The following is a 54,491-nucleotide window of genomic DNA, read 5'->3' on the forward strand; positions in this document are numbered from 1 at the left end:
GTGCGCGCACGGCCTATCGCGTCCGCCAGGGCACCGATCCTCTCCCCGAGCTCAGCTTCGCCGCGGTGGAGGACGACGGCGCGCTCGTCGGCACGATCCAGTGCTGGCCGGTCGCGCTTGCCTGCGACGGCGGCGGCAGCGTGCCGATGGTGATGGTCGGCCCCGTCGCGGTCGAGCCGGCGCGTCAACAGGAAGGCATCGGCCGCGCGCTGATGGCTCGGACGCTGGAAGCGGTGCCCGGCTGCGAATCCGAGGGCTGCCGCACGCTGATGCTGATCGGCGACCCCGAATATTACGGCCGCTTCTTCGGCTTCACTGCGCAGCACACCGGCAACTGGCGCCTGCCCGGCCCGTTCGAGCCGCACCGGCTGCTCGCGCGCGGCGAGGGCGTCCCCGATTGTGCCGGAACGCTCGGCCCGCGCCTCGTGCGGCGCGCGGCCTGACAGTTTGCGCTTCCAAAATAGGATTTCGCCTGCTTGCGTGACGGGATGATTCGCACCCGGCCCCGCGCGATTCGGCGTTTCCCTTTCTCCCGGACGGCGCAACAAAATTACGAGATCGACGCGGTTTCCGTGAAAAGAGTCAAATCTGAGTCGTTTTCAGCTTGGCTGGGCTGGCACCGGCCGGCTTCGGTTTCGACAAACCCAGCCTGCTCCGACTAAGGGATTTCGATGCCCTCCCCGCCTCCTCCCGATTTCGCCAGCCTTTCGCTCGCCGAAATCGCGCGGATGGCCGAGGAGAATCGCCTGCCGCCGGTCGAAAGCTGGAATCCCGAACATTGCGGCCACAGCGACATGCGGATCGCGCGTGACGGCACCTGGTTCCACCAGGGCTCGCCGATCGGTCGGCCGGCGATGGTACGGCTCTTCTCCACTATTCTTCGCCGCGAGCCCGACGGCCGCTTCGTGCTGGTCACCCCCGTCGAGAAGCTCGACATCGACGTGGAGGATGCCCCCTTCGTGGCGGTCGAGATGAAGGCGGAGGGCGAAGGCGCGGTGATGCGGCTCGCCTTCCGGCTCAACACCGGCGACGTGGTGACCGCCGGCTCCGATCACCCGCTCCGGCTCGAGGAGCGCGAGGACGGTCCCCGCCCCTATCTCCACGTCCGGCGCGGGCTGGAGGCGCTGGTCGCCCGGCCGGTCTATTACGAGCTTGCCCAGCTCGCCCTCGCCAACGGCAGCACCCCGCCCGGCGTATGGAGCAACGGCGCCTTCTTCGCGCTGGAGCCCCAAGAATCCGGAAATGCGCCATGAAGCTCGCGGAACGGCTGCGCGTCGCGCTCGAGGCCGCGCATGAGGAAGGGCCCGTCCTGCTCCCCGGCGACCATTTCGACTTCGACCCCGAAGTGCGCGGCAGCCCCGCCGCGGTGCTGATCGCAGTCACCGAGCGGGCGGACCCGGGCGTGATCCTCACCCGGCGGACCGAGACGCTGCGCCGCCACGCGGGCCAGATCGCCTTCCCCGGCGGCCGCATCGATCCGGGCGACGACGGCCCCATCGGTGCAGCGCTGCGCGAAGCCGAAGAGGAGATCGCGCTTCCTCCCGTCGAAGTCCAGGTGATCGGCACTGCGGACAGCTACCGCACGGTGACCGGCTTCGACGTGACGCCCGTCGTCGGCGTGATACCGCCCGATCTGCACCTGATCCCCGCCGAGGCCGAAGTGGCGAGCGTGTTCGAAGTCCCGCTCTCCTTCCTGCTCGATCATGCCAATCACCGCGAAGCGACCGCCCAATACCAGGGGCGCGAACGCCGCTATTACGAGATACTATGGGACAATCACCGGATCTGGGGGGCAACGGCGGCGATGATCGTCAATCTGTCGCGGCGGCTGCGGTGGACGGCGTGACGCTGCCCGAAGCCGAATGGCGCGGCCGTAAGGGGCTGGCGCAGCTCGCCGACGTGCTCGGCGCGCCCGATGGCCTCGCGCGCTTCGTGGGCGGCGCCGTGCGCGACACGCTGCTCGACATTCCCGTCGCCGACATCGACATCGCGACGCGCCACGCGCCCGAACGCGTGATGGAGCTGCTGCGTGCCGCCGGCATCCGCGCGGTGCCCACGGGGATCGAGCATGGCACCGTTACCGCGGTGCTCGAAAGCGGCCCGGTCGAAGTGACCACGCTCCGCCGCGACGTCTCCACCGATGGCCGCCGCGCCACGGTCGCCTTCACCGACGATTGGCGCGAGGACGCCGCCCGGCGCGACTTCACGATGAACGCGCTCTACGCCGATCCGCGCACCGGCGAGTTGTTCGACTATTTCGGCGGGCTGGCGGACCTCGACGCGCGCCGCGTGCGCTTCATCGGCGATCCCTATCAGCGTATCGCCGAGGATCATCTGCGCATCCTGCGCTTCTTCCGCTTTCTCGCGCGGTTCGGCGACACGCCCGATCCGGAGGGGCTGGAGGCATGCACCGTGCGCGCCAGGGATCTGATGGCGCTCTCGCGCGAGCGCATCGCCGACGAGCTGCTCAAGCTGCTCGTCGCGCGCGACGCGGTCCGCATCGTAGCGCTGATGGTCGAGCGCGGCATCTTCGAGCCGGTACTGCCCGAGATCACCGCCGAGGGCGCCGCACGGCTCGCCGCGCTTGCCGAACGCGAAGCCGCGACCGGCCAGCCCCCGCACGCGATCCGCCGTCTCGCCGCGCTGCTGCCGCCCGATGCGTCCGTGGCCGAAAGCGTCGGCGCCCGGCTCAAGCTCTCCAATGCGCAGCGCAAGCGGCTGGAGAGCGCGACGCAGCCGATCGGCGACGAAGGCGCCCGCGCGCTCGCCTATCGGATCGGCATCGAACAGGCGATCGACCGCCATCTGCTCGCCGGCGAGCCCTCCGCAATCGCCACGCTCTCGAGCTGGCAGCCGCCCGCGCTGCCGATCTCGGGCGGTGCGCTGGTCGAGCGGGGTCTCAGCAAGGGCCCCGAAGTAGCCCGCGCGCTCCGCCGGGTCGAGGATCAGTGGATCGGGGAAGGGTTTCCGGATGCGGCGCGCGTCGCGGCCATCGCCGATGACGTGGTGGCCCAGGCGTTGCGCGAAGCCAGCAAGGCATAGGCATCGCTCGCCTCCAGCGGCTGCGCGTAGAAGAACCCCTGGCCATAGGTGCAGCCCAGCGCCGCCAGCGTCTGGGCGAGCTCGTTGGTTTCGACGCCCTCGGCCGTGGTCTGCATCCCCAGCGCCTGCGCCAGGCTCAGCACCGCGCGGACGATCGCAACCTTGTCCCGGTCGGCGAGCATGCCGGTCACGAAGCTGCGGTCGATCTTGAGCAGGTCGATCGGCAGCTTCTGCAGATAGGCGAGACTCGAATAGCCGGTGCCGAAATCGTCCATCGCCAGTGTGGCGCCCATTTCCTTGAGCGCCAGCATAGTGTGGGTGATGCGGTCACGGTCGCTGGCGATCGCGCCTTCGGTGAGCTCGAGCGTGAGCCGCGAGCCCGCCACGCCGTAGCGGGCCAGCACGTCCGCCACCATCTGCGGAACCCGGTCCCGCTGGAGCTGAATCGCCGAGAGGTTGACCGCCACCCTGACACCGCAGTCGCCTCCAGCCGCGGCACCCCATGCCGCCAGCGTCCTCGTCGCCTCCTCCATCGCCCAGCGGCCGAGCGGGACGATCAGCCCCGATTCCTCGGCCACCGGAATGAAGTCGTCGGGTGACAGCCGGACTCCCTCCTCGGTCGTCCAGCGTGCCAGCGCCTCGAACGACGTGACTTGCCCCGTCCCCAGGTCGCAGATCGGCTGGTAGCTCAGCGTCAGTTGCCCGTTCTCGATCGCACGCCGCAGCCGCGTCTCGATCCCGAACTGCTCGCGAGCGATGTCGAAGGCGCGGCTGTGGTAGAATTCGGTCTTCCCGCTCTTCTTGGCCCGCTTCACTGCGAACTGGGCGTGGCGGATCAGGTCCTCATGATCGTCGCGACTGTCCTCCCCCATCGCGATGCCGATCGCGCAGTCGACGCAAATCTCGAAATCGGAAAGACGGAACGGTGTGGCGAGCGCCGCACGGATGCGCTTGGCGGCGTGCAGCGCGTCATTGGGGCCGCTCTCCAGGTGGAGCAGCACTGCGAACTCGTCGCCCCCCAGCCGGCCCAGCACGTCGCGCCCGCGCAGCGCGCCCTTGAGCCGCCGCGCGACCGAGATCAGCAGCTCGTCGCCGGCAAGCCCGCCCATGCACGCGTTGACGCGGCTGAAGCGATCGAGGTTGACCGCGAGCACGGCGAAGCCCGCGCAATCTCCTGGTCCGACCGCCGCTTCGATCGCATCGCCGAAGCCCGATCGGTTGGGCAGGCCGGTGAGGCTGTCGGTCGCCATTTCGCGGCGCAGGCTGTGCACCGTCCTGAGCTCGGAGGTCCGGTCGATCAGCGTCACCAGGCACTTGCACGTCGCCCGGTCCGCGGCGCGGCGTGAGAAGGTTGCGCGGAAATAGCGGAAGTCGGCTTCGCCGCCGAACTGCCAGGCAATGTCGTGGCTGGTCTCGTCGCTGTCGAGGAACTGGCGGAGCTGCTCGCCGAGCAGCCGGATCAGCGGCGATTCGGCGGCGATCGCACCCAGGCCTGCCTTGCGGAACGGTGTGTTGACTGCCTCGAAATGCAACCTGCTGCCCTCGAGCGCCACCACTGCGGCCGGGACCGGCAGCAGATCGAGCAGCATCGCCGATTCGCCTGGCCCGAAGGCCTCACGCACGGAGCTGTAGTTTCGCAACGGCATCACGCCCGCGGCGCTAACCGCAAGAAGTTAAAGCACGCTGACCAATGCTCCGCCGCCGATCAGAACCGGTTGTCGCGCGGGAACCCTGTCGGCGGCATCCGCCCCGCCGCTCCGCGCGCCGCGCGCCAGGGCGATAGGTCGCTCTCGGTCCGCGTCCGTCCGGTCTCGCCGCCCATCGTCCAGCTGAGCCCTTCGGCCATCCGGAAGGTCTTGGCGTCCGAAAGCCCGCCGTCGCGGTAGCGCTGGAGCTGCACGCCCTGCCCGCGCGCCATTTCGGCGACTTCGGACAAGGGGAAGACCACCATCTTCCGGTTGTCCCCGATCGCCGCGACCATATCCTCGTCGGGCGCGATCGGCCGGACGATCTTGAGGTGTGCACCGGGCCGCGGCGTCACCACCTGCTTGCCCTTGCGGGTCTCGGCGATCACGTCCTCGGCCTTCACCACGAAGCCGCGCCCGTCGCTCGCCGCCACCAGCAGCTTTTCCGACGCGCTCGCCGGCAGCAGTGCGATGATCTGGCGCTCGCCCTCGAGATCGATCATCAGCCGCACCGGCTCGCCGAAGCCGCGGCCACCGGGCAGCTTGTCTCCGCCCAGCGTGTAGAACCGCCCGTTATCGGCCGCGAGCAGCAGCTTGTCGGTCGTCTGCGCGTGGAAGGCGAAGAGCGGGCCGTCGCCTTCCTTGAACTTGGCGGTGTCGGCTGAGGCTAGGTCGACATGCCCGCGCATCGCGCGGATCCAGCCGCGCTGCGACAGGATCACCGTGATCGGCTCGCGCTCGATCATCGCCTCGAGCGGAATCTCGCGCGTGGGGCCTGCCTCGCGAATGTCGGTGCGGCGCTTGCCCAGCGCAGTCTCGGGGCCGTAGCGCTCGATCATCTTCGCCAGGTCGCGCTTCATCCGCGTCCGCTGGCGCGCGTCGGACGAGAGCAGCAGCTGGAGATCCGCCTGCTCCTTCTCCAGCCCTTCCTGCTCGCGCCGCAGCTCCATCTCCTCCAGCCGCCGCAAGCTGCGCAGCCGCATGTTGAGGATCGCCTCGGCCTGGCGGTCGGTGAGTTGGAACTCGGCCATCATCACCGGCTTGGGCTCGTCCTCGCCGCGGATGATCTCGATCACCCGGTCGAGGTTCAGAAAAGCGATGATGTAGCCGCCGAGCAGCTCCAGCCGGTCGGCGATCTTGTCCAGCCGGTGCTCGGAGCGCCGGCGCAGCACGACGAACTGGTGCTCGACCCAGGCGGCGAGCGCCTCCTGCAGGCTCATCACGCGCGGCGTGCGGTTCTTGTCGAGCACGTTGAGGTTGAGCGGCACGCGCACTTCGAGGTCGGAGAGGCGGAACAGGCTCTCCATCAGCGTCTCGGCGTCCACAGTGCGACTGCGCGGCTCGATCACGATGCGCACGTCGTCGGCGCTCTCGTCGCGCACGTCGCCCAGGATCGGCAGCTTCTTGTCGTTGATGAGCGCCGCGATCCCCTCGATCAGCTTGCCCTTTTGGACACCGTAGGGGATCTCCGAGACGACCAGGTGCCAGCCCCCGCCCTTCTCGACGACCTTCTCGATCCGCGCGCGGACGCGGAAGCTGCCTCGGCCGGTCGCATAGGCCTCGGCGATCACCGCGGGGCCGTCCACCACCAGCCCGCCGGTCGGGAAGTCCGGCCCCTGGACATAGTCGAGGACGTTCGCCTGCGGGTTGTCGATCAGCGCCACCGCCGCGTTCATCAGCTCGGCGGCGTTGTGGGGCGGGATCGAGGTCGCCATGCCCACCGCGATGCCCGCGGCACCGTTTGCCAGCAGGTTCGGGAACAGCCCCGGGAAGAGCTCGGGCTCCTCCTCCTCGCCGTTGTAGGTGGCACGGAAATCGACGGCATTCTCGTCGAGCCCGGCCATTAGGTCCATCGCGACCTGGGTCAGCCGCGCCTCGGTATAGCGATAGGCGGCGGCGTTATCGCCGTCGATGTTGCCGAAATTGCCCTGCCCGTCGACCAGCGGGTAGCGCAGCGCAAAGGTCTGCGCGAGGCGGACCATCGCATCATAGACCGACTGGTCCCCATGCGGGTGGTATTTGCCGATCACGTCGCCCACGACGCGCGCGCACTTCTTGTAGCCCGAAGCCGGATCGAGCCGCAGCAGCCGCATCGCCCACAGCAGCCGCCGGTGCACCGGCTTCAGCCCGTCGCGGACATCGGGCAGCGAACGCGCCGTGATCGTCGAAAGCGCATAGACGAGGTAGCGCTCGGACAATGCGCTGTCGAAGGGGACGTCGGAAGCGCCGGAGGGTTCGCTGGACGGATCGAGCGTATCGGTGTCGAGAGTCATTGGAGTACCCGGATAGCAGCGCCGCGTGCCGCGCGCCACATGGCTGGGACCCAGTCATGCGGACAGCCAACCTGAAGGTTGGCAAACATGGCATCTCCAACCTTTTGGTTGGAGCGAGAAACCGCGGAATCCTGCGGGAAATGCGCGTTTCGGGCGATGCGCTGGTTGACACTCGCTTGACACGTCCGCGGGTTTACGCGGCCGCCAGGATGACGCCGTGCGATGTACCGGTTCTGCTTCTGTTCGGTCATATCCGAACAGAAGCAGAACAAATCCTATTTTGCCAGCGGATAGTGACTGCGGCCGCTTTTGGGCCGGAGCCCGTTACGGCCGGGGAGCGGCGGCGCTCGGCAGGGCCGATGCCCCCATCGCCGCCACGGACGGCGCCGCAGTCTGGCTCGCGATATCGCGCGCCATCTGGCGGGCGACCATCACCGACCCCTGCTGGGTCAGATGGCCATAGTCGAACTGCACCGGCACGCCGGGCGCCGCCCATAGCTGGCACGTGGGCGTGCACACTGCGCGGTACATCGAGAAATAGGGCACGCCTGCGGCCTTCATCGCCGTGGCCAGCCGCGTATCGACGTTCGCGACCTGATTGTTCCGGTGGCTCTCGATCGGCTCGCCGCGATCGATCTGCATCGCCAGCAGGCGCGGCAGCGGCTGGTCATATTCCACGATCGGGCCCGACACGAGCACGCGCGGTGCCAATCGCCGCAGCGCCTCGACCGTCTCCACCACCTTGGGCACGTCGCCGTCCAGCCAGCGTGCCGAGACGATGACGATGTCCGGCCTCACCTTGGCGATATACTCGTCGAACACGTGCTGCATCAGCGTCAGGCAATGCGCCGCGCCGCGGCTCTGGAGCAGCGGCTTGCACCCCGAAGCCGTGGCCTGGAGCACCTGCATGTTCGGCAGCGCTTCCTTCAGCCCGTAATAGAGATGCGCGGCATGGCTGTCGCCAACGATCAGCACGCGCGGCTTGTCTCCGCTCACCGCCAGGCATTCCTCCGGGCGATAATCGGCGAAGCTGTGCTTGGTGGTGAGGAAGCAGGTGCCGGTTCGCATCATCGCGGTGCGGCCGGTCCGCTCGCCATAGGCGAGGACGCCGCGCGCCTGGGCCGATATCGGGTAGAGATAGGCGTTGACCGACGCGAGCGCGAGCACTGCGGCGGCGCAGCCCGCCATCGCCGCGGTGCCGCGCACCACGACCGCGCGCGAGCTCAGCTTGAACGGCCGCCGGAACGGCTGTTCGATGAACTTCCACGAGATCGTCGCGGCGACGATCGAAGCGATCAGCAGCCCCGCCCGCTCGAAATTGTCGAGCCGGCTGTCGAGGTGCCGATAGAAGACGATGATCGGCCAGTGCCACAGGTAGAGCGAATAGGAGATCAGCCCGATGAAGCGCATCGGCCAGAGCGACAGCGCGCGCCCGGCCAGCGTCGTCCAGCCGGTGCCGCACAGCAGCACCAGCGCGGTCCCCACGCAGGGGATCAGCGCCGACGCGCCGGGGAACAGCGTCGCCTTGTTGTAGAAGAGCACCGCATAGCCGATCATCGCCAGGCCGAGCACCGCGCCGGCCTCTGCCTGCCACTGCTTGCGCGGCCCGGGGATCGCGCTGATCGCGAGCAGCGAGCCGAGCGCGAGCTCCCAGGTGCGGAAGGGGATCAGGTAGAAGGCGCCGCTCGGATCGCGCGAAACCATCCACAGCGACGCGACGAAGCTGACGATCGTCAGCCCCCAGACGATCTGGCGGCGCCGCGCTTCGGCCAGGCTGCGGGTGAAGAAGATCAGCAGCGGGAAGAAGACGTAGAACTGCTCCTCCACCGAGAGCGACCAGGTATGGAGCAGCGGATTGCTGTCCAGCCCGCCGTCGAAATAGTCGCTCTGGCTGTAGAACAGGATGTTGGAGACGAAGAAGATCGAAGCGAGGATCGACTGCGCCACCTCGGCCGCCTGATCGGCCATCAGCAGCACGCACGCCGCGGCCATGACGGCGAGATAGAGCGCGAACAGTGCCGGGAAGATGCGCTTGATCCGCCGTTTGTAGAAATCGAGCAGCGCCTCGCCCCAGCTCCCCTTTTCGCCCAGCAGCGTCTGGGTGATCAGGAAACCCGAGATGACGAAGAACACGTCGACGCCGACGAAACCGCCCGAGAACAGGCTGGTGCCGAGATGAAAGATGACGACCGGAATGACGGCTACTGTCCGCAACCCGTCTATGTCCGCGCGATACTGTCTCGCCATTCGGTGGTACGCCCCTTTGCCATACTGCGGCGCAGCAAAGGTAGCGGACGGGAATGGGCCGGATCAATGGCGGCTCGGCGCCCCATTTGCCCGGTTCACCTTGGAATGGGCGGGAGCCGGGGTGAATCGAAGAGATGCGTCCAACGCCGAAGAGCGAGTTGAACCCCAATCCTCCCCCGCCAGGGGGAGGTGGCAGGCGCAGCCTGACGGAGGGGAGGACGCACGCCGCTCACGTTCTGGCATCCGCCCCCTCTGTCGCCTTCGGCGCCACCTCCCCCTGGCGGGGGAGGATTGAGAGCTGAATGCCCCTAGGGATTCGACCGGAGCGTCTTTCGGGGCAGCCCGGATGGGCGTCCGCGCGTTCGGCAGGCACGCCGGAATAGGCGCTTGCTCAGCAGTGACACAAAATCGTAACAGTCGCGCCCCTCACGCCCGCCAGGAGTTGGTTTCCATTCGCCAGATCGCCGCCCTGCCCTATCGGACCGAAGGCAATGCGATCGATGCGCCGGTGCGGATCTTGCTGGTCACCTCGCGCGAGAGCGGGCGTTGGGTGATACCGAAAGGCAATCCCACCTCCGGCATCTCCGCCCACGCCGCCGCGGCGCTGGAGGCCGAGGAGGAAGCCGGCGTGTGCGGGCCGGTCTGCCCGACGCCGATCGGCTCCTATCGCTACCGCAAGCGCCGCCGCAACGGCGCTTCGCTGATGGTCGATGTCGACGTGTTCCCGCTGGCGGTGAACCAGGAGCTCGATCGCTGGAAGGAGCAGGGCCAGCGCGAGCGGCGCTGGTTCGCGCTCGCCGAGGCGGCCGACGCGGTCGAGGAACCCGATCTGCGCGACCTGATCCGATCGTTCGGGCCGCGCGAGTTCAAGGCTGCGACCCGGCGCGAGGGGCTCTTCGCCGCGGTCGCCCAGAAATCGAAGGTAAGTCACATGTTCGCATGGTTTCAGCGGCTGCTGCCCAAATCGGGCAATTTCTTCGAGATGTTCGAAGCGCATGCCGTGACGGTGGTGGCGGGCGCCGATGCACTCGCGCGGCTGCTCCAGGACGGCAACACCGATCACATCCGCGAAGTGATCGAGCGCGAGCACGAAGCCGACGAGATCATCCGCGAGATGCTGCGCACGGTGCGCGAGACGTTCCTGACCCCGTTCGATCGCGGCGCGATCACGTCGCTGATCGGATCGATGGACGACGCGATCGACGAGATGCAGGCGGCGGTGCAGGCTATCGACCTCTATGAGGTCAAGAGCTTCGAGCAGGAAATGCGCGACATGGCGGCGATCATCGTCGATGCGGCGCGGCTGACCGCCGAGGCGATGCCGCTGCTGCGCGACGTCGCCCGCAACGGCGGCCGCCTCCACGAGCTCACCGAGCGGCTGGTGCGGATGGAGAGCCATGCCGACGAGATCCACGCCGCCGGGCTCAAGCGGGCCTATAAGGAACTGGGGCCGCACGATCCGCTCCAGTTCGCCGTCCATCGCGAGCTGTTCAAGCATCTCGAGCGCATCGTCGACGCTTTCGAAGACGTTGCCAACGAGATCGACGGCATCGTGATCGACCACGCCTGACTCTGGAAATGCACGAGCTCGCATTCCCGCTGCTGGTCGGCCTCATCATGGTCGCGCTGGCGTTCGATTTTCTCAACGGCCTGCACGACGCCGCCAATTCGATCGCTACGGTGGTGGCGACACGGCTGCTCAAGCCCGTCCACGCCGTGGCCTTCGCCGCGCTGTTCAACGGCGCCGCCTATTTCCTGACCATCGCCTTCCCGGCGCTGCACAAGGTGGCAGACACGATCGGCCAGGGGCTGATCGACAAGAACCTGGTGACGCCAGCCGTGGTGTTCGGCGCGCTGGTGGGCGCGATGTTCTGGAACGTCGTCACCTGGCTCAAGGGCATTCCCTCCTCGTCGAGCCACGCGCTGGTGGGCGGCATGATCGGATCGGGCGTCGCCCACGCCGGGATCACGGGAATCCAGTGGACCGGGCTCAACAAGACGCTGATCGCGATCGTCCTCTCACCCACGATCGGCATGATCCTGGCGATGCTGATCATGCTGGCGACGAGCTGGATTTTCCGCAGCGCCACCTCGGCGCGCGCCGAGCGGGTGTTCCGCGGGCTCCACCTCTTCTCCTCGGGTGCCTATTCGCTGAGCCACGGCCTCAACGATGCGCAGAAGACGATGGGGATCATCACCGTGCTGCTCTATTCGACCGGCTATCTGCACGGCGAGTTCGAAGTGCCGCACTGGGTTGCGGTGAGCTGCTATGTGGCGATCGCGCTCGGCACGCTCACCGGTGGGTGGAAGATCATCGAGACGATGGGTTCCAGGATCACCAAGCTCTCGCAGCACCAGGGTTTCAGCGCCTCGATGGGCGGATCGATCGTGCTGTTCACCGCCTCGTGGCTGGGCATACCGGTATCGACCACGCACACGATCACCGGCGCGGTGATCGGCGCAGGCACCGCGCGGCGGGCGTCGGCGGTGCGCTGGGGCGTGGCGGGCAATGTCGTCACCGCCTGGATCATCACCATCCCCGCCTCGGCGGCGGTGGGCGCGCTGTTCTACTGCCTGACGCTGTTGTTCTGAGCGCGGGCTAGCCCACCTTGTCCCGATCGGCATCGAGCGCGGCCTGAAGGTCGTGGAGGTCGCCCACCGGGGCTTCGCGCCGGGCGTCTTCGCCATGCGGGAAGATCGCGTCGAGGCGCTGCTTCAGCGTCTCCTCGAATTCGCTGCGATAATGGCCGCGCGAATGCGTGAGCGTCAGCTCCATGCGGATCGCATCCTTGATCCGCTGGATCGCCGCATCGTCGAGCACGCCCGCGCGCACGAGCTCGGTACACAGCTGGAGCAGGCCGACGGTGGTCGCCTGGGCGCGAAGGCCGATGAATTCCAGCGTGTTGTGGAGCTCGCGCGCCTGTTCGGTATCGGTTTTGCAATCCATCACTCTCTCCTTGCAGCCGAGCCTAAGGGAAGCGGATCGCGCGTGTCAAAGCATCGCTGCGTCAGACCCCCACCGGACGTTCGCGCCCGATCTCGGCGAGCAGCCATTCGCGGAAGCGCTTGATTTTCGGGACGTTGCGCCGCGCCTCGGGCATCACGAACCAATAAGCGAAGCCGCGGCTCGACACCTGCTCAAACGGCCGCACCAGCCGCCCGTCGGCCAGGTCGCTCTTCCAGAAGAACGGCGTGAGCATCGCCACCCCCTGACCCGCCATGGCGGCATGGCCCTCATGCGCCTGCGAATCGAGGCGGATGCCAGGGCGCGGCGGACCGTCGGGCACGTCGACCCCGGCTTCGCGCAGCCAATGCGCCCACCAGGGGTCATGCGGGCTGATCAGCGGCAGGTGCAGCAGGTCGGCGGGCGCGATCGGGCCGTAGCGCGACAGGAAGGCCGGGCTCACCATCGGCGTGAAGTCGATGTCGAGCAGCTTGTCGCAGACCATCCCGTTCCAATCGCCGCGGCCCGATCGGATGGCGCAGTCGACTTCGCCCGCCGCGAGATCGACCACGGCATCGGTCGCATCGAGCCGCACCGCCATTTCGGGATGCGCCATCTGGAAGCTGCCGAGCCGCCACGCGAGCCAGGCATTGGCGAAGGTATTCGAAGTCGAGATGACGAGCAGCTTCTCGTCGGCGGCGCGGACCTGGGCGAAGGCCGCATCGATCGCGTCGAACGCACGCGAGACCTGCGGTGCGGCGCGTTCGCCCGCCTCGGTGAGCACCACCCGGCGCTTGTCGCGGCGAAAAAGCGGTGCGCCGAGCCGCTCCTCGAGCAGCTTCACCTGATAGCTGACGGCCGCCTGGGTCATCCCCAGCTCCTCCGCGGCGCGCGTGAAATTGCCGTGACGAGCCGCGGCTTCGAACACGCGGACGGCGGAAAGCGGGGGCATGCGGCGCATGGCTTTATCATAAGCCAGTTCTATCAATCGAATCCACCGATTTGTTGGCGCCGCGCACGGCCCGGGAGCAAATACAGGCTGTCTCTCATGAAGGAGAAAGCACCATGGCGAACGATTTCGACAGCAGCATCTGGAGCGAGAACCACGGAACGGTGAGCCACGGCCTCGGCAAGTTCTTCGACAAGCTGGCCTATGCCTTCCGGCGCTTGCAGGCGATCGAATATGACGCCCCCTGGGAGCGCGAGGCAGAGCACATCCGCGACAGCCTGCCGCACCGCCACCAGCCCGCCGAACCGAGCGTCGGACGCGCAGCAACCTTCCGGTGACGCCGACGACCGCGACGGGGTGCGATCATCATCCCGAAGCGTGATTGCACCCCCGGCCCCCATCCGGTATAGGCCCAGTCCTTCCACAGCCCCGGCACCTGCGCGGCCACCCGCGCCGCCGGGGCGACGCTTTTCAGGGACACCAGCCGACATGGCACGCCGCCGGCAAATCTACGAAGGCAAGGCAAAGATCCTCTACGAGGGCCCGGAGCCCGGCACGCTGATCCAGTATTTCAAGGACGACGCGACTGCCTTCAACGCCCAGAAGAAGGGCACGATCAGCGGCAAGGGCGTGCTCAACAACCGGATCAGCGAGCATGTCTTCACGCTGCTCGCCGGCATCGGCATCCCCACCCACTTCATCCGCCGGCTCAACATGCGCGAGCAGCTGATCCGCCAGGTCGAGATCGTGCCGATCGAAGTGGTGGTGCGCAACGTCGTCGCCGGCAGCCTCGCGAAGAAGCTCGGGATCGAGGAAGGCACGCCGCTGCCGCGCACGATCGTCGAATATTACTACAAGGACGATGCGCTCGGTGATCCGATGGTCACCGACGAGCACATCCTCGCCTTCGGCTGGGCCGCGCAGGAGGAACTGCACGACATGGCCGACATGGCGATCCGCGTGAACGACTTCCTCTCAGGGCTCTTCGCCGGGATCGGCATCCGCCTGGTCGATTTCAAGCTCGAATTCGGCCGGATCTGGGACAATGACTATGCCCGCATCATCCTGGCCGACGAAATCAGCCCCGACGGCTGCCGGCTGTGGGACATGGCGACCAACGAGAAGCTCGACAAGGACCGGTTCCGCCGCGATCTGGGCGGCGAAGTCGAGGCCTATCAGGAAGTCGCGCGCCGTCTGGGCCTGTTCCCGGAAGGCGCGGATTCGGCCGTGCTCGACCTCGAAAGCCACCGCAAGCGCCGGGGCAAGTAACGCAGCTATCTTTTCCGATTGCGGGACTCGGACAGGCGGGCCATAGGCGCTGCCCATGAAGCTCCGCATCATCGTGACCCTAAAGAACGGCGTGCTCGATCCCCAGGGCAAGGCCATCCAGCACGCACTAGCCGGACTCGGCTTCGACGGCGTCGAAGACGTCCGCGCCGGCAAGATCTTCGAGCTCGACGTGGCCGACGGCACCACCGACGCCGCGATCGACGAGATGTGCCGCAAGCTGCTCGCCAACACGGTGATCGAGAACTACCGGGTGGAAAAGCAATGAAGAGCGCGGTCATCGTCTTCCCCGGCTCCAACTGCGACCGCGACATCGCGGTGGCGCTCGAGGACGTGACCGGCACCAGGCCGCACATGGTGTGGCACGGCGAAAGCGAACTGCCCGCGGGCGTGGGGCTGATCGCCCTCCCCGGCGGCTTCTCCTATGGTGATTATCTGCGCTGCGGCGCGATCGCGGCGCGTTCGCCGGTGGTGAAGGCGGTGGTCGAGGCGGCCGAGCGCGGGGTGCCAGTGATCGGCATCTGCAACGGCTTCCAGGTGCTCACCGAAACCGGGCTGCTCCCCGGCGCGCTGATGCGCAACTCGGGGCTCAATTTCGTCTGCCGCAACGTCGATCTGACGGTGGACAACAGCCAGTCGATCTTCACCAGCGCGTACGACACGGGCGAGACGATCACGATCCCCGTGGCGCACCACGACGGCAATTATTTCGCCGACGCCGAGACACTCGACCGGCTCGAGGGCGAAGGCCGCGTCGCGTTCCGCTATGCCGACGACGTCAACGGATCGGCGCGCAACATCGCCGGCGTGATCAACAAGGCAGGCAACGTGCTGGGCATGATGCCGCACCCCGAGCGCCGTATCGAAGCCGCCCACGGCGGCACCGACGGCCGCCGCCTGTTCGAGGGACTGCTCGAAGCGGTAGCTTGAGGAGGGCCGCCGACGGCTTTCGCTCCACAGGTAGACATCTCGCTGAGATGCAAACACCCCCGCTCGCCCTGAGCCTGTCGAAGGGCGCATCCCAACCGTCCACGCTCGCGGATGGCCGCCCTTCGACAGGCTCAGGGCGAGCGGCGATGGTTCAACTTGACGAGGGCAGACCCTAGTCGGAGCTGGATGAGGGGCTCACCCTCGATAGCGTGTCCCCTCGTCCAACCTCCGCTAGGCAGCAAGCTGCGGACGTTGGCGCACGTCGAGCACGGTAAGGCAGCGATCGGGCCAGAGGATGGATTGTCCGGAACGCAGGCCGATCAGCGCCGCACCGATGGGCGTGAGGATCGAGATGCGCCCTTCGGAAATATCGGCATCGCTCGGATAGACCAGCGTCACCGTGCGCGGGCTGCCGCTGCTGTCGTCGAGGAACTCGACCACCGATCCCATGGTGACCACATTCGCCGGAATATTGTCGGCGCTGCGCAGCCGGGCGCGCTCGGCCTCGCGGAGAAGCAAGGCGCTCACGGCCGGCATGCGGCGCTCGACGCTGAGCGCCAGGTCGGTGAGGATCTCCGCCTCTACGTCGATCATTTCGATGGGAGGCCGGCTGGCGGCCTCGTACAGGTTGTTCATGTCGTGGACTCTCAGGAAATCGCGGTCTTTTCGCCGACGAGCCGATCGGCTCGCTTTCGATCCCCGGCCTTCCGGGACGCGCCTGAGGAAGCCCGGGGCTAGTTGCCCGCCAGGAGTTGTCCCGCATGAACGCGGTATCGCTGAGATTGCTGGCGATACGTCATGCCCAGACGATGTGCCGTTGCGCTTTGCTTGTCAAACGGAGGAGGGATTCCGGACATGGCGTCGCGTGCCGATACCCGGGGCTGGTGGTCAACTCAAATTCGGCCGCCATTGCAACCGCAGCCGCAATCTGCTCACCTCGATATGTCGGGAAAACTCATCGACGCGGTGGATGCTGAAACAAGTTCAGCATGACGGACCTTGGGAACGGCAGCTGACCGCCCCCGGCCATTCCCGTCGGATCAGTCGGTAGCGCCGCGCGCTTCTCCTAAAGCCGCGCCTCCAGCCAAGCCTTGATGTCGGCCATCACTTCCTCCTTGCCGTAATCGGCGAGCAGATCGTGGGCGTGGTCCTGATAGAGCTTGAGCGTCTTGTCGGCAGAGCCCGCGGTCTCGTGGAAGAATACGCTGCCCTCGCACACGGTCGCCTTGTCGGCGGTGCCGTGCAGGATGAGCAAAGGCAGCGTGATGGTCGGGAACTCCTCGCGGAGCCGCTCGTCGGCGCGGACCAGCGCGGCGACGGTCGCGGCAGGCTGGACCTCATCCTTGATGAGCGGATCGGCGTTGAGCTTAGCGACCCATTCGGGATCGCGCGAGAAGTCTTCGTTGTGGAGCTTGAGGACCTTGAGGTGCGGCGCGATGTGGCTGAGCCCCTTGATCGCGGCGAGCGCGAAGCCCGGCGCGGGGACTTGGAAGGCGAAGCTCTCGCAGATGAACCCGTCGACCTCGGCCTGGTGGTCGAGCACATAGGTCGCCGAGGTCACACCGCCTGCGCTGTGCCCGAGCAGGAAGAGCTTGAGCCCGGGGTGGCGCGCCTTGGCGATCGCGATCGTGCCCGCGACGTCGGCCGCATAATCGGCCACGTCCTCGACATAGAAGCGCTCACCCTGCGATCGCCCCCTGCCCCGCAAATCGAGCGCGAACACCGCATAGCCGCCCGCCAAGAGCTGCTCGGCCGCCCAGAAATACTGGCCGCCATGCGAATTGACGCCGTGGCAGATGACCACCACTGCGCGTGGTGTCCCCTCCGGTTCCCAGACGCGGTAGAAGATCTCGACGCCCTTGGCGCCGGCGAACGTAGCTTCCTCAACGGCCATGGTCTGCTCCCGAAGACTGGGGAGCAGATTGTTACACCTCGGCAACGTTGCGCAAGTGCGCGGATTGCACCCGTCAGCGTTCGCGTGCCTTTGCGTTGCGGTAGAGCCAGCCGCCAAGCAGCACGATCAGCGTCGGGCACAGCATCGTCAGCCAGAAATCGTGGAGCGAGGCACCGATCCAATTCTCGCCGCTGGCCGGGTTGAGCATGTCGTGGACTTCGTTCGCGATCTCGAGCAGCAGCAGTGCGAGCCACGGCCTCCAGCTCCAGATCACGCGGCGCAGCACGGCTGCCGCGGCGAGCAGCAGGAACATTCCGCCCAGAACGTGAAGCGTGGAGTCAGGAAGACCGGTGGTCTCGCCCACCCAGGCTTTCGCCAATTGCCAGTAGTTCACACGCGCGTCGCGAACGGAGTAAAATCAGTGCCTTCGTCGTACACGTCCACGCCCTCGCGCTGCTTCAGGAACCCGACCACGGCATAGGTGACCGGCGTGAGGAGAACTTCCCAGCCCACCTTTAGTGCCCATTGGGTGAAGAGCACGGTGATGACAAGCTCGGTCGTCCACCCCTCGGCGCCGAGGAAGGCGAGCGGGTAGAAAATCAGGCTGTCTATCCCCTGCCCCGCCACTGTCGAGCCGATCGTGCGCGTCCACAGCATCCGCCCCTTGGTCCACAGCTTCATCCGCGCGAGGACATAGCTGTTGACGAACTCGCCCGCCCAGAAGGCGCAGACCGAAGCCAGCACGATCCGCGGCACCTGGCCGAAGATCGTCTCATACGCGGCCTGGTTGCCCCAGCTCGGCGCGGGCGGCAGCGCGACCACAACCCACGACATGAAGGCCATGAACAGCACCGCGGCCGTGCCCGCCCAGATCACGCGGCGGGCGCGGGCATAGCCATAGACTTCGGTGAGCACGTCGCCGATCACATAGGAGATGGGGAAGAAGAGGATTCCCGCGCCGAACGGCCAATAGCCCAAGCCCGGCAGCCACACTTGCGCGACCTTGCCGGCGCCCAGGACGTTCGACAGCAGCAGGATGGCAACGAAAGCCGCCATGACGAAATCATAATAGCGGAAATGCCCGCCCGAGATCTCGCGCGCCGCAACCTGCGCCGGCTTCGTGTCCCCCTCGTCCATGGCAGGACTTATGATCGCGGTTCCGCCGCGGCGCAATCCGCGTTAGGGAGGCCCGGCGCGCGCCCGTAGCTCAGCTGGACAGAGCACGAGCCTTCTAAGCTTGGGGTCGCAGGTTCGAACCCTGCCGGGCGCGCCATTTCCGCCTTCACTCGACCGAGCGTTGCTTGGTGAGTTCGGTGCTAACCGGCTTGGGCTGTGCGTCGAGATAAGCGTCCAGCTCGGCACGCACTTTCGGCAGCGCGTCGGCGAGGTTGCGCGTTTCCCCCGGATCGCCCTGGAGGTCGTACAGCTCATAGACGCGGACGCCCGTGGCTTCCTGAGTCCAGCGCACCAGCCGATAGCGCGCGGTGCGGATCGCCTGGCCGATGCGCCCGGGCCGATGATAGGCGTGATAGGCGTAAGGGCGGACCGTGGCCGAAGCGTCGCGCAGCACCGGTGTAAGATCGGCGCCGTCGATCGGCTGCATCTTCGCGGGCAGCTCCAACCCGGCGAGCGCGGCGAGCGTCGGATAGACATCGACCGTCTCGGCAAGCTGGGCGGGCGAACGTCCGCCGGCTCCGGTTCCGGGGCCCGCGAAGATCAGCGGCTGGCGGACTGCCTGCTCGAAATTGGTGTGCTTGGTCCAGATGCCGTGGTCGCCGAGATGCCAACCGTGATCGCCCCACAGGACGACGATCGTGTTGTCGGCCAGTCCTTCCCGCTGGAGCGCGTCGAGCACCTTGCCGATCTGCGCATCGACATAGCTGACGCCCGCGTAATAGCCGTGGATCAGCTTGCGCTTGAGCTCCTCCGGATACTCGGCCGCAGGCACCTTTTCGGGGATGGGCTCGTAGGCATTGATCTCACCGCCGATCTTGCCGGCGAAGTCAGGCGCGCCCTGGGGCATGCGCTCGAAATCGGGCATCGGCAGCCTGGCGGGATCGTACATGTCCCAATAGCGCTTGGGCACCGAGAAAGGCAGGTGCGGGCGCGCGAAGCCCACCGCGAGGAAGAAGGGCGATGCCGAAGATTTGAGTTGTGCCAGCCGCTCGGCCGCACGCTTGGCGGTGCGCCCGTCGGCATAGGCGTCGTCCGGCACGTCCGGGCTTTCCCAGGCCGCGCCGCGCGCCAGCTTCGCCGCATATTGCCAGACGTTCCCCTCGACGGGGACTTCGTTGAACAGCGCCTCCTCGCGCGTCGGCTGGCCGCCCGTGCTCGTGGGATCGAGATATTCGATCACCCTGTCCTTGCGCGGCGGGACCGACCAGCTCGCCGCATCGTCGTGCGATCCGTGCCCGACATGGTAGACCTTGCCCATGCTCTCGGTTTCGTACCCCGCCTGCTTGAACAGCTGTGGCAAGGTGACCGCGTTGGGGATGTATTTCCGGAGATCCATGCCGAATTCGTAGATGCCCGTCGACGTCGACCGGCGGCTCGTCATCAAATTGACCCGGCTGGGCGCGCAGACGGCCTGATTGGCATAGGCATGCTCGAATCGCGTGCCGCGCGCCGCGAGGCGATCGATATTGGGGCTGATCGCGACGGGATCGCCGAACGAACCTAGCGTGGGTTTCAGATCGTCGATCAGGATGAGCAGGATGTTGGGGCGCTGCACCGGCGCCACCGCCGGCGCCGGTGCAGCGGAAGCGACGGATGGTGCCGACGCGAGCTCGCTGCTCTGCGTGCATCCCGCGATCGCCGTTGCCATCATCAGGCCCAGTGCACGCTTTGCCATGCGGGGAAATTTCATCATCGAGCTCTCGGCCCTCTATTCTTACCCGTAATTCCATATATGATATTTATCATATCTCAAATATTTCAGCACGGGGAGCGGAGACGAATGGGATCAGCAGCAAACCCTTGGATCGCAGCGTGTGTGCCGCTTGCGCTCGCCGCAGCGACTGCCGCCTGCGCCCAGACCCGCGGCAACCAAGCGCGACCAGCAAGCCCCGCCGCCGCCACCTTCACCAATCCCGTGCTCCCCTCTGGCCCCGATCCCTGGGTGATCCATGATCGGGATAGCTATTACTACACGCACACGCTGGGAGACCGGATTACGCTATGGCGCACCCGGGACATCACCAATCTGGCCCGTGCCGAGCAGCGCGTGGTCTGGACACCTCCCACCGCCGGGCCCAACGCGCATTCGATCTGGGCGCCGGAACTCCATCGCATCGGCGGCAAATGGTACATCTATTATTCGGCAACCGCCTCCGGTCATGAGGACGACGCGCATCGCGGGGTGTTCGTGCTCGAGAATGCCTCGCGCGATCCGATGCAGGGCGAGTGGGTGGACCGCGGCCGAGTGAACACCCGGCGCGCAGGGATCGACGGCACCGTGTTCGAGCATGGCGGCATTCTGTATTTCGCCTATTCGCCCTACATCGGCCCGGTGAGCGGCATCGCGATCGCGCGAATGAAGAATCCCTGGACGATCACCGGCGATGAGGTCGTGATCGCCGAGCCCGACAAGGATTGGGAGAACCAGGGCGGTCGGCGCATCCTGGAAGGTCCGGAGTTTCTGAAGGGGCCATCCGGGCAGATCTACATGACCTATTCGGCAGGTGCCTGCTGGTCGGACAACTATTCGCTCGGGCTTCTGCACGCGCGGCCGGGCGCCGACCTTCTCTCGCGCGACAGCTGGACCAAGAGCCCGCAGCCGGTGCTTTCGAGCGCCAACGGCATCTTCGCGACAGGCCACAACGGCTTCTTCCGCTCGCCGGACGGCCGCGAGCAATGGATCGTGTACCACGCCAACCCGGCAGCAGGGATGGGCTGCACGGCCAAGCGCGCGCCGCATCTCGGCAGGATCGACTGGACCGCCGATGGCGAGCCGCGCTTCCCGCAGCCGGCCGGCCCGGACGTGCGGCTTCGCAAGCCATCCGGTACGCCCAATGCCCGCTGATCCAAAGCCCATGTCCGGCCGCGGGACACCCGCTGAGCAAATCCGTACCGCAGGGTGGCCACCGACCTGGTGTGAACCGGGTGGCCAGGAAGACCATGTCATCCGCGACGCTATCGAACAGCACCGTTTCGAGCAGATCTGCGCCCGTGAGCTGCTGGGCGACATCGACTAGCCGACGGGTTCAATCCTTGTCGGCGCCCTCGGCTTCATCGATCAGATCGAGCACGTCGCCGATCAGATCGCGCATCGCCACCCGCGCGCTTTCCGGGTCGCGGGCCTCGATCGCGTCGCGCACCGTGGCATGATCCGCGACATTTGCGGTGCGCCCCTTGATGCGATTGGTGAAGCGGATCGAGGTCCTGAGCGCCGTCGCCACCATGTCGCGGAACTGCGCATAGAAGGGATTGCGCGAGGCGTGGAGGATCGCGACGTGGAAAGCGATATCCGCATCCAGCGTATCGTCGAGCCCGCGCTCGGCAGCTGCCATACGTTCCAGCCCCTCCCCGATCCGCTTGCGATCTTCGGGCGTGGCGAAGCGTGCCGCGAGCGCCGCCGCCTCCGGCTCGATCGCGACGCGGAGCTGGTTGAACTGCTTGAGCAGATCGACCGAGAACTGCCGTTCGAGCAGCCAGCGAAGCACGTCGGTGTCGAACAGGTTCCAGGAGGCAGTCGGCTGGACGATCGTTCCCTGGCGCGGCCTTGCGCTCAGCAAACCCTTGGCAGTGAGCATCTTCACGGCCTCGCGCGTCACCGAGCGGCTCACGCCGTGCTGCTTGGCGAGCTCGGCTTCGGTCGGGAATGCCTCCTGGTCATATCGGCCAGTAACAATCGCTCGGCCGAGACTGTCGAGCAGGCCGTACGTGAGGTTTCGCCCCAGCTGGGGCCGGGCATCGTCTGGTGCGAGCCTTGATAAATCCGCCAAGCGTGTTTCCTTCTTCCCCCCGGAATGGTCATCCAGACTAGCGTCATGCCGCACCGAACGCTAGATAGGACCAATTAATCGGATAATACCGGGATGGCCGAAGTATTCGCCATTTTACGCGTCAGAAGCGGACGCCCACCCGCGCTTCGACCTTCCAGTCATAGGGGGCGTGCTCTTCCGCAATGAGCCCGACGCCGCCCTCGACCGAGACGACGATCTTGTCCCACTCCTTGCCCACCTCGAGGTTGAGCGGCAGGAAGAACTCGTCCCGCTCGAAATTGTAACGGATGTCGGTGCTCGGGAAGATCGAGAAATATGCGCGCCCGGGAAGTCCGATCTCCAGATTCGGTGCGAACTGGAGCTCGCTCACGTCGGCACGGTCGTCGTCCCCTGCAAAGCTGAAATCATAGCGGGCGAGGAGCTGGAAGAACGTCTCCTCCGAAACTTGCGGAAGCGACCAGCGATAGCCGGCGGTGGGCCTGAGCCGCCATTTGCCGCTGCCGAATTCCTCGCCCGCAGCGGTGGGAACGATCAGTTGCGTGCCGATGCCGAAACCCTCGCGCTCGTTCACATGGCGCACGAAGATCGCCTGGAAGAGCATGTCGCCCAGCCCGACGTCGCTGCCCGAGTCAGTGGCAGGCACTTCCTCGTCGACGATCCTGAAGGGGAGATCCATCCGAAGGTTCGCCTGCCAGCCGTCGTCGAGAGGCACGGGTGCGTTATAGCGCAGCGTGACCGTGGTATCCTCCTCGTTGAACTCGGAGCGAAGATCGATGCGCTGCAACGGCCGGGTCACGTCCGCGCCGCTCGCCGATCCGGTCGCGGTCTGCGCCTGGGCGGGCTCGGCGCCGGCAAGCAGGCAGGTGCCCAGCAACAGTCCCCAGCCGGCCGTCGACATAAGGAAGGTGTCCGGCATCAGGGTTCGTCCGCGGGCTCGACATCGGCCTCGCGAAACTCCTCGATGTCGCGACCGAGGAAGAAGCCGAGCGCCGTCCGGATAGCAGCGATCGTCGCCAGCTTGCCCACTTCATTCCAAGTGGGAGCCACCACCGTTCGGATGAGATCCGCGGCGAGCGCGAATTCTAGCGCGAGCAGGATCCATGCGGCATAGTGAAGCCAGGCGACGCGGACGGCGATCGCTACATGCGCCCGTTGCCTTATCAGCCGGGGAAGCGACGCCACGGCCTGGAGCGCACCGATGATCAGGATGACGATCATCAATGCTTCCGTGGCGGTGGCGACGATATCGGCGAACCGGTCGAACGCTTCCATGACTTCTCCCGTCGTTGCGCGGCAACTACGCACGGCCCGAAGGCCGTGGTCACGAAAGACGAATTGCCGTCCGCGACCGCCACGGCGGCGCTGGGCCGCAACGGCGAACAGCCACAAATCTGCCGGGCGCGACGCTATCGACCTATCGGGACAAACCCCCAGATCGATGCGCAGCTATTCCGATGGAAGCGGTGCGGGTTCCCGCCACCGCGGTGTCGATTCAGATGGAACGTTCATCGTTCGGAGCAGTCGCTCCGTGGGTCTATTTCCCGTCCTTACGATTGCCGCGCCAGTAAAGCAGCCCGGCAACGATTGCGGCCGAGCCGATGCCTACCACCGCGGCGCCGATGCCCAGCTCACGCGCGGTGGGAGCGCGCCGGGCCTTGGCAGCGGCGATCTCCTTGACCGCAGCGACCGTCTCGTTGTCGGCCGCATGATCGTGCGGCGGTTCCTCGATCGGAAACGGGGACTGGTTCTCGGCGGGTACAGGCGGCTGCTTGCTCATGGTCTTCCTTCTCGTGGGCCGTTGCTTCGAACGTCCGGCTAATGCGCGGGTTTCATCCGCACTTGCAAGCAGGCGAAGCGGCGCTGCACAAGGCCCCGCGATGAATCGGCTCGGCTCCCGAGGGGGTGAGGGTCGAGAACAACATGGAGAGGAGTCGCCAATGCCAATCGACCGCCGCACGCTGATCGGAGGCACGATCGGCCTCGCCATGGCTTCGGCCGCGCGTGCGCAGGACAAAGGCCCCGAGCCCTATGCGCCCCGTCCCGGCGGTGTGCAGTGGCCGGCAGCCGAGCAGTTCAAGCTCTGGCCCGGGACGGCCCCGGGCGCGCCCGATCCGCTGCCGAAGAACGATTTCACGCTCAACGGCAAGCACCGCGAGCTTTGGCTGCGCGGCGTCGCGGAGCCGGTGGTGGCAGTCTATCGCCCCGCCAGGCCCGACGGGCGCGCGGTGCTCTCGATCCCCGGCGGCGGCTATGGCTTCGTATCGATGGAGAATGAGGGCATCAACGTTGCCAAGGCGCTCAACCCGCACGGCATCACTGTCTTCACGCTCGCCTACCGCTTGCCAGGTGAAGGCTGGGCCAACCGCGCGGATGTGCCGCTGCAGGATGCCCAGCGCGCGATGCGGCTGATCCGCGCGCGTGCCGCGACCTGGGGAATCGATCCCGCAAAACTCGGCATCGTCGGGTTTTCCGCCGGCGGACACTTGGGCGCGATGCTCACCGTTGGGCACGACGATCGCGTGTACGACCCAGTGGACGCCGCGGATTCGCAATCGGCGCGCCCCGCCTATTCCGGGCTGGTCTATCCGGTCGTCAGCTTCGCAGACGCGGGGATCAACAGCCGTTCGGCATCGATGCTGCTCGGCGATTCGCAGGATCCTGCGCTGCTCGCGCGCTACACGCCGCTCAAGCGCGTGACCGCGGCCACCCCGCCGATCTTCCTGCTCCACGCGATGGATGACCCGGTGGTACCGGTCCAGCAGAGCCTGGCGATGATCGATGCGTGCCGGACCACTAAAGTCCCAGTCGAAGCGCATCTGATCGAGAGCGGGGGGCATGGTTTCGGTGCGCTCTTCCTTCCGAAGGAGTCGCCCAATCACGCCTGGCTCGACATCTTCGCGCGCTGGACCGCCACGCGCTAGGTCAGCCGAACAGCCGGGCGAGGCTCCGTTCGAGGATCAGCAATTGCCACAGGGTGCGGCCGTGCTCGGCGCGGCATGCCTTGTGATCGGCAGCCAATTTCTCGATCGTGGCGGCATCGAACCAGCCGGTTGCGGCAAGCTGGTTCGAGCGCGCGAGCCCCGCCGCCCGTTCTGCCAGCGCACCACGGAACCACGCGCTCACCGGCGCCGTCGCTGCGGTATCGCGCCGGTACAACAGCTCCTTGGGCAGATAGGGCTCCATCGCCTTCTTCATCAGCCATTTGCCCTGGCCGGTGCGCGTGCGAAGCCGCGGCGGGAGCGTGGCAGCGAACTCGGCGAGCCGATGGTCGAGCAGCGGCTGGCGCATCTGCAGGCTCACTGCCATGCTCGTGCGGTCGAGCCTGGTGAGGATATCGCCCGGAAGCGCGTGGCGAATATCGGCATATTGGGCACGGTCGAGCCCGCCGCGCGCCGGTGCCTCCCGCATCGCATCGACATAGCGCTGTTCCGCCCGATGCCCCGCGAGCGCGTGGCGTGCGGCGCTTGTGTAGAGTTGCGTGCGCAACTCGGGTGCCGTGACGCTCACTGCCCGGGAGTAAATGTCGCCTGGCATGCCGAACAGCCGGACACGGGGCTGCTCCGGAATCAGGCCGCGGATGGATTCCCAGGCGGCGTAGCTGCGATAGCGGCGATGGCCCGCGAAAACCTGGTCGGCACCGACACCCGATAGTGCCACCGTCATTCCTTCGCGCGCGAACTCGCACACACGATAGGCAGCGAGCGCAGAGGCGTCGCCGAAAGGCTCGTCGAACGCGGCGACGAGCGTGTCTATCAGCGTAAAGTCTTCGGCGATCAGCGTGCGCGAGCGATGCGCGGTCGCGAAGCGCTCTGCGACCAGTCGCGCACCTTCGCGCTCGTCATCCTCGAAACCGATCGAGCATGTCTTGATCGCAACCTTGCTCATTTCCGCCATCAAAGCGATCACAGCGCTGTCGTCGACTTCGTCCGAGAGCAAGGCCCCCAGCGGCACTCCGGCAATCGCCCGCGAGCGCACGGCATCGCGCATCCGATCGACCAGCTCGGCCTTCAGATCGCGGCGGCGTCTCGTCGCGCGTTTCGAGAAGTCGATGTCCCACCATCGGCTGGGGCCCGGCACCGGGCGGCCCCGCTCGACCAGCAGGAAATGCGCGGCCGGAAGCTTCTTCACCCCGGCGACGATGGAGGCGTCGTCGGGAACGTAACCGAGCCCGAGGAAGTCCTCTACCGCACGAAAGTCGGGCGCCCGGCGAAACAACGGATGCGCCAGCAATCCCTTGAGCTCGGAAGCGAAGGCGATGGCGCCGTCGGAGAGTTGGGCATAGTGGAGCGGCTTCACGCCGAACCGGTCGCGGGCGAGGAACAGGCTCTGGCGCTCCGCATCGTGGAGCGCAAAAGCGAACGCGCCATCGAGGCGATCGAGCATCGCCGGTCCCCAGGCGCGCCAGCTGTGGAGAAGCACTTCGGTGTCACTTTCGGTAGCAAAGCGCTGCCCCTTGCGCTCCAGCTCGGCACGGATTTCGCGGAAATTATGGATTTCGCCGTCGAAGACGACGACGAGCGACTGGTCGGAGTTGGCCATCGGCTGCGCGCCGCCGTCGCGGTCGACGATTGCGAGCCGGCGATGACCGAGCCCCACGCCGGGCGCCGTCCACACGCCCGAACCGTCAGGGCCGCGGTGCGCCATGGCGTCGCGCATCGCAGCCACCCGCGCGGGATCCACCGGCTTCGCTATGGCGGGGTAATAGAGCCCCGCGATACCCCCCATCTTAGTGTCCGCCGGGCGCGGCGACGAGCAGCTCGCGCGCAGGCGGATGACCGAGGAATGCGGACGGGCTGGCGCTGGCGCCATAAGCTCCCGACGCGAAGATCGCGATCACGTCGCCCACATCGGCATGCGGGAGAGCCACGCGATCGGCCAGACGGTCGAGAGGCGTGCAGAGCGGGCCGACGATGCTCACCACTTCCTCGGGCGCGTCCTGCATCCGGTGTGCGACTGCGACCGGATAGTTGCGACGCACCACGGTGCCGAAATTGCCGGTCGCCGCCAGATGGTGGTTGAGGCCACCGTCGACGATCAGGAAGGTCTCGCCCTGGCTCTGTTTGCGATCGACGATGCGGGCGAGATAGACCCCCGCCTCCCCGACCAGCCAGCGGCCGAGCTCGATCGCGAAGGCAGAGCCGGCGAGCGCGGCCGGGAGCGTCGCCATCGCCTCGCCCAGCGCGGCGCCGATCGCCTCGACGTCCACCGGCGTATCGCCCGGGAAATAGGGGATGCCGAGACCGCCCCCCAGATTGACCAGCGGTGGCGCCGCTCCGCAGGCCACCGCGAGCCGCGCGGCAAGATCGATCGTGGCGGCCTGGGTGGCAACGATTGCGTCGGTGTCGAGCGATTGCGACCCGGCGAAGATGTGCAGACCCCGCCAGTCGCCCCCCTGCTCGCGGATCAGGTCCACGAGCGCGGGCACATGCGCGCTCTCGATCCCGAAGGGCGACGCGCGCCCGCCCATCTTCATCCCCGATCCGCGCAGCCCGAAATCGGGGTTCACCCGCACTGCGAGCCGCGGCCGGATGCCGATCGCCTTGGCGATTGCGAGCGCGCGCTGGCCCTCGGCGATCGATTCCAGGTTGAGCGTCGCGCCCGCGCGGATCGCCGCCTCTATCTCGGCATCGCGTTTTCCGGGCCCGGCGAAGCTGATCGCGGATGCCGCCATGACGCCAAGCGCACGATCGAGCTCGCCGGCCGAGGCAACATCCATCCCGTCCACCAGCGGCGCGATTGCAGCCAGCAGCGGCGGGAACGGATTGGCCTTGATTGCATAATGGACCGCGACATGCTGCGGCAGTGCCGCACGAAGCCTTGCCAGCCGTGCCGCCACCACGCTGAAGTCATAGACATAGGCGGGGGTCGCCTCGCCTATCCACGGTAGCGTATCGAGCCCCGCGAACTCGGGCGGGATCGGGCCGAAGGGCTTGGGCTGGAGGGTCATTCGCCCGCTTCTTTCCCGTTTATTTCCGCCCTGAGCGCGCTTCGATCCAGCTTGCCATTCGCGTTGCGCGGCAGCACCTCGCGCCAATCATAGCGCGCGGGCTGCATGAAGCTCGGCAGCTCGCGGCGCAGCCGCTCGCGCAACTCGGATTCCCTGGCAGGATCGCCGCGCGCGATCACTACGATCGCCTGCCCGAGCCGCTCGTCGGCAACCCCGAAAGCCGCCGCCTCCGCCACCTCGCCGCCCGCGAGCACGGCGTCCTCGATCTCGGTCGGGCTGATCCGGTTGCCGGTGCTCTTGATCATCTCGTCGTCACGGCCGACGAAGCGCAGCAGCCCGTCCGCGCCTTCGACCACCGTATCTCCGGACCACACTGCCATACCCTTGCTAGTGGCAAAGGAAGGCGCCGGACGGAAGCGCTGCGCGGTGCGATCGACGTCGTGCCAATAGCCTTGGGCGACGAGCGGTCCGGCATGAACCAGCTCGCCGGGCTCCTCCGGCCCGGCGCGGCTGCCATCGGGGCGCACCACCATCACTTCGGCGAAGGGAATCGCCCGACCGATCGAATCCGGATGCGCGTCGACCAGCGCCGGATCGAGATAAGTCGAGCGGAACGCCTCGGTGAGCCCGTACATCGGATAGAGATCCGCCTGGGGGAAGCGTTCGCGCAGCGCGCGCACCAGCCGGGGCGTGAGCGCACCGCCCGAATTGGTGAGCCGCCGCAGCCGCGCGGCCGTCTCGGCGGGCCAATCGGCTTCGAGCAGCTGCACCCAGAGCGGCGGGACGCCTGCGAGGCTGTTCGCGCCGAAGCGCTCGACTGCCTTCACCACGTCACGTGCGATCAGATAATCGAGCGGCACGATCCGCGCACCGGCAGCCCAAGTGGAGAAGAGCTGGTTCTGCCCATAATCGAAGCTGAGCGGGAGAACGCCCAGCATACGATCCTCAGGTTCGATCTCAAGATAATGCGCCACGCTTATGGCTCCGAGCCATAAATTGGCGTGGCTCAGCATCACGCCCTTGGGCCGGCCGGTCGAGCCCGAGGTGTAGAGGATCGCGGCGAGCGTGTCCGGTTCGGCAGCCGAAGGCGGCATGGCATCGGCCGATGCAAACTCCTCCTCGGCGGCAACACGGCAGTCCGCCGGGACATCGCCGGATTCGAGCGCGGCGGTGCGCATGGCCTGGGTCACCAGCAGCCGGGCGCCGCTGTCGGCCAGGATGTGCGCCACCTGCGCGCGCTTGAGCACAGGGTTGATCGGCACATGCACCAGCCCGGCGCGCGGCGCCGCGAGCGGCATCAGGCAGGCGGTGCGTGTCTTGGGCAACCAGGTCGCGACGCGCTCGCCGGGCGCAAAGCCCAGCCGTGCCAGCGCGTGCGCGAGCCTGCCCACTTCCAGCTCGAGCGCGGCATAGTCGAGCGTACCCGCCTTGTCCTCGAACGCCACGGCGCCGGGCGCGCCGCACAACGGCAGCGTATCGAGCGGACGGGGTACGGGATCGAGCGCGATCATCGCCTACCCATATACTTGGCAGCGCCCCCGCCAAGCCTTAGGGGGGCCGAAAAGTCGCAGGGGAACCACATTGCAGCGCGAAGGCTATGACGAGGTTGAGAACACGGTGCGCGCGGTGCTGCGCGACGTGTTGGGGCTGAGCGAGGCCCGCGCTGCCGCTTTCGACGAATCCACGCAGCTCTTCGGTGCGCTACCGGAGCTCGACTCGCTCGCAGTGGCGGGCGTGCTGACCGAGATCGAGGATCGGCTGGGCATTCTGATCGAGGACGATGAAGTCGACGGTGAAATGCTCGAGAGTTTCGGCGCCCTCACGCGCTTCGCCGCCGGCAAGGCGCTCGGCTGAGCCAAGACTTCAGAGCGATTCCGAAGAATCGCCCCTAAAGTTCGAGTCATTTAATTGAATCGCTTCCCCGGCGGAGGCCGGGGCCCAGTTGCAATGCCGCCATGAAGCGCGGGCGCTCTCGAGACCCCGGCGATGCTGGGCCCCGGCCTTCGCCGGGGAACCGCTGCTTCAACTCGGCTGAATCAAACTCTAGCCTACTCCGCTGCCTGGTGGTGGACCACCGTCTCGAAGTCCGCCTCGGCTAGGAAGCGCTCGGCGTCGAGCGCGGCCATGCAGCCGGTTCCTGCCGCGGTGATCGCTTGGCGATAGACCTTGTCCATCACGTCGCCGCACGCGAATACGCCCGGCACATTCGTCTTGGTGGTGCCGGTCTCGACCTCGATATAGCCGTCGTCGTCGAGCGTCAGATGGCCGCGGAACAGCTCGGTCGCGGGGTGATGCCCGATCGCCACGAAGCCGCCGTCGACCTCCAGCGTCGAGACCTCCCCCGTCACCGTATCCTTGAGCTCGATGCCGACCAGCCCTTCGGGATCGCCGCCGCCCACGAAACGCTCGACTTTCTTGTTCCACAGCACGTTGATGCGCTCATTGGCGTGGAGCCGCTCCTGCAGGATCTTCTCGGCGCGCAGCGTGTCGCGGCGATGGATCAGCGTCACCTCATGGCTGTGGTTGGTGAGATAGAGCGCCTCTTCCACGGCAGTGTTGCCGCCGCCGATCACCGCCACTTTCTTGCCCCGGAAGAAGAAGCCGTCGCAAGTCGCGCAGGCGCTCACGCCCTTGCCCTTCAGCAGCTCCTCCGAATCGAGCCCCAGCCATTTGGCCTGCGCGCCGGTGGCGATCACCAGCGTATCGCCGACGTAGACGGTGCCGCTGTCGCCCACCATCCGGAACGGGCGCTGGCTGAGATCGACCTCGATGATCGTGTCCCACATCATTTGTGCGCCGACATGCTCGGCCTGCGCCTGCATCTCCTGCATCAGCCAGGGGCCCTGGATCACCTCGCGGAAGCCGGGATAGTTCTCGACATCGGTGGTGGTCATCAGCTGGCCGCCGGGCTGGATTCCCTGGACGACGATCGGCGCGAGCCCCGCGCGCGCGCCATAGATGGCGGCGGAGAGCCCTGCGGGCCCGGAGCCCAGGATCAGCATGCGAGTGGAGTGGGTAGCGGTCATCGTGCCTTCCGGAATGCTTTGCCCCGCATCTAGGAGGTGCGGGTCCCCCGACGCAACATGGGGCTGCGCGATTGCGGCACAATGCTGTGGGCAAACAGGCTTTCTTTGCCGTCCGAAAGGCGGGGACTTGGTAGCGGAGGAGGGACTTGAACCCCCGACCCCAGGATTATGATTCCCGTGCTCTAACCAACTGAGCTACTCCGCCGCGCGGTGCTCCAAGTCCCGAAGGAGCGCGCCACATAGGTCCGGCTTTTCGCGTGGTCAAGCGAACATGTGTCGGGAATGGGCTTCCCATGGCCCGCCACGATAAACCCAGCTCGCCAGCCCCGCGATTTCCACTTCGCGCGGCACGAAATCGCGCGACAATGCGCTCAGAACCGCCTTGGCGAGCACGGGCCGCACCTTGTTCTGGATGGTCACATGCGGGCGCCAGCGGCCGGCATCCTGCGGCGTGAGCAGCCCGGCGAAGGCATCGAGCAGCCCTTCGCGAATCGCGACCAGCTCGGGCGCCTCGATCCGATAGGCGACTCCGCCGTCCAGCGACATCAGCCCGGTCACTTTCGCGCGCGGTGCACGCACTCCGCGCGTCTCCTGCGAAAGCCGATGCTTGAGCTCGTCGCCCACCGAAGGCGGAAGCTGATGGAACAGCGTCAGATGCGCGTCCACCAGGTTGCGCTCCGGGGGATAATGTTCGCGGCGCAGCACATTGAACCAGGCCTGATCCTGCCGCCCGAACAGCGCAGTGACGACGAAGGGTCCGGATCCGCTCAGATTTCCACCTGACTCCCGAGCTCGACCACTCGGTTGGTCGGCAGGCGGAAGAATTCCATGGCGCTTTCGGCGTTGCGCAGCATCCAGGCGAACAGCTTTTCGCGCCACACCATCATGCCTGGCTTGGCCGATGGCAGCAGTGTCTGGCGGGCCAGGAAGAAGCTGGTGTCCATCATCTTGAACTCACCGCCGCAATTGCGGATCTGCTTGAGCGCCGCGGGCACATCAGCCTCCTGCATGAAGCCGTAATAGAGGATCATGCGGTGGAAGCCCTTGCCCAGGTCCTCCATCTTCACGCGGTTCGCCTCAAGGACATAGGGCACGTCGCTGATCTTCACGGTGAGCAGGATCACGCGCTCATGGAGCACCTTGTTGTGCTTCAGATTGTGGAGCAGCGCGTGCGGCACGCCGTCTGGCGTCGAGGTCATGAACACCGCGGTGCCGGGGACGCGCGTGGCGGCGATCGCGGCCGATTCGATGAAGATCTTGATCGGCATCGCGCTCTCGCGCAGCCGGTCGAGCATCAGCTTGCGGCCCTTGGCCCAGGTGGTGAGCACGGTGAACACCACCAGCCCCACCAGCAGCGGGAACCAGCCGCCGTCCGGAACCTTCGTCAGGTTCGCGCTGAAATAGGCGAGGTCGACCGCGAAGAAGAGTGCGAGCAGCGGCAGTGCATAGCGTTTCTTCCACTTCCACAGCGTGAAGAGCACCACCGCGAGCAGGCAGTTGTCGATCAGCATCGCGCCGGTGACCGCGATGCCATAGGCGGCGGTGAGGTTGGACGAGGTCTGGAAGGTCAGAACGAGCAGGATGACCATCACCATCAGCGCCCAGTTGATGAGCGGGATATAGATCTGTCCGGCGGTCGACGCGCTGGTGTGCTCGATCCGGAGGCGCGGGACGAAGCCGAGCTGGATCGCCTGCTGGGTAACCGAGAAGGCACCCGAGATCACTGCCTGCGACGCGATGATCGCCGCCATGGTCGCCACGACCACCAGCGGCAGCCGCAGCACTTCGGGTGCGAGCAGATAGAAGGGGCTGGTGATCGCGCCGGGATCGCGCATCAGCAGCGCGCCCTGCCCCATATAGTTGCACATCAGCGCGGGCAGCACGAACCACAGCCACGAGATGCGGATCGGCTTGCGTCCGAAATGACCCATGTCGGCGTAGAGCGCCTCGGCGCCCGTCACCGCGAGCACCACCGAGCCGAGCGCGAGGAAGGCCGCAAGCGTATCGTCCGCGAAGAACAACCAGGCATGGTGCGGCGAGAGCGCCTCGAGAATCCCCGGTGTCTGAACGAAGCTGAGGATGCCGAGCGTGGCGATCACCAGGAAATAGGTGCACATCACCGGCCCGAACAGAATACCGACCCTGGACGTGCCCGTGCGCTGGATCGAGAAGAGCAGCACCATGATCACCACGGCGAGCGGAATGATCAGCCCCTTGAACGCTGGCGCGGCGACCGCGATGCCCTCGACCGCGGAAAGCACCGAGACCGCCGGGGTGATCATCGAATCGCCATAGAAGAGCGCGGTAGCGAACACGCCGAGCAGCACGATCCCCGCGGTCCAGCGCTTCTGCCCGCCCTTGCCCGAGATCAGGGCGAGCAGCGCCAGGCTGCCCCCCTCGCCCTTGTTGTCGGCGCGCATGATGACGGTGACGTATTTGAGCGTCACCACCGCCATCATCGACCAGAACATCAGGCTGATCACGCCCATGATGTGCAGTTCGTCGAGCGCAAGCGGATGGTGGCCCGCGAAGGTCTCGCGGAAGGCGTAGAGCGGGCTGGTGCCGATGTCGCCGAACACGATGCCGATCGCGCCGAGCGCGAGCTTCCACGTCGCGTCAGCCGAATGGTCGTGGGCGCGGAGCGAATCGTCGGAGGTCGGGGCTGCCTCGGCAGCCCCGCTTGAGGAGATGTTCACTGTCGCGGCTGCCGCGCAGCGATGGAAACCGACCTGGTCATACGACCTGTGTTCTCGTCTGCGTCAAAGTGGGCGGGCCGTTAGCACGTGCAGCATGGGCGAGCAACTTCGACACGGGAAGCTCCTGAGTTCCGGTGGTTACGGGAGACGCAGCAAGCGCCTGCGAGTTCCGGGATTCGAGTCACCGAGCCCCGAACAGCGCGTCCGCCTCGCTCCGAGTCGGCACGGAGCGGAGCACGAAGCTGCTGTTGATCGTGACGACTCCGGGGAGCCGCCCCAGATGCTCGCGGTGCAGCCGTTCGTAATCGTCGAGGTCGCGGCACAGGATCTTGAGCCGATAGTCCTGCCCGCCCGAGACGAGCGCGCATTCAACCACGCCGTCTATCTCCAATACGGCCCGCTCGAACCGGGCAAGGTCCTCCTCCACCTGGGTCCCCAGCGTGATGTCGACCAGCGCCGTAATTCGGAATCCCAGCCGCCGGTGTCCCAGCCGTGCGCCATAGCCGGTGATGTGCCCCGATGCCTCCAGCGCCTGTATGCGCCGCGTGCAGGCCGATTGGGAGAGCCCCACCTGCGCCGCCACCTGGCTCACCGGTGCGCGCGCATCTGCAGCGAGCAGCCGGAGAATCGCACCGTCAATCCTGTCCATCGCGCATAAATCCTGTGATTTACGCCACGATACCGCGAATTGATGCGCCAGCGCCATCCCCAGCGCATCAACTTTGCAGAGATTCGCGTCGGTCGCTTGCGATACTATCTCGACCACATTCGCTTTTCTGGAGAGATGCCATGCGCGTCGGGGTGCCCAAGGAAATCAAGAATCATGAATATCGCGTCGGACTTACGCCCGCTTCGGTGGCTGAGCTGGTCGCCGCCGGTCACGAGGTGCTGGTCGAGACGCAGGCCGGCATGGGAATCGATTTCGCCGACGAAGCCTATACCAGGGTCGGCGCCACGATCGCGCCGGACGCAGCGGCGGTGTTCGCCGGATCGGACATGATCGTGAAGGTCAAGGAGCCGCAGCCGCAGGAAATCGCGTTGCTCGAGCCGCGCCACACGCTCTTCACCTATCTCCACCTCGCCGCCGACAAGCCCCAGGCCGAGGGGCTCATCAAGTCCGGTGCGACCTGCATCGCCTATGAGACGGTGACGGCCAACTCGGGCGCTCTCCCCCTGCTCAAGCCGATGTCCGAAGTCGCCGGCCGCATGTCGATCCAGGTCGGCGCGCACTATCTCGAGAAGGAGCAGGGCGGCCGCGGCGAGCTGCTCGGCGGCGTCCCCGGCGTCGCGCCGTGCAAGGTCGCGATCCTCGGCGGCGGCGTCGCCGGCATCAACGCGGCGCAGATGGCGGTCGGCCAGCGCGCCGACGTGACGATATACGACATCAACAACGAGCGGCTGGCCGAGCTCGACATGCATTTCGGCAGCCAGATCAAGACCGCCTACGCCAGCAAGGCCGCGATCGCCGAGGCGGTCACCCGCTCGCAGCTAGTGATCGGCGCCGTCCTCGTCCCCGGTGCCGCCGCGCCGAAGCTGGTGACGAAGGACATGCTCAAGACGATGATGCGCGGATCGGTGCTCGTCGACATCGCGATCGACCAGGGCGGCTGCTTCGAGACCAGCCACGCGACCACCCACGACAACCCCGTCTACGAAGTCGATGGCGTGATCCACTATTGTGTCGCCAACATGCCCGGCGCAGTTGCGCGCACATCGGCCTTCGCGCTCAACAACGCGACGCTGCCTTTCGTGCTCAAGCTCGCTGGCCTGGGCGCCGAAGCGGCGATGAAGGCCGACAAGCACCTCGCCAACGGCCTCAACGTCTCCGGCGGCAAGATCCGTCACCAGGCCGTCGCCGAAGCGCTCGACCTGCCGTTCGAAGCCTGGGGCGGCTGAAGGACCCGTTTAGCCCTCTCCCGCTTGCAAGCGGGAGAGGGCCTAAGGTCGCGCGGGCGCCGGCGCCCGCTCCTGCGCCGCCTTCGCTTCGAGCAACCGATCAAGCAGGAACAGCCGCACGAGAAGTTCGTCGCGGTAGCTGGCGTTCGCAGGCGCGAGCTCCACCGCCTTCGCCCAATAGGGCCGCGCCTCGGCGAACTTCTCCTCACGGATCAGCGCGAGTCCGTAGAAGAAACGGGGGCCCGGATGTTCGGGGCCGAGCTGGAGCGCGCGATCGAAGGCGAACTTGGCCGCGGGCGACACCTGCATGCCATCGTTCTCGGCGAGCGCAAGGCCCAGCCCGGTCCATAGCGCCGCGCTCCGGGGCGCCTTGCGCACTGCGCCGATCATCACGTTCGCGGCCTGGCGCGGCGAACCGGCGCGAGTCATCGCGTCGGCGGCAGTGAAATAGGCGAACTCGAGATTGAACCGCCCGAACATCGCATCGCGCAGTGCGACCAGGCTCGGGTCGATCTCGCCTGCCTTCCTCGCCGCCGCAACCGGCTGGCCCGCCAGCCCCGGGCTCCCCTGCCACGCATAGCCCGCGGCGCCGAGCATCAGCGCAGTCGCGGGAATGGTCCACAATCGCCTGGGAAAGCCGCTCCGCCAGAGCAGCAGCGCCGCGGCGAGCACGATTCCGGCGAAGACCAGCCAGCCCATCACTTGCCGCGCCTCGCGAACGCCCGCCTCGCGACGATCACGCCGATGATCAGCAGCAGTACCGGCGCAATCCACAGCGGCGCGGTGATCCAGCTAAGCGGCGGATCATAGGTCACATAGTCGCCATAGCGTTCGATCAGCCATTTGCGGACTTGGGCGGGCGATTCCCCCGCCCGAATCCGCTGGCGCACCAGCGCGCGCATGTCGCCGGCCATCTCGGCGTCGCTGTCCGCGATCGACTGGCCCTGGCAGACCAGGCAGCGCAGCGTGTCCATCAGCGCCTTGGCGCGCGCCTCCTGCGCCGGGTCGGGGAGCTGGGTATAGGCGAGGTCCGCAGGCGGCAGCTTCGACTGGGCGAAGGCTCCGCTCGCTGCAATGACCAACGTCACCCCTGCGAAAGCGGGGGCCCAGCTCCCGCCGCTCCCACGAGCTTTGCCGAACTGTCTTGCTGATCGAGCAGGAGATGGGCCCCCGCTTTCGCGGGGGTGACGGCTTAGCGCGCGCCGAATCACTTCGCCTTCTCCAGCTCGCGCAGCAGCATCGGCACATGTTCCTCGCGGATATCGCCGATGTGCTGATAGGCGATGCGGCCGCGCGCATCGATCACAAAGGTTTCGGGCACGCCCGATGAGCCAAGCGCCAGCTGCGCGGCGCTCGCCTTGTCGTCGCCGATCCGCGCATAAGGATCGCCGTGGCGCGCGAGGAAGGTCTGCACCGCTTCGGGCGTATCGCGGATCGCGATCGCGTCGATCTCTGCACCCGCCGCCTTGAGCTTCAGCAGCTGCGGCGCCTCGGCGATGCAGGGGATGCACCAGCTTGCGAATATGTTGAGCAGCCGCGGCTTGCCGCGAAGATCGCCGGTCCCAACTCCCGGCTTGTTCGCGAGCAACGGCGGCAGGTCGAGCGCTGGCACCGGCTTGCCGACCATCGCCGACTTCACCGTGCGATCGCCCGGGCTGATCAGCCCGCTCGCGACCAGCGCAAAAACAATCGCGAACAGCGCCAGCGGCGCCCAGATCAGCACCCGCCTCATGCGTAAGGCTCCGTCTCGGCATCCTTGCGCCGCCGTCGCACCCGCCCGAGCAGCGCAAGCGCGCCACCGAGCGCGATCAGCCCCCCGCCCAACCATATCAGCGTAACGAAGGGCTTCCACCACAGCCGCAGCTGCCAGCGTCCGGCATCGTCACCCTGCCCCAGCACCACATAAAGCTGGCCATCGAGCATCGTGCGGATCGCCGCCTCGTTGGTCGTGGTCGGCGGGGTGCTGAAGAAGCGCTGCTGCGGGCGGAGCTCGAACGCCTTGCCCGAACCGCGCTCGATACCAAGCCGCGCCTCGAGCGCCGACCAGTTGGGGCCGACGGCGGGACGCACTTCGTTCAGCGTCACGCGGAACGGCCCGACCGTGACGTTCTGCCCCACTTGGATCGCGGCCAGCCGCTCGACCTTGAACGCGCTGTCCGAAGCCATGCCGGCCAGGCTCACCGCCACGCCGAGATGCGCGATCACCATGCCCCAAAGGTGCAGCGGGGTACGGCGCAGGTTGCGTTTCCACAGCGGCGCGATGCTCGCGGCACCCAGTCCGGCCGCGAAGCCGATCGCAAGCACCGGCAGCGGGTGGTTTCCGCCTGAGAGCGCGAAGACCAGTGCGAAGCTGGCGCCTGCGACTCCGGTGGGCACCAGCAGCCGCCCGAGCAGCGCATTCCAGTTGTCGCGCCGCCATTTGAGCAGCGGCCCCGCTGCGGCGGCCGCCACCAGCGCCAGCGCGACGGGGGTGATCGCCTTGTTGAAGAACGGCGCGCCGATCGAAAGCTGCACCCCCGCCGCTTGCGCAACGAGTGGATAGAGCGTGCCGATGAACACCACGCCCAGGATCACCGAGAGCAGCAGGTTGTTGAGCACCAGCGCGCCCTCACGGCTCACCAGCTCGAAGGTCGAGCCCTGCTTCACCGTCGCGACGCGCGCGCCGAACAGCGCCAGCGCGCCGCCGATGTAGAGCCCGAGCAGCGCGAGAATGAAGGTGCCGCGCGTCGGATCGACGGCAAAGGCATGGACGCTGACGAGGATGCCCGAGCGCACCAGGAAGGTGCCGATCATCGACATAGCGAACGCGACCAGCGCGAGCATCAGTGTCCAGGCTCGCAGCCCGTCGCGCGTCGCGAGCACCGTCACCGAATGGAGCAGCGCGGTTGCGGCGAGCCACGGCATCAGCGACGCATTCTCCACCGGGTCCCAGAACCACCAGCCGCCCCAGCCGAGCTCATAATAGGCCCAGTAAGACCCCGCGGTGATCCCGATCGTCAGGAATATCCAGGCGACGAGCACCCAGGGCCGCATCGCCTTGGCAAAGGCCGGCCCGACGTCGCGCATGATGAGCGCGCCCACCGCGAAGCTGAACGCGACCGAGAGGCCGACATAGCCGAGGTAGAGCGTCGGCGGGTGGAAGGCGAGGCCGGGATCCTGGAGCAGCGGATTGAGCCCCTGCCCATCGAGCGCCGGCGGGTTGAGCCGGACGAACGGGTTGGAGGCAAAGGCCAGGAAGGCGTAGAAACCCAGCCCGATCGCCGCCTGCGCGCCCAGCGTCGCCGCCAGCGTGCCCGCCGCCAGCCGCCGCTCGAACATCGCGACGCCTGCGCCGGCGATGGCAAGCACCATCACCCACAGCAGCATCGACCCCTCGTGGTTCCCCCACGCGCCCGACACCTTGTAAATCAGCGGCTTCAGCGAATGGCTGTTCTGTGCGACCAGCAGCACCGACATGTCGGACCGCACGAACAGCGCGATCAACAGCCCGAACGCGCCGAGCGCGAGCAACCCCTGCACCAGCGCGACCCGGCGCAACGCCCTCATCAGCTCGTCGAGGCCCCTTCCGACGCGCGCCGCCTTCGTCGCGCCCCAGGCAAGCAGCAGCTGGACGAGCGCGAACGCTCCCGCCAGCCACAGCGCGGCAAGCCCTGCCTCGGCGATCATTGGTCGAGGCTTTCGCTCTTGTGCATGTTCCCGGCAACCTGCGGCGGCATGTAGCGCTCGTCATGCTTGGCCAGCAGATTGTCCGCGGTGAAGCTTCCGTCGGGATTGAAGCGCCCCTCCGCCACCACGCCCGAATCTTCCTTGAAAAGGTCCGGGGTTACGCCGCGGAAAGTGACCGGCACGCGTGCCTTGCCGTCGGTGACGACGAAGCCGATCGAGACGCCGTCGGGCTGGCGCGCGATCGAACCTTTCTCGACCATGCCGCCCAGCCGCACCGCCTTGTCCAGCGGGGGTGCTTTCCCGGCGACGTCGCCGGGGGTGTAGAAGAAGGCCGCCTGGTCGCCGAGCGCCGAGAGCGCGAGCGCGCTGGCACCGCCGATCGCGGCGAGCGCGAGCAGCCCGAGAACGAGGCGCTGGTGCTTGGGCTTCACGGGCGGCGCTTCAGCGAGCCTGCCGCACTCTCGGCACGGCGCATCCCCAGCCAGCTCGCGAGCGCCAGCCCGCCGACGCCGAGCAGCACTGCGGCATAGGCAGCGATGATGAAGGGCCAGTGGTTCACTGGGCGGCCATCCGCTTCAACCGCGCTTCCAGCTTCTGCTGCGCGAGCATTGCCCGCATGCGCATCAGCACCACGCCGCCGAAGATCAGCCCGAGGCCGGGCGCGGTGAAGAACAAGGGCCAGAGCATTGAGGAATCGATCGACGAGCTGGTGAGCCCGATGCTCTGCCCCTGGTGGAGCGTGTTCCACCACACCACCGAATAGCGCACGATCGGCAGCAGCACGGTGCCGGCTACGCCGAAGAGCGCAGGCACCCGCCCGTCGCCGCCGCGCTCGGCGTCTGCGCGGGCGAGCGCGATATAGGCGATGTAGACGAAGAATAGCAGCAGCATGCTCGTCAGCCGCCCGTCCCACTCCCACCAGGTGCCCCAGGTCGGACGCCCCCAGATCGATCCGGTGATCAGACACAGCGCGGCGAACATCGCGCCGGCCGGAGCGATGGCGCGGGCCGCCATGCTCGCCAGCGGATGCCGCCAGATCAGATATCCCAGGCTCGCCGCCGCCAGCGCGGCCCAGCCGCCCATCCCCAGCATCGCGGCGGGAACATGGATATAGAGGATGCGCACGCTCTCCTTCTGAAGATAGTCCGGCGGCGTCTGGGTCAGCCCCGCCCAAGCGCCGAACAGCGCAAGCGCCACCCCGGCCCAGAACAGGACCGGCGTCAGCGGGCGCGCCAGCTTCAGGAAGCGCGTGGGATTGGCGAGTGCGTGGATCACGGTGCTGGCGGCAGCCCATAGCCGCCTTCACGAGCGGAATCCATGCCGCGAAGATCGCCATTTGTGGAGAAGCCGGTGCGTAGGCTGGGGCTTGCCATTCACTACTCCCACATGACACGATACCATCTCGATATACGGACAGGATTGGATGATGATCAGCACCACCGCGAAGTTCCTCGCCGCGGGCCTGCTCGCGTTGGCCGCGCCTGCGGGCGCGCAGGAGGCGCCTACGCCGGCGCCGCTGCCGACGACTTCGATGCAGCTCCACGATCCGTGGATCGTCGCCGACGAGGCGAGCCGCACCTATTTCCTGTTCACGCGCAACGAGGCGCCGATGAGCGGCGATAAGCGGCTCGGCATCATGGCCTATTCGAGCCGCGATCTGAAGAACTGGACGCGTCCGAAGGTCGTGTTCGCGCTGCCCGAGGGCACCTGGATGCAGGACGGCGCCTGGGCGCCCGAGGTCCATCAGTGGAAGGGGAAATACTATCTCTTCGCGACCTTCCACAACGCCGAAGCGACACTGCCCGCTCAGGGCAATCGCCGCCCCTATCGCCGCAGCACGATCCTTGCGGTAGCGGATCGCCCCGACGGCCCCTATCGCCTCGTGCGCGGCGGCGAACCTGTCGTGTCGCGCGAGCAAATGACACTCGACGGCACGCTGTACGTCGATCCCAAGGGCAAGCCCTGGTTCGTCTATGCGCACGAATGGCTTCAGACCACGGTCGGTACGATCGAGGCCGTGCCGCTCTCGGACGATCTCGTGCCGATCGGCGAGCCCCGCCTGCTCTTCCGCGCCAACGACGCGGACTGGGCGGTCGGCCAGAAGCAGCCCGACGGCGATGTGGTCTATGTCACCGATGGCCCCGAGCTGTTCCGCACCAAGGACGGCACGCTGCTGATGCTCTGGTCGAGCTATGGCAAGGCCGGCTATGTCCAGGCGCTCGCCCGCTCGAAGTCGGGCGAGATCACCGGCCCCTGGGAGCAGCTGGGCCCGCTCGTCGAGCGCGACAGCGGCCACGGCATGCTGTTCCGGACGTTCGAGGGCAAGCTGATGATGGTGCTCCACCGCCCCTTCAAATTCGCGCTCGGCAAGCTCTACGAGATGCGCGACACCGGTGATAGCGTGGAGATCATCCGCGAAGCGACCGAGCTCGACGGCGAAGCCTATCCCACGCACCCCTGTGCTCCTCCGGCTTCCCCGCTGGACACCGCCAGCCGATGCTGAGGACAGCGGCGATCGCCCTGCTGCTGGCGACGGCCGCCGCACCGGCGGTCGCCCAGGTCGCCGAGCCTGCCGACGCGCTGTGGCGCGGCTTCGTCGATCCTCCTGCCGAAGCCAGGCCGATGATGCGCTGGTGGTGGTTCGGCCCGGCGGTCGTGCCCGACGAGCTCGACCGCGAGATCCGCGCGATGAAGGCAGCGGGGTTCGGCGGGTTCGAGGTCCAGCCGGTCTACCCACTCTCGCCCGATGGCGCGCCCACGGGGCTGCGCAACCTCCCCTATCTGTCGGACGATTTCATCGCCGCGCTCCGCCACGCCGCGCGCACCGCGCAGGCCGAGGGGATGCGCATCGACGTCACCGCAGGCAGCGGGTGGCCGTTCGGAGGCCCGCATATCCCGATCACGCAGGCGGCCGCGAACATCCGCATGACGCGCATCCCGGTCCCCGCCGGCGCGACGGAGCTGGTCCTGCCCGCGACTGGACCCGGGGAAGCGCTCCTCGCCGTGATGCTGGGCGCAGGCGAGCGCCTGCCGACCGCCGGCCCACGCGTCGCCATCGCACCCGCGAGCACCCCGCGCGAGGCGATGGTCTTCATCACCGGCCGCACCGGCCAGCAGGTCAAGCGCGCTGCGGTCGGCGCCGAGGGCTATGTGCTCGACCATATCGACCCGGCCGCGGTCGCCAATCACATGACTCATGTCGGCGACCGGCTGCTTCAGGCCTTTGCCGGCGGGCCGCAGCCCTATGCGATCTTCTCCGATAGCCTCGAAGCCTATGGCTCGAGCTGGACCGGCGATCTCCCCGCCGAGTTCCGCCGCCGCCGCGGTTACGACCTGCTCGATCACCTTCCAGCGCTGTTCCTCGACAGGCCCGAAAGCGCGGCCGTCCGGTTCGACTGGGCGCGCACCCTCTCCGAGCTGGTCGACGAGCGCTATCTGAAGACGATCGACGACTGGGCGAAGGCACGCGGCACCCGCTTCCGCGCGCAGGTCTATGGCTTTCCGCCGCCCACGCTTTCGAGCAACGCGCTGGTCGCGCTGCCCGAGGGCGAGGGCCAGGACTGGCGCAGCTTCACCTCTACGCGCTGGGCAACCTCGGGCGCGCACCTCTATGGCAAGCCGGTCGTCTCGTCAGAGGTCTGGACCTGGCTCCACTCGCCCTCCTGGGCCGCGACGCCGCTCGACATGAAGATGGAGGCGGATCGCCACTTCCTCCAGGGCGTCACGCAGCTCGTGGGCCATGGCTGGCCCTATACGCCGTCCGGCGTTGCGGAGCCGGGCTGGGCCTTCTACGCCGCGGCCGCGCTCAACGATCACAATCCCTGGTTCGGCGTGATGCCCGATGTCGCCCGCTACCTCCAGCGCGTCAGTCACATGCTCCGCCAGGGCGAGGCCGCCAATTCGGTGGCGATCTATCTGCCGATCGAGGATGCCTTCGCGGCGATGCGCCCCGACAAGGCCTCAGTGAACGAAGCGATGCAGCAGCGCATCCCCGACTCGCTGCTCGCGCACGTCCTGGACGGCGGATACAGCTTTGATTTCATCGATGCCGGCGCGATCCGCGCGGGCAAGATCAAGCATCGCGTACTGGTTCTCCCGGCAATGGAGCGGATCGACGCCCAAGCCTATGCCGCGATCCGGCGCTGGGTCGAAGGCGGCGGCCGCGTGATCGCGATCGACGCCCTGCCGCGCAGCGCAGGGGGAAAGCTCGACGACGAGGCACGCGACACGGTTGCCGGGCTCTCGCGCCAAATGGCTTCCGTTGCGGGCGTGACCGTCACCGCCGAAGCGGGACTGGGAGCCGCGCTCGCCGCAGCAGCAGCGCCCGAGATGCAGCTCGCCGCCCCCGAGCCGGCGATCGGTTTCGTCCACCGCCGGCTGCCCGACGGCGACCTCTATTTCGTCGCCAACACAGGCAACCGTCCGGTGCGCACCTCCGCGCGCTTTGCCGGCGATCGCGGCAACGGGAGCTGGTGGGATCCGGTCACCGGCCGGCGCTGGCCAGCGGGGAGCGGCGACATCGCGCTCGCACTCGAACCTTATGAATCGCGGCTACTGATCCTCGCCGGGCCCTCCCTCGCCGCCCCTGCTCCGGCAGTTGCCGAGCCGCAAGGCCGGCCGCTCGCGAAGGGCTGGCGGCTGCGCATCGCCGACGGCCCCGAGCGCCCGGTCGACACCTTCGCTTCGTGGACCGAGCAGGACGGCATGCGCTATTTCTCGGGCACCGCCACCTACAGCCTGACGCTCCGGCTCGACCGAACCAGCCCCGATCGCTGCGTAGCGCTCGATTTCGGCACGCCAGCCCCGCGCAACCTGCCCCGCGGCGCCCGCCACCAGGCGGCGCTCGACGCACCGCTGCGCGATGCCGCCACGGTGACCGTCAACGGCGTCCGCGCCGGCAGCCTGTGGGCACCGCCCTACCGGCTCGACCTCGGCCGCTGGCTCAAGCCCGGTGCCAACCGCATCGAAGTCGCCGTCTCGAACACTGCGCTCAACGCGCTCAGCGGCCGCGCCAGCCCCGACTATCGCCTGCTCCACCTGCGCTACGGCGAGCGCTTCCAGCCGCAGGACACCGACAAGACCGCACCCCAGCCCTCGGGACTGCTCCAGGCTCCGACACTGATCGAGGCCCCAGGGCCCTGCGCCGGCTGACGCGTCAGATCGGCAGCTCGGTCGTCGATTTGATCTCGGACAGGGCGACCGTGGAGTTGATCTCCTGCACCCCCGGCAGCTTGCTCAGCTGCTCGAAGAAGAAGCGTTCATAGGCGTCTATGTCCTTCGCCACGATGCGGAGCATGAAGTCCATCGTTCCCATCAGCACATAGGCGTCGAGCACCTCGGGAAACTCGCGGATCGCCGCGCTGAACTCGTCGAGGTTGGCGCGGCCGTGCGCATTGAGCTTCACCTGCGCGAAGATCTGCGCGTTGAGCCCCACCTTGCGGCGGTCGACGATCGCAGCCCTGCGCTTGATGAAGCCTTCGCGCTCGAGCCGATCGATCCTGCGCCAGCACGGCGACGGCGACAGCCCGACGCGCTCGGCGATCTCGGCGGTGGTGAGACTCGCGTCGACTTGCAGCAGCTGCAAAATCTTTCGCTCGAACGGGTCAAGATCGGTCATATTATCCTACGATACCGCTATTCTGGGATAAAACTACCGAAAACACGCCTCTCCTCTAGCGATTGAGGCCAGAAATCCCCGCGGCACCGGCGTAGATTCCTCGGGCATCTAGGAGGATTTCATGGTTCAGACTGCCTATCGCACGCCGCCGGAGCACTTCGTCCGGCTGAACGATCCAGCGTCGGGGCTGTCGGGGCTGATTGCGATCCACTCCACCGCGCTCGGGCCGGGCGCCGGCGGCTGCCGGTTGTGGCGCTATGCCAGCCATGAGGAAGCGCAGGAGGACGCGTTCCGGCTCGCCGAGGGAATGAGCTACAAGAACGCACTCGCCGACCTGCCCTTCGGCGGCGCCAAGGCAGTGCTGCGCGAGCCCGAGGGCAGCTACGACCGGGGTGCGCTGTTCCGCGCCTTCGGCCGCACCGTGGCGGCGCTGGGCGGACGCTATGTCACCGCAGAGGATGTCGGCACGCGTGTGGACGACATGGAAGTCGTCGCGGGCGAAACGCGGCACGTCGCAGGCCTCGCCGCTCGGCCGGGTCGCGCCGGGGGGGATCCTTCGCCCTGGACCGCGCTGGGTGTGTTCGAATCTATGAAGGTCGCCGCGCGCCACACGTTGGGAGCAGAGCTTTCCGAGCTCACCGTCGCAATTCAGGGGACGGGTAACGTCGGCGCGCGGCTGTGCAGCCTGCTCGCCGAAGCGGGCGCGCGGCTCGTCATCGCCGACGTCGATCCGGCGCGGCGCGACCGGCTGGCGGCGATCCACGGCGCGAAGGTGGTGGACGCCGGCGAGATCGTCGCGGCCGAGGCTGATGTCTTCGCCCCCTGCGCTTTAGGCGGAGTGCTCACCGAGACGACCGTATCGAGGCTCAAGGCGAAGCTGGTGTGCGGGGGCGCCAACAATCAGCTTGCCACACCCGAAGTCGCCCATTTGCTGCGCGATCGCGGCATCGGCTATGCGCCCGATTATGTCGTCAACGCCGGCGGCATCATCAACGTCTCCGCCGAATATCTCGGCGAAACCAGCGATCAGGTCGAGGCGCGCGTCAAGGCGATCGGCCCGCGCGTGGCGGCGATCCTCGACCAGGCAGCGAAGCGGCGCGTCTCGCCCGCGCTCGTCGCCGACGAGATGGCGCGCCAGAAGATCATGGAGACGCGGCGCAAGGTGGCCTGAGCACTATCGGAAAATGGTGGCCCGGAGAGGATTCGAACCTCCGACCTCTCGATTAGGAATCGCTTGCTCTATCCTGCTGAGCTACCGGGCCACGCCGCCGCTGGTACCGGCGCGAGCGCGCGGAATCAATTGCGACTCTCGGGCGGGACGACAGGGACGAGCAGCGGCGCGACCTGCACGCCTTCCTCGATCAGCTCCTGCGCCTGCTCGGGAGTCGCCTGCCCGTGGATCTGTGCCGTTTCCTCCTCGCCCAGATGCATGGCACGCGCCTTGTCCACAAAGGCGGTGCCAACCCATTGCGACTTTTCGAGCATCCTGGCCTGCATTGCCGCAATCGCGGCCATCGCTGCCTTCACCGCCTCGGGTGACGGCGCTTCCGCCGGGGCGCCGGGAGCTGGCACGGGGCTGCGCTGGTTGCCCTTGGCGGCAACGTTGGGCGCCATCACGGCCTTGGTGACATCGGGGCTGCCGCAAAGCGGGCATTCGACGAGGCCGCCCGTGCGCTGCGCCTCATAGGCCGCGCTCGAGCCGAACCAGGCTTCGAACACATGGCCCGCACCGCATTTGAGGTCGAATACGATCACAGCGCCTCCACTTCCGGGATCGCCCGGCGATGGCGCAATACGGGCACGCGCTCGCGCGCCGCCGTCATCCGCGCGGGATCGATTTCCGCGAAGCCGATGCCCGGCGCCTCGCCCATGTCGAGCAGTACGTCGCCCCAGGGATCGACGACCAGCGAATGGCCGTAAGTGGCGCGTCCGTCCTCGTGCACGCCCGTCTGCGCCGCTGCGACCACGAAGGCTGCCGCCTCGATCGCGCGGGCGCGCAGCAGCACGTGCCAGTGCGCAGCGCCGGTGGGACGCGTGAAGGCAGCAGGCACGGTGAGCAGCGTCGCGCCCGCGTCGCTCAAGGTGCGGAACAGGTCGGGAAAGCGAAGGTCGTAGCAGATCGCCAGGCCGAGCACGCCTAGCGGCGTCTCGACGGTCACCGCGCGTTCGCCCGCGGCATAAGCCGAAGATTCGCGCCAGCTCTCGCCGCTCGGCAGGTCGACATCGAACAGGTGCATCTTGTCATAGCGCCCGCGGATCGCACCGCTGCCGTCAATCACGAACCCGCGGTTGGCGAGCTTGCCCCCCTCCGTTTCACTGGCGCCGCGCAGCACTGCGAGGCTGCCGATATGCACCCAGATGCCGTGCTTCGCTGCCGCCTCGCGGACGCTCGCCAGCACGCGATCGTCCTCCTCGCGTGCGAGCGATCCCGCCGCCCGGTCACGATCGCGATCGAGCAGGCCAGACATTTCGGGCGTGAACAGCATCGCCGCGCCGCCCGCCGCGGCTTGCGCGACTCCATCGACCAGCACGCGCGCGTTGGCGGCGGGATCGATCCCGCTCGTCATCTGAAGGAGTGCCGCTCTCATGTTGCCAGCAGGGGATCCAGTCCGCCCTGCCGGTCGAGTGCGGCGAGATCGTCCGATCCGCCGATGTGCCGGTCGTCGATGAATATCTGCGGCACCGTGGTGCGGCCGTTGGCGCGCTGGATCATCTCCTGCCGCTTGGGCCCGCCCAGTGTGATGTCATACTCGACATATTCGGCGCCCTTGCCGTCGAGCAGATGCTTCGCGCGGTAGCAATAGGGGCAGAACGCCTTCGTGTAGATTTCGACTTTGGCCATGATGCTTCCCGAACTGTGGCGCGGCCGGCCCGTTGTCAATCCAGCCGTGGATCAAGGGCTTCGTCATCGAGAACGCGTGCCCAGCACAGAAGGATCACCCGCGCCGCGCCGCCACGCTTGAGCACGCGGGCACAGGCCGTGGCGGTGGCGCCGCTGGTGTGTACGTCGTCGATCAGCACCAGCGTCTTGCCTTCGATCCTTTCCCGGGCGCCCGGCGCGAGCGCGAAGGCGCCGGCCACGGCCTTCGCCCTTCCGTTGCGCCCAAGCCCCGGAGCACCGGCGTCGCCCGCGTCCGCCGCAGCAGCTCCGCTTCGCAAGGAACGCCCGTCGCTCGAGCAAGCGCGCGGGCGATCAGCGCCGCCTGGTTGAACCCACGCGACCAGATCCGCCAGCGGTGGAGCGGCACGGGCACGAGTAGCCCGGCATCGTCCGGCATCAGCCGCTGCATCGCGCGCGCCATCGTCTCGGCGCAGGCGAGCCGGCCAGAATATTTGAGCTTGAGCGCTACGCTGCGCGCGACCTCGGAATAGGCCACCGCCGCGCGCACGCCGTCGTGGGCCGGCGGGTCCGCCATGCATTCGGCGCAGGTCGCGTCGGGACCGCGATCGAACTCGAACGGCAGATGGCACCGGGCACACCAAGGCTGGCCCAGGAAGCGCAGCCCACTCCAGCAGCGCGTGCAGAAACGATGGTCGGCAGCAGTGATCTCGCCGCAGCCCGGGCAGCGCGGCGGGAGTGCCAGGTCGATCAGCCCGGCCAGAGGAGCGAGCGCGTGCACGCCGTCTTGTCCTATGCGATCCGCCGCTGCACAAGCCGCGCGTGAGCGACTCCGAGATATTCGATCGTCGCGTCCGGCGCCTGCGCCGTGATCGCGCCGCCGTAGGCTATGCGGACTTCGCCTTTCTGCGCGATCACATGCTCGACGGGATCGCGGAGCGCCTCCACGGCGTAAAGCGCGATTTTGCCGACGTGCTCGATCTCGGCAGTTTCACAGGAAGCTTCCAGCTTGCGGGCGCGCGGGTTGCCCGGATTGATCCGGGCTTCGCGTTCGCGCGGCGGGCCGGTGGCGTCCAGGCTGACGAGGACCGCTTGCCCTTCGCGGATTCGAGCTTCGACCTCGTCGTTTCGGCGGGCGTGCTCGATCAGGTCAACGACGTTCCCGGCGCGCTTGCGCTGGCGCGACGCGTGCTGCGTCCCGACGGGCTTTTTCTCGGTGCTTTCCTCGGCGCCGGGACGCTCTCGACGCTGCGCGCCTGCTTGAGAGCGGCGGAGGCCGAACGGCCTGTGGCGCGTTTCCACCCCCAAATCGACGTCCGCTCGGCGGGAGACCTGCTCGGTCGCGCAGGATTCGCGCTTCCGGTCGCCGATGTCGAGACGCTCACCGTCCGGTACGCGAGCCTCGCCAATCTGTTCCGGGACCTGCGCGGCATGGCAGCGACCAACCTGCTGCCGGGCGCCACGCCGCTCCCCCGCGAGACGCTCGCCCGCGCCGCCGAAGCCTTCGCCGCGCGCGCCGATGCGGACGGGCGAACCGCCGAACGGTTCGAGATCGTCTATCTTACCGGCTGGGCGCCCGATCCCTCGCAGCCCCAGCCCGCTCGCCGCGGAAGCGCGACCGCATCGCTGGCCGAGGCGCTCAAGCGCCCGGATTAGCGAGCAGCGCCTCGATCAGCGGAATGAGCGGCTCGTCGGCCGGCGGCATCGCGAGTTCGCGGAGTTCCGCCGTGCTCGCCCATTTGAGCGCGCTCGCGTGGCGCGGCTCGGGATCGCCACGCCAACTATGCAGCGTGTAGAGCAATAACAGCAGGTGCCGATCCCCCAGCGTCTCGCTGGCGAAGGTCGCAGGCGCCAGCGCGTCTGCATCCAGCACGATCCCCAGCTCCTCCTCCAGCTCACGCACCAGCGCAGCCTCGGGGAGCTCGCCGGGCTCCACCTTGCCGCCCGGGAACTCCCACAGTCCCGCCATCGGCTTTCCCGGCGGGCGCTGCTGGACGAGGATTCGTCGATCGCTGTCCAGCATCGCCGCAGCGACCACCAGCAGGAGCCTGTCTCGCATAAGCTCTTGGTAACCCGTTCCTGTTAGGCTTCGGGCCCGTCCTTGGAGGAGAAGCGGTGTCGATGCGAGCCCTGGTTCAGCTTTTTGCGCGACTGATCGGCGATCGCCGCGCTGCCACCGCCGTCGAATATGCGCTGATCATTACGATGATCGTGCTCGCGATGTTCGCCGCCCTGATGGCTTTCAGCGACGTGGCCACCGGCATGTGGAACGACATCGCCGAACAGGTGCTCGCCGCCTCCTGATAATGCAAACTTCTCGTTAATATTTGAATTTAGGCATTTCTTTACCCCACCGCGATAGCCTTCAAAGTGCCGAACCGGGTCCCCCGGCCGGCCGGGTAATGAAGCAACTTTCGAAACGTGGAGACCGGTTATGCAGAAAATCCGCAATTTCCTGAAGAATTCCAAGGGCGCCACCGCGATCGAGTACGGCCTGATCGCCGCGCTCATCGCCGTCGCAGCCATCGTCGCCATGGGCAACCTGGGCAACCAGCTTGGCAACACCTTCAACGAGGTTTCGTCGAGCATGAAGGGTGCCGAAGCGCCGGCGGCGGGGTCGTAAGGCCACCTAAACGCGAGGGGCGGCGGAACCTGGTTCCGCCGCCCCTTTCTTTTGCGAGTTGTCGAAGCCGCTAGACGAGCTTTTTAGACTCGTCCCATCGCCAGGAACTTGGCCCGCCGCGCCTGTCGCAGCGCATCCGCCGAGAGTCCGTCGAGCGCATCGAGCGAATCCGCCACGGCGTCGCCGAGCGCCTGCACTGCCGCATCCGGATCGCGATGCGCGCCGCCCAGCGGCTCGGCCACGATCCTGTCGATGATCCTCAGCTCCTTGAGATGCTGTGCAGTCACCTTCATCGCCTCGGCTGCGTCCGCGGCCTTCTCGGCAGTGCGCCACAGGATCGAGGCGCAGCCTTCGGGCGAGATCACCGAATAGACCGCATGCTCCATCATCAGCACGCTGTTGCCCGCCGCAAGCGCGATCGCGCCGCCTGAGCCACCTTCGCCAAGAATCGCGGAGACCAAGGGCACACCCAGATTCAGGCACTGCTCGGTCGAACGCGCGATCGCCTCCGCCTGGCCGCGCTCTTCCGCCTGAACGCCGGGAAACGCCCCCGAAGTATCCACGAGCGTGATCACCGGCAGTGCAAACTTATCGGCGAGCTTCATCAGCCGGATCGCTTTGCGATAGCCTTCCGGCTTGCCCATGCCGAAATTGTGCTTGAGGCGGCTCGCGGTGTCGTCGCCCTTTTCGTGGCCGATCACCATCACCCGGCGCCCGCGGAAGCGGCCCAGCCCGCCGATGATCGCGGCGTCGTCGGCAAAGGCACGATCGCCCGCCAGCGGCATGAAATCCTCGATCAGCCCGGCGACATAATGTTTGAAGTGCGGCCGCTCGGGGTGACGCGCGACCTGCGTCTTCTGCCAGGGCGTGAGCTTGGCATAGGTGTCGTGGAGCAGCCGCTCGGCCTTGGCCTGAAGCGGAGCGATCTCCGCATCGATATCCACCGCGCCCCCTTCGGCGGTGCGGCGCAGCTCGTCGATCCGGCTTTGCAGCTCGGCGATCGGTTTCTCGAAGTCGAGGAAAGTTGCCATCGGCGCGGGGGTTAGGACGGGCGCGACTTCACGTCAACGAGCGCCTCGCCCAGCGGGTGGCGGGCGTTGACCAGCTCTACCAGCCGGCGGCTGTCGACATGGGTGTAGATTTCCGTCGTGGCAATGTCCGCGTGCCCGAGCATCGCCTGGAGTGCGCGCAGGTCGGCGCCACCTTCGAGCAGGTGCGTCGCGAAGGCGTGGCGCAGCACGTGCGGGCTGATCCGGTCGGGCGGGATTCCGGCCTCTGCCGCCAGCGCACGAACGAGCTGATAGAGTCGCACGCGCGAGAGGTGGCCCTTGCCCGAGGGAAACAGCCACGGCCGCTCGGCCGCCACATGCTCACGCCAGGCAGCCACCGCGGCGCGTGCGCGATCCGAGATCGGAACGAGACGCTCGCGTTCCCCCTTGCCCTTCAGCATAAGGTACGGGCGATCGGGCGCTATCGCGTTGCGCGGGATCGACACGAGCTCGGTCGCGCGCAGCCCCGATCCGTAGAGCAGCTCGATCAGCGCAGCGAGACGGAGGTCGAGTGGATCGGGCGGCACACGCGCAATCCGGTCTGCTATCGCCTCGAACAGGCGATCCACATCAGCGGTGCTGAGTACCTTGGGCAGCGTTCGCGCGGTGCCCGGCCGTGGCAGCGCCCCGCCGGGATCGTCGCTGCGCAGCCCCTCGTCGGCGAGAAAGGCGAAGAAGCGCCGCAGCGCCGCCGACTTGCGGGCCACCGTCGCCCGCGACAGTGCCTGCCATTCCGCTCCCAGCCGTTGCAGATCAGCCGAGTCCGCTTCCCCCAGCCGTCCTTCCAGAACTTCGGAGGCGAGCCGGAGATCGGTGCCATAGGCGGCGATCGTGTTCGCGGCGGCGCCCGCCTCCGCTCGCATCATCTCGAGGAAGCGCTCGATCAGCGCAGGATCGGCGAAGCCGCTCAAGCCCGCGTGATCGCCTCGACGGCGATCATCCGGGCATAGTGTCCCATCCCAGCGGCGCGCATCGCCGCAACGATATGGAATAGCGCCTCGGGCGACACACGCGCCCAGCTGGATGCCTGCATCCCCACCGCGGCGAGTAGCGCCACGGTCGCGGCATCGCCACGCTGTCCCGCCGCATCGATCGCGCGGGTCCAGCCGTTCACGCCGCCGATCTGCACATCCACCGCCACCGCGCCGCGCTGCGCTTCCCCCGCGTTCAACCGTCCTAGGCCGGCGAGCCCCGCGAGCAGCAGCTGCGCCTTGCGGCCACCCTGCGCATTGGCGAAGCTTTCGAAATCGCCATAATCCACGCGCGCCGTATCCGAAGGATCCGCGAGCGCGAGCAGCGCCCAGCCCTGGCTTCCGTCTTCCTCCGCGGCACGCCACTGCATCGCAGCCCGGTCGTAGCCGGCGGAGAGCATCGAAGCGATGAGCTGCCCGGAGTCCTCCACGTCCGTTCCGGCCGGAACCCACGCCGCCGCACGCGCCGTCAGGATCATCCGCGCGTAGCGGGTGCGTGCGGTGTCTGCCGCATCCCACAACGCGCGCATCGCGCTCACGCGATCCTGCACGTCGCTGCTCGCATAGGCCCTGCGCAGATCACGCGCGACCGTGGCAGCCGCTCCGCTGGCGTCGGATTGCTGATCAATTTCGCTGTAAAGATCGACGAGCCCCGCGCTCGAGAAGACCCCAGCCGCCGCCGCCAGCTCCGCTGCAGGCGCGCGCGCTGCCGCATCGATGTTGGGGGCGAGCGCTTGCCAATAGCGCACCTGCGCACCGGCGGTGCGGTAGAGATCGGTCGGCACCTCGACTCCAGTCGCGGTGGCCATCCCCCAGCGCCACGCCGTGAGCCGGTCGACGCCGTTCCATTCGATCGTCACGGCGCGCCGGCCCTGCGCACCGGTGCCCAGCACCTTCTCGGCAAGCAGGCTGTCGATATCGCCCGGGCTCGTGCCCCAGCGCGCCTGGGTGAGGAGTTGCCCCGCTTCGTTGGGCCGGCCCGCGAGCCCGGCGCACATCGCCTTTGCGAGTGCCCAACCCCGCTGGCGGATCGCCTCCGCCCCGCGATCGACCAGCGGACAGAGACCGGCCGGATCGGCGGTCGCGAGCGAGGCCTGCATCGCTACCTGGAACATGGTGGTGGTGTAATTGTCGAGATCGACGTCGTTCACCACCGCGCGCGCCGCCATCGCCTCGCCCATGCGCAGCAGCACCCACGCGCGCTCCGCGGCAAAATCGGCTCCGTTGACGTTCGCGGGTGTATCGAGCGGCGACATCAGCGCCCGGCGAAGCGCGATCGAGACCCAGCGCGACGCGACCGGTGCATCCAGCCGGCGCATCAGCGTGGCGAGGAAACGGCCGTCGGTATTCCCCAATGAGTCCGCGGGAAACGCGACATTGCCCGCAGCCATCACGCCGGTGCGCGCAAGCGAATGCCGCGCGAATTCGGGCAGCTCATACTTGCTCAGGTCGACGATCTCCTCGGCTGCGGTCGCATTGCCGTCGGGCAGCACGGAGAGATTGCCCAGGTCGAGTTCGTCCGAGGGAAGCGGAATGGGCTGCACCGTCGGAGCAGCACTCTCGGCCGGCCGGCTCGGCGCGGGGGCCGGACCCGGGGTCGGCGCCGGGTCGTCGAAGCCGGGAGGAAGCAGCGATTCGGGCGTGTCCTGCCCGATTGCGGGTACTGCGGCGCCGGCAAGCAGCAGCGCTACCGCCAGCCCGATCCGCGAACGCTTAATTCGTGAGGTTATCAAGAGGGACCACCTTCTCCATGCGAACGGGTTCCTTCTCGGCGCTCCGCGTCGAGAGGAACACCAGTCCCCCGATCACCAGCACGAGGACGACAAGCAGCGCAAGGAGCGAACGCGACATGGGTACTATCCCAAAGAAATGATTTGCGGCGGGCCTTTTGCCCGACACCCGGCGTCGCTGTATAGCCCCCCGCAGGATGTTACAAACGCAAGCGAGCACAGGAGCCTGGGCGGGCA

Annotated in this window: 57 protein-coding genes, 3 tRNA genes and 2 pseudogenes (2 of these 62 running past the window's edge); 22 read left to right on the forward strand and 40 right to left on the reverse strand. The window is 67.3% G+C overall.

The annotated features are described in order from the left end of the window. From ACMGDH_RS10140 to ACMGDH_RS10155, 4 genes are all read left to right on the forward strand, one after another. On the forward strand, window positions 1-443 hold the 3' portion of the coding sequence (locus ACMGDH_RS10140; protein WP_436828238.1) for a GNAT family N-acetyltransferase. It extends 82 nt beyond the left edge of the window; 443 of the gene's 525 nt are visible here — the last part of the coding sequence; its start codon lies off the left edge, out of view; it ends in the stop codon at window positions 441-443. 228 nt (window positions 444-671) lie between these two features. After that, window positions 672-1,253, forward strand: a complete 582-nt coding sequence (locus tag ACMGDH_RS10145; protein ID WP_436827820.1) for a DUF1285 domain-containing protein — start codon at window positions 672-674, stop codon at window positions 1,251-1,253. Then, entirely contained in the window at window positions 1,250-1,846 is a 597-nt protein-coding gene (locus ACMGDH_RS10150; RefSeq protein ID WP_436827821.1) for a CoA pyrophosphatase, read from the forward strand. The genes ACMGDH_RS10145 and ACMGDH_RS10150 overlap by 4 nt, the downstream gene beginning before the upstream one ends. Continuing rightward, complete coding sequence (locus tag ACMGDH_RS10155; RefSeq protein ID WP_436828239.1) at window positions 1,834-3,042, forward strand: CCA tRNA nucleotidyltransferase; 1,209 nt, start codon at window positions 1,834-1,836, stop codon at window positions 3,040-3,042. The genes ACMGDH_RS10150 and ACMGDH_RS10155 overlap by 13 nt, the downstream gene beginning before the upstream one ends. Here ACMGDH_RS10155 and ACMGDH_RS10160 read toward each other — a convergent pair. The 3 genes from ACMGDH_RS10160 to ACMGDH_RS10170 form a co-directional block, all read right to left on the reverse strand. Further along, window positions 2,946-4,631, reverse strand: a complete 1,686-nt coding sequence (locus ACMGDH_RS10160; RefSeq protein ID WP_436828240.1) for a putative bifunctional diguanylate cyclase/phosphodiesterase — start codon at window positions 4,629-4,631, stop codon at window positions 2,946-2,948. The two genes, ACMGDH_RS10155 and ACMGDH_RS10160, sit on opposite strands and share 97 nt — an antisense overlap. 116 nt (window positions 4,632-4,747) lie before the next feature. Further along, window positions 4,748-7,000: a DNA topoisomerase IV subunit A gene (gene parC, locus ACMGDH_RS10165; protein ID WP_436827822.1), complete on the reverse strand. Its 2,253-nt coding sequence runs from the start codon at window positions 6,998-7,000 to the stop codon at window positions 4,748-4,750. Window positions 7,001-7,324: 324 nt separating this feature from the next. Beyond that, window positions 7,325-9,247, reverse strand: a complete 1,923-nt coding sequence (locus ACMGDH_RS10170) for an acyltransferase family protein (RefSeq protein ID WP_436827823.1) — start codon at window positions 9,245-9,247, stop codon at window positions 7,325-7,327. Window positions 9,248-9,698: 451 nt separating this feature from the next. Between ACMGDH_RS10170 and ACMGDH_RS10175 the strand changes: the two genes are divergently transcribed. Together ACMGDH_RS10175 and ACMGDH_RS10180 are read left to right on the forward strand one after the other, a co-directional pair. Then, on the forward strand, window positions 9,699-10,817 hold the full coding sequence (locus ACMGDH_RS10175) for a DUF47 family protein (protein WP_436828241.1): 1,119 nt from the start codon (window positions 9,699-9,701) through the stop codon (window positions 10,815-10,817). Between the two features lie 8 nt (window positions 10,818-10,825). After that, complete coding sequence (locus tag ACMGDH_RS10180; RefSeq protein WP_436827824.1) at window positions 10,826-11,839, forward strand: inorganic phosphate transporter; 1,014 nt, start codon at window positions 10,826-10,828, stop codon at window positions 11,837-11,839. A 7-nt stretch (window positions 11,840-11,846) separates the two neighbouring features. Here ACMGDH_RS10180 and ACMGDH_RS10185 read toward each other — a convergent pair whose 3' ends face one another. Beyond that, a complete protein-coding gene (locus tag ACMGDH_RS10185; RefSeq protein WP_436827825.1) occupies window positions 11,847-12,194 on the reverse strand; it encodes a hypothetical protein in 348 nt (115 codons plus the stop codon). Window positions 12,195-12,255: 61 nt separating this feature from the next. Then, window positions 12,256-13,152 carry a transcriptional regulator GcvA gene (gene gcvA, locus ACMGDH_RS10190; protein WP_436827826.1) on the reverse strand — a complete coding sequence of 299 codons (897 nt, stop codon included), beginning with the start codon at window positions 13,150-13,152 and terminating at the stop codon, window positions 12,256-12,258. A 104-nt stretch (window positions 13,153-13,256) separates the two neighbouring features. On the opposite strand from gcvA, the gene ACMGDH_RS10195 reads away from it, so the two are divergent. The 4 genes from ACMGDH_RS10195 (at window position 13,257) to purQ (ending at window position 15,357) form a co-directional block, all read left to right on the forward strand. Beyond that, the gene (locus ACMGDH_RS10195) at window positions 13,257-13,478 is read left to right on the forward strand and encodes a hypothetical protein (RefSeq protein WP_436827827.1); all 222 of its coding nucleotides are present in this window, start codon (window positions 13,257-13,259) and stop codon (window positions 13,476-13,478) included. A gap of 151 nt (window positions 13,479-13,629) precedes the next feature. Beyond that, window positions 13,630-14,409, forward strand: a complete 780-nt coding sequence (gene purC, locus ACMGDH_RS10200) for a phosphoribosylaminoimidazolesuccinocarboxamide synthase (protein WP_436827828.1) — start codon at window positions 13,630-13,632, stop codon at window positions 14,407-14,409. Window positions 14,410-14,464: 55 nt separating this feature from the next. After that, window positions 14,465-14,695, forward strand: coding sequence for a phosphoribosylformylglycinamidine synthase subunit PurS (purS, locus tag ACMGDH_RS10205; protein ID WP_436827829.1), 231 nt, complete (start codon window positions 14,465-14,467; stop codon window positions 14,693-14,695). Beyond that, window positions 14,692-15,357 (forward strand): phosphoribosylformylglycinamidine synthase subunit PurQ, encoded by a 666-nt coding sequence (gene purQ, locus ACMGDH_RS10210; protein WP_436827830.1) that lies wholly within the window; start codon window positions 14,692-14,694, stop codon window positions 15,355-15,357. Before purS ends, purQ begins: the two co-directional genes overlap by 4 nt. A gap of 231 nt (window positions 15,358-15,588) precedes the next feature. On the opposite strand, the gene rnk is transcribed toward purQ, so the two are convergent. The 4 genes from rnk to ACMGDH_RS10230 all read right to left on the reverse strand — a co-directional run bounded on the left by rnk (window position 15,589) and on the right by ACMGDH_RS10230 (window position 18,388). Then, window positions 15,589-15,993, reverse strand: coding sequence for a nucleoside diphosphate kinase regulator (gene rnk / locus ACMGDH_RS10215; protein WP_436827831.1), 405 nt, complete (start codon window positions 15,991-15,993; stop codon window positions 15,589-15,591). A gap of 430 nt (window positions 15,994-16,423) precedes the next feature. Continuing rightward, complete coding sequence (locus tag ACMGDH_RS10220; RefSeq protein ID WP_436827832.1) at window positions 16,424-17,251, reverse strand: alpha/beta hydrolase; 828 nt, start codon at window positions 17,249-17,251, stop codon at window positions 16,424-16,426. Window positions 17,252-17,324: 73 nt separating this feature from the next. Continuing rightward, the gene (locus tag ACMGDH_RS10225) at window positions 17,325-17,630 is read right to left on the reverse strand and encodes a hypothetical protein (protein ID WP_436827833.1); all 306 of its coding nucleotides are present in this window, start codon (window positions 17,628-17,630) and stop codon (window positions 17,325-17,327) included. Between the two features lie 11 nt (window positions 17,631-17,641). Then, window positions 17,642-18,388, reverse strand: a complete 747-nt coding sequence (locus ACMGDH_RS10230; RefSeq protein WP_436827834.1) for a queuosine precursor transporter — start codon at window positions 18,386-18,388, stop codon at window positions 17,642-17,644. A 59-nt stretch (window positions 18,389-18,447) separates the two neighbouring features. On the opposite strand from ACMGDH_RS10230, the gene ACMGDH_RS10235 reads away from it, so the two are divergent. Then, window positions 18,448-18,524: transfer RNA gene (locus ACMGDH_RS10235), tRNA-Arg, on the forward strand. 9 nt (window positions 18,525-18,533) lie between these two features. Here ACMGDH_RS10235 and ACMGDH_RS10240 read toward each other — a convergent pair. After that, window positions 18,534-20,102, reverse strand: coding sequence for a sulfatase (locus ACMGDH_RS10240; RefSeq protein ID WP_436827835.1), 1,569 nt, complete (start codon window positions 20,100-20,102; stop codon window positions 18,534-18,536). 105 nt (window positions 20,103-20,207) lie between these two features. Between ACMGDH_RS10240 and ACMGDH_RS10245 the strand changes: the two genes are divergently transcribed. Further along, window positions 20,208-21,272, forward strand: coding sequence for a glycoside hydrolase family 43 protein (locus ACMGDH_RS10245; protein ID WP_436827836.1), 1,065 nt, complete (start codon window positions 20,208-20,210; stop codon window positions 21,270-21,272). 181 nt (window positions 21,273-21,453) lie between these two features. Here the strand turns inward: ACMGDH_RS10245 and ACMGDH_RS10250 are convergent, their stop codons facing one another. The 4 genes from ACMGDH_RS10250 to ACMGDH_RS10265 form a co-directional block, all read right to left on the reverse strand. After that, complete coding sequence (locus ACMGDH_RS10250; RefSeq protein ID WP_436827837.1) at window positions 21,454-22,194, reverse strand: FadR/GntR family transcriptional regulator; 741 nt, start codon at window positions 22,192-22,194, stop codon at window positions 21,454-21,456. Window positions 22,195-22,315: 121 nt separating this feature from the next. Next, window positions 22,316-23,110, reverse strand: coding sequence for a transporter (locus ACMGDH_RS10255; RefSeq protein WP_436827838.1), 795 nt, complete (start codon window positions 23,108-23,110; stop codon window positions 22,316-22,318). Next, window positions 23,110-23,466 (reverse strand): DUF1622 domain-containing protein, encoded by a 357-nt coding sequence (locus ACMGDH_RS10260; RefSeq protein ID WP_436827839.1) that lies wholly within the window; start codon window positions 23,464-23,466, stop codon window positions 23,110-23,112. Before ACMGDH_RS10260 ends, ACMGDH_RS10255 begins: the two co-directional genes overlap by 1 nt. Window positions 23,467-23,728: 262 nt before the next feature. Further along, entirely contained in the window at window positions 23,729-23,971 is a 243-nt protein-coding gene (locus ACMGDH_RS10265) for a hypothetical protein (RefSeq protein WP_436827840.1), read from the reverse strand. Window positions 23,972-24,131: 160 nt separating this feature from the next. On the opposite strand from ACMGDH_RS10265, the gene ACMGDH_RS10270 reads away from it, so the two are divergent. Beyond that, window positions 24,132-25,115: an alpha/beta hydrolase gene (locus tag ACMGDH_RS10270; protein WP_436827841.1), complete on the forward strand. Its 984-nt coding sequence runs from the start codon at window positions 24,132-24,134 to the stop codon at window positions 25,113-25,115. Window position 25,116: 1 nt separating this feature from the next. On the opposite strand, the gene asnB is transcribed toward ACMGDH_RS10270, so the two are convergent. Genes asnB through ACMGDH_RS10285 form a run of 3 tightly spaced genes read right to left on the reverse strand, consistent with a single transcriptional unit; the run spans window position 25,117 to window position 29,652 of the window. Then, window positions 25,117-26,919 (reverse strand): asparagine synthase (glutamine-hydrolyzing), encoded by a 1,803-nt coding sequence (asnB, locus tag ACMGDH_RS10275; RefSeq protein WP_436827842.1) that lies wholly within the window; start codon window positions 26,917-26,919, stop codon window positions 25,117-25,119. Between the two features lies 1 nt (window position 26,920). Further along, window positions 26,921-28,141 carry a pyridoxal-dependent decarboxylase, exosortase A system-associated gene (locus ACMGDH_RS10280; protein ID WP_436827843.1) on the reverse strand — a complete coding sequence of 407 codons (1,221 nt, stop codon included), beginning with the start codon at window positions 28,139-28,141 and terminating at the stop codon, window positions 26,921-26,923. Then, window positions 28,138-29,652 (reverse strand): acyl-CoA ligase (AMP-forming), exosortase A system-associated, encoded by a 1,515-nt coding sequence (locus ACMGDH_RS10285; RefSeq protein ID WP_436827844.1) that lies wholly within the window; start codon window positions 29,650-29,652, stop codon window positions 28,138-28,140. The genes ACMGDH_RS10280 and ACMGDH_RS10285 overlap by 4 nt, the downstream gene beginning before the upstream one ends. A gap of 70 nt (window positions 29,653-29,722) precedes the next feature. Between ACMGDH_RS10285 and ACMGDH_RS10290 the strand changes: the two genes are divergently transcribed. After that, complete coding sequence (locus ACMGDH_RS10290) at window positions 29,723-29,995, forward strand: acyl carrier protein (protein ID WP_436827845.1); 273 nt, start codon at window positions 29,723-29,725, stop codon at window positions 29,993-29,995. Window positions 29,996-30,189: 194 nt separating this feature from the next. Here the strand turns inward: ACMGDH_RS10290 and trxB are convergent, their stop codons facing one another. The 5 genes from trxB to ACMGDH_RS10315 form a co-directional block, all read right to left on the reverse strand. Next, window positions 30,190-31,167, reverse strand: coding sequence for a thioredoxin-disulfide reductase (gene trxB, locus ACMGDH_RS10295; RefSeq protein ID WP_436827846.1), 978 nt, complete (start codon window positions 31,165-31,167; stop codon window positions 30,190-30,192). A 128-nt stretch (window positions 31,168-31,295) separates the two neighbouring features. Further along, window positions 31,296-31,372: transfer RNA gene (locus ACMGDH_RS10300), tRNA-Met, on the reverse strand. Between the two features lie 56 nt (window positions 31,373-31,428). Beyond that, on the reverse strand, window positions 31,429-31,938 hold the full coding sequence (locus ACMGDH_RS10305) for a 2'-5' RNA ligase family protein (protein ID WP_436828242.1): 510 nt from the start codon (window positions 31,936-31,938) through the stop codon (window positions 31,429-31,431). Continuing rightward, on the reverse strand, window positions 31,935-33,863 hold the full coding sequence (locus ACMGDH_RS10310) for a potassium transporter Kup (RefSeq protein WP_436827847.1): 1,929 nt from the start codon (window positions 33,861-33,863) through the stop codon (window positions 31,935-31,937). The genes ACMGDH_RS10305 and ACMGDH_RS10310 overlap by 4 nt, the downstream gene beginning before the upstream one ends. Window positions 33,864-34,044: 181 nt before the next feature. Next, window positions 34,045-34,512 carry an Lrp/AsnC family transcriptional regulator gene (locus tag ACMGDH_RS10315; RefSeq protein ID WP_436827848.1) on the reverse strand — a complete coding sequence of 156 codons (468 nt, stop codon included), beginning with the start codon at window positions 34,510-34,512 and terminating at the stop codon, window positions 34,045-34,047. A gap of 140 nt (window positions 34,513-34,652) precedes the next feature. On the opposite strand from ACMGDH_RS10315, the gene ald reads away from it, so the two are divergent. After that, complete coding sequence (ald, locus tag ACMGDH_RS10320; protein ID WP_436827849.1) at window positions 34,653-35,759, forward strand: alanine dehydrogenase; 1,107 nt, start codon at window positions 34,653-34,655, stop codon at window positions 35,757-35,759. A 42-nt stretch (window positions 35,760-35,801) separates the two neighbouring features. Here ald and ACMGDH_RS10325 read toward each other — a convergent pair whose 3' ends face one another. From ACMGDH_RS10325 to ccmC, 7 genes and pseudogenes are all read right to left on the reverse strand, one after another. Next, window positions 35,802-36,458, reverse strand: coding sequence for a tetratricopeptide repeat protein (locus ACMGDH_RS10325; protein WP_436827850.1), 657 nt, complete (start codon window positions 36,456-36,458; stop codon window positions 35,802-35,804). Then, complete coding sequence (locus ACMGDH_RS10330; protein WP_436827851.1) at window positions 36,458-36,841, reverse strand: cytochrome c-type biogenesis protein; 384 nt, start codon at window positions 36,839-36,841, stop codon at window positions 36,458-36,460. The genes ACMGDH_RS10325 and ACMGDH_RS10330 overlap by 1 nt, the downstream gene beginning before the upstream one ends. Window positions 36,842-36,966: 125 nt before the next feature. Continuing rightward, the gene (locus ACMGDH_RS10335; protein ID WP_436827852.1) at window positions 36,967-37,491 is read right to left on the reverse strand and encodes a DsbE family thiol:disulfide interchange protein; all 525 of its coding nucleotides are present in this window, start codon (window positions 37,489-37,491) and stop codon (window positions 36,967-36,969) included. After that, a complete protein-coding gene (locus ACMGDH_RS10340) occupies window positions 37,488-39,425 on the reverse strand; it encodes a heme lyase CcmF/NrfE family subunit (protein WP_436827853.1) in 1,938 nt (645 codons plus the stop codon). The genes ACMGDH_RS10335 and ACMGDH_RS10340 overlap by 4 nt, the downstream gene beginning before the upstream one ends. After that, the gene (gene ccmE / locus ACMGDH_RS10345) at window positions 39,422-39,856 is read right to left on the reverse strand and encodes a cytochrome c maturation protein CcmE (protein ID WP_436827854.1); all 435 of its coding nucleotides are present in this window, start codon (window positions 39,854-39,856) and stop codon (window positions 39,422-39,424) included. Before ccmE ends, ACMGDH_RS10340 begins: the two co-directional genes overlap by 4 nt. Continuing rightward, entirely contained in the window at window positions 39,853-39,984 is a 132-nt protein-coding gene (gene ccmD / locus ACMGDH_RS10350; RefSeq protein WP_436827855.1) for a heme exporter protein CcmD, read from the reverse strand. The genes ccmE and ccmD overlap by 4 nt, the downstream gene beginning before the upstream one ends. After that, a pseudogene (gene ccmC / locus ACMGDH_RS10355) lies at window positions 39,981-40,709 on the reverse strand (heme ABC transporter permease CcmC); the annotation flags it as partial. The pseudogene ccmC and the gene ccmD, both read right to left, overlap by 4 nt. A 142-nt stretch (window positions 40,710-40,851) precedes the next feature. Between ccmC and ACMGDH_RS10360 the strand changes: the two are divergent. Then, window positions 40,852-41,928, forward strand: coding sequence for a glycoside hydrolase family 43 protein (locus tag ACMGDH_RS10360; RefSeq protein ID WP_436827856.1), 1,077 nt, complete (start codon window positions 40,852-40,854; stop codon window positions 41,926-41,928). Next, window positions 41,922-44,576: a glycosyl hydrolase gene (locus ACMGDH_RS10365; RefSeq protein ID WP_436827857.1), complete on the forward strand. Its 2,655-nt coding sequence runs from the start codon at window positions 41,922-41,924 to the stop codon at window positions 44,574-44,576. Before ACMGDH_RS10360 ends, ACMGDH_RS10365 begins: the two co-directional genes overlap by 7 nt. A gap of 4 nt (window positions 44,577-44,580) precedes the next feature. Here the strand turns inward: ACMGDH_RS10365 and ACMGDH_RS10370 are convergent, their stop codons facing one another. After that, on the reverse strand, window positions 44,581-45,042 hold the full coding sequence (locus tag ACMGDH_RS10370) for an Lrp/AsnC family transcriptional regulator (RefSeq protein WP_436827858.1): 462 nt from the start codon (window positions 45,040-45,042) through the stop codon (window positions 44,581-44,583). A gap of 121 nt (window positions 45,043-45,163) precedes the next feature. Between ACMGDH_RS10370 and ACMGDH_RS10375 the strand changes: the two genes are divergently transcribed. Beyond that, a complete protein-coding gene (locus tag ACMGDH_RS10375; protein ID WP_436827859.1) occupies window positions 45,164-46,213 on the forward strand; it encodes a Glu/Leu/Phe/Val family dehydrogenase in 1,050 nt (349 codons plus the stop codon). Window positions 46,214-46,227: 14 nt separating this feature from the next. On the opposite strand, the gene ACMGDH_RS10380 is transcribed toward ACMGDH_RS10375, so the two are convergent. From ACMGDH_RS10380 to ACMGDH_RS10400, 5 genes and pseudogenes are all read right to left on the reverse strand, one after another. After that, window positions 46,228-46,304 (reverse strand) — tRNA-Arg (locus ACMGDH_RS10380). Between the two features lie 34 nt (window positions 46,305-46,338). Then, the gene (locus ACMGDH_RS10385; protein WP_436827860.1) at window positions 46,339-46,797 is read right to left on the reverse strand and encodes a DUF1178 family protein; all 459 of its coding nucleotides are present in this window, start codon (window positions 46,795-46,797) and stop codon (window positions 46,339-46,341) included. Further along, window positions 46,794-47,630 carry a carbon-nitrogen hydrolase family protein gene (locus ACMGDH_RS10390; RefSeq protein ID WP_436827861.1) on the reverse strand — a complete coding sequence of 279 codons (837 nt, stop codon included), beginning with the start codon at window positions 47,628-47,630 and terminating at the stop codon, window positions 46,794-46,796. Before ACMGDH_RS10390 ends, ACMGDH_RS10385 begins: the two co-directional genes overlap by 4 nt. Next, a complete protein-coding gene (grxC, locus tag ACMGDH_RS10395; RefSeq protein WP_436827862.1) occupies window positions 47,627-47,884 on the reverse strand; it encodes a glutaredoxin 3 in 258 nt (85 codons plus the stop codon). The genes ACMGDH_RS10390 and grxC overlap by 4 nt, the downstream gene beginning before the upstream one ends. Before the next feature lie 35 nt (window positions 47,885-47,919). Beyond that, window positions 47,920-48,662: pseudogene (locus ACMGDH_RS10400) on the reverse strand (double zinc ribbon domain-containing protein). 41 nt (window positions 48,663-48,703) lie between these two features. Between ACMGDH_RS10400 and ACMGDH_RS10405 the strand changes: the two are divergent. Further along, entirely contained in the window at window positions 48,704-49,537 is an 834-nt protein-coding gene (locus tag ACMGDH_RS10405; protein WP_436827863.1) for a class I SAM-dependent methyltransferase, read from the forward strand. Here ACMGDH_RS10405 and ACMGDH_RS10410 read toward each other — a convergent pair. Next, window positions 49,521-49,940, reverse strand: coding sequence for a (deoxy)nucleoside triphosphate pyrophosphohydrolase (locus tag ACMGDH_RS10410; RefSeq protein ID WP_436827864.1), 420 nt, complete (start codon window positions 49,938-49,940; stop codon window positions 49,521-49,523). The genes ACMGDH_RS10405 and ACMGDH_RS10410 overlap by 17 nt on opposite strands. A 62-nt stretch (window positions 49,941-50,002) precedes the next feature. On the opposite strand from ACMGDH_RS10410, the gene ACMGDH_RS10415 reads away from it, so the two are divergent. Then, a complete protein-coding gene (locus tag ACMGDH_RS10415; RefSeq protein WP_436827865.1) occupies window positions 50,003-50,185 on the forward strand; it encodes a Flp family type IVb pilin in 183 nt (60 codons plus the stop codon). 130 nt (window positions 50,186-50,315) lie between these two features. Next, window positions 50,316-50,504 carry a Flp family type IVb pilin gene (locus ACMGDH_RS10420; RefSeq protein ID WP_436827866.1) on the forward strand — a complete coding sequence of 63 codons (189 nt, stop codon included), beginning with the start codon at window positions 50,316-50,318 and terminating at the stop codon, window positions 50,502-50,504. Window positions 50,505-50,587: 83 nt separating this feature from the next. Here ACMGDH_RS10420 and ACMGDH_RS10425 read toward each other — a convergent pair whose 3' ends face one another. From ACMGDH_RS10425 to ACMGDH_RS10440, 4 genes are read right to left on the reverse strand one after another with little or no spacing between them, the layout of a single operon-like run. Further along, window positions 50,588-51,535, reverse strand: coding sequence for an acetyl-CoA carboxylase carboxyltransferase subunit alpha (locus ACMGDH_RS10425; RefSeq protein ID WP_436827867.1), 948 nt, complete (start codon window positions 51,533-51,535; stop codon window positions 50,588-50,590). Window positions 51,536-51,546: 11 nt separating this feature from the next. Continuing rightward, complete coding sequence (locus ACMGDH_RS10430; protein WP_436827868.1) at window positions 51,547-52,464, reverse strand: tyrosine recombinase; 918 nt, start codon at window positions 52,462-52,464, stop codon at window positions 51,547-51,549. Continuing rightward, the gene (locus ACMGDH_RS10435; protein ID WP_436827869.1) at window positions 52,461-54,257 is read right to left on the reverse strand and encodes a hypothetical protein; all 1,797 of its coding nucleotides are present in this window, start codon (window positions 54,255-54,257) and stop codon (window positions 52,461-52,463) included. Before ACMGDH_RS10435 ends, ACMGDH_RS10430 begins: the two co-directional genes overlap by 4 nt. Next, window positions 54,238-54,375, reverse strand: coding sequence for a hypothetical protein (locus ACMGDH_RS10440; protein WP_436827870.1), 138 nt, complete (start codon window positions 54,373-54,375; stop codon window positions 54,238-54,240). The genes ACMGDH_RS10435 and ACMGDH_RS10440 overlap by 20 nt, the downstream gene beginning before the upstream one ends. 76 nt (window positions 54,376-54,451) lie before the next feature. Between ACMGDH_RS10440 and ACMGDH_RS10445 the strand changes: the two genes are divergently transcribed. After that, window positions 54,452-54,491: the beginning of a shikimate kinase gene (locus ACMGDH_RS10445; protein ID WP_436827871.1), read on the forward strand. It continues 500 nt past the right edge of the window; only the first 40 of its 540 coding nucleotides appear in the window; it begins with the start codon at window positions 54,452-54,454; its stop codon lies beyond the right edge, outside the window.

Source organism: Sphingomonas radicis (genome assembly GCF_051400635.1).
Lineage (GTDB): Bacteria > Pseudomonadota > Alphaproteobacteria > Sphingomonadales > Sphingomonadaceae > Sphingomonas.

Excerpts from the sequence above, each read along its gene's own strand:
- ACMGDH_RS10145 (WP_436827820.1), top strand. The coding sequence starts at position 672 with ATGCCCTCCCCGCCTCCTCCCGATTTCGCCAGCCTTTCGCTCGCCGAA.
- ACMGDH_RS10150 (WP_436827821.1), top strand. The coding sequence starts at position 1,250 with ATGAAGCTCGCGGAACGGCTGCGCGTCGCGCTCGAGGCCGCGCATGAG.
- ACMGDH_RS10160 (WP_436828240.1), bottom strand. The coding sequence starts at position 4,631 with ATGCTGCTCGATCTGCTGCCGGTCCCGGCCGCAGTGGTGGCGCTCGAG.
- parC (WP_436827822.1), bottom strand. The coding sequence starts at position 7,000 with ATGACTCTCGACACCGATACGCTCGATCCGTCCAGCGAACCCTCCGGC.
- ACMGDH_RS10170 (WP_436827823.1), bottom strand. The coding sequence starts at position 9,247 with ATGGCGAGACAGTATCGCGCGGACATAGACGGGTTGCGGACAGTAGCC.
- ACMGDH_RS10180 (WP_436827824.1), top strand. The coding sequence starts at position 10,826 with ATGCACGAGCTCGCATTCCCGCTGCTGGTCGGCCTCATCATGGTCGCG.
- ACMGDH_RS10185 (WP_436827825.1), bottom strand. The coding sequence starts at position 12,194 with ATGGATTGCAAAACCGATACCGAACAGGCGCGCGAGCTCCACAACACG.
- gcvA (WP_436827826.1), bottom strand. The coding sequence starts at position 13,152 with ATGCGCCGCATGCCCCCGCTTTCCGCCGTCCGCGTGTTCGAAGCCGCG.
- ACMGDH_RS10195 (WP_436827827.1), top strand. The coding sequence starts at position 13,257 with ATGGCGAACGATTTCGACAGCAGCATCTGGAGCGAGAACCACGGAACG.
- purC (WP_436827828.1), top strand. The coding sequence starts at position 13,630 with ATGGCACGCCGCCGGCAAATCTACGAAGGCAAGGCAAAGATCCTCTAC.
- purS (WP_436827829.1), top strand. The coding sequence starts at position 14,465 with ATGAAGCTCCGCATCATCGTGACCCTAAAGAACGGCGTGCTCGATCCC.
- purQ (WP_436827830.1), top strand. The coding sequence starts at position 14,692 with ATGAAGAGCGCGGTCATCGTCTTCCCCGGCTCCAACTGCGACCGCGAC.
- rnk (WP_436827831.1), bottom strand. The coding sequence starts at position 15,993 with ATGAACAACCTGTACGAGGCCGCCAGCCGGCCTCCCATCGAAATGATC.
- ACMGDH_RS10220 (WP_436827832.1), bottom strand. The coding sequence starts at position 17,251 with ATGGCCGTTGAGGAAGCTACGTTCGCCGGCGCCAAGGGCGTCGAGATC.
- ACMGDH_RS10230 (WP_436827834.1), bottom strand. The coding sequence starts at position 18,388 with ATGGACGAGGGGGACACGAAGCCGGCGCAGGTTGCGGCGCGCGAGATC.
- ACMGDH_RS10240 (WP_436827835.1), bottom strand. The coding sequence starts at position 20,102 with ATGGCAAAGCGTGCACTGGGCCTGATGATGGCAACGGCGATCGCGGGA.
- ACMGDH_RS10245 (WP_436827836.1), top strand. The coding sequence starts at position 20,208 with ATGGGATCAGCAGCAAACCCTTGGATCGCAGCGTGTGTGCCGCTTGCG.
- ACMGDH_RS10255 (WP_436827838.1), bottom strand. The coding sequence starts at position 23,110 with ATGCCGGACACCTTCCTTATGTCGACGGCCGGCTGGGGACTGTTGCTG.
- ACMGDH_RS10260 (WP_436827839.1), bottom strand. The coding sequence starts at position 23,466 with ATGGAAGCGTTCGACCGGTTCGCCGATATCGTCGCCACCGCCACGGAA.
- ACMGDH_RS10265 (WP_436827840.1), bottom strand. The coding sequence starts at position 23,971 with ATGAGCAAGCAGCCGCCTGTACCCGCCGAGAACCAGTCCCCGTTTCCG.
- ACMGDH_RS10270 (WP_436827841.1), top strand. The coding sequence starts at position 24,132 with ATGCCAATCGACCGCCGCACGCTGATCGGAGGCACGATCGGCCTCGCC.
- asnB (WP_436827842.1), bottom strand. The coding sequence starts at position 26,919 with ATGGGGGGTATCGCGGGGCTCTATTACCCCGCCATAGCGAAGCCGGTG.
- ACMGDH_RS10280 (WP_436827843.1), bottom strand. The coding sequence starts at position 28,141 with ATGACCCTCCAGCCCAAGCCCTTCGGCCCGATCCCGCCCGAGTTCGCG.
- ACMGDH_RS10285 (WP_436827844.1), bottom strand. The coding sequence starts at position 29,652 with ATGATCGCGCTCGATCCCGTACCCCGTCCGCTCGATACGCTGCCGTTG.
- trxB (WP_436827846.1), bottom strand. The coding sequence starts at position 31,167 with ATGACCGCTACCCACTCCACTCGCATGCTGATCCTGGGCTCCGGGCCC.
- ACMGDH_RS10315 (WP_436827848.1), bottom strand. The coding sequence starts at position 34,512 with ATGGACAGGATTGACGGTGCGATTCTCCGGCTGCTCGCTGCAGATGCG.
- ald (WP_436827849.1), top strand. The coding sequence starts at position 34,653 with ATGCGCGTCGGGGTGCCCAAGGAAATCAAGAATCATGAATATCGCGTC.
- ACMGDH_RS10325 (WP_436827850.1), bottom strand. The coding sequence starts at position 36,458 with ATGGGCTGGCTGGTCTTCGCCGGAATCGTGCTCGCCGCGGCGCTGCTG.
- ACMGDH_RS10335 (WP_436827852.1), bottom strand. The coding sequence starts at position 37,491 with ATGAGGCGGGTGCTGATCTGGGCGCCGCTGGCGCTGTTCGCGATTGTT.
- ACMGDH_RS10340 (WP_436827853.1), bottom strand. The coding sequence starts at position 39,425 with ATGATCGCCGAGGCAGGGCTTGCCGCGCTGTGGCTGGCGGGAGCGTTC.
- ACMGDH_RS10360 (WP_436827856.1), top strand. The coding sequence starts at position 40,852 with ATGATCAGCACCACCGCGAAGTTCCTCGCCGCGGGCCTGCTCGCGTTG.
- ACMGDH_RS10365 (WP_436827857.1), top strand. The coding sequence starts at position 41,922 with ATGCTGAGGACAGCGGCGATCGCCCTGCTGCTGGCGACGGCCGCCGCA.
- ACMGDH_RS10370 (WP_436827858.1), bottom strand. The coding sequence starts at position 45,042 with ATGACCGATCTTGACCCGTTCGAGCGAAAGATTTTGCAGCTGCTGCAA.
- ACMGDH_RS10375 (WP_436827859.1), top strand. The coding sequence starts at position 45,164 with ATGGTTCAGACTGCCTATCGCACGCCGCCGGAGCACTTCGTCCGGCTG.
- ACMGDH_RS10390 (WP_436827861.1), bottom strand. The coding sequence starts at position 47,630 with ATGAGAGCGGCACTCCTTCAGATGACGAGCGGGATCGATCCCGCCGCC.
- grxC (WP_436827862.1), bottom strand. The coding sequence starts at position 47,884 with ATGGCCAAAGTCGAAATCTACACGAAGGCGTTCTGCCCCTATTGCTAC.
- ACMGDH_RS10410 (WP_436827864.1), bottom strand. The coding sequence starts at position 49,940 with ATGCGAGACAGGCTCCTGCTGGTGGTCGCTGCGGCGATGCTGGACAGC.
- ACMGDH_RS10415 (WP_436827865.1), top strand. The coding sequence starts at position 50,003 with ATGCGAGCCCTGGTTCAGCTTTTTGCGCGACTGATCGGCGATCGCCGC.
- ACMGDH_RS10420 (WP_436827866.1), top strand. The coding sequence starts at position 50,316 with ATGCAGAAAATCCGCAATTTCCTGAAGAATTCCAAGGGCGCCACCGCG.
- ACMGDH_RS10425 (WP_436827867.1), bottom strand. The coding sequence starts at position 51,535 with ATGGCAACTTTCCTCGACTTCGAGAAACCGATCGCCGAGCTGCAAAGC.
- ACMGDH_RS10440 (WP_436827870.1), bottom strand. The coding sequence starts at position 54,375 with ATGTCGCGTTCGCTCCTTGCGCTGCTTGTCGTCCTCGTGCTGGTGATC.